Origin of the sequence: Rouxiella silvae, from assembly GCF_002093625.1 — a bacterium.
Taxonomy (GTDB): domain Bacteria; phylum Pseudomonadota; class Gammaproteobacteria; order Enterobacterales; family Enterobacteriaceae; genus Rouxiella; species Rouxiella silvae.
This window is the reverse complement of the sequence record NZ_MRWD01000016.1, coordinates 1-57,671: the sequence shown is the minus strand read 5'-3', so window position 1 is coordinate 57,671 and position 57,671 is coordinate 1. Positions and strand designations below refer to the sequence as shown.

The 57,671-nt window shown below is 51.8% G+C and carries 52 protein-coding genes and 1 pseudogene (1 of these 53 running past the window's edge); 27 read left to right on the top strand and 26 right to left on the bottom strand.

The annotated features are described in order from the left end of the window. The 5 genes from BS639_RS08615 to ansA all read right to left on the bottom strand — a co-directional run. Nucleotides 1–373, bottom strand: the 5' end (the start) of a protein-coding gene (locus BS639_RS08615; RefSeq protein ID WP_233427640.1) for an efflux RND transporter periplasmic adaptor subunit. 653 nt of this gene lie to the left of the window's left edge; 373 of the gene's 1,026 nt are visible here — the first part of the coding sequence; the start codon lies at nucleotides 371–373; its stop codon lies off the left edge, out of view. A 267-nt stretch (nucleotides 374–640) separates the two neighbouring features. Next, the gene (locus BS639_RS08610) at nucleotides 641–898 is read right to left on the bottom strand and encodes a hypothetical protein (protein WP_055771411.1); all 258 of its coding nucleotides are present in this window, start codon (nucleotides 896–898) and stop codon (nucleotides 641–643) included. A 320-nt stretch (nucleotides 899–1,218) separates the two neighbouring features. Next, a complete protein-coding gene (gene map / locus BS639_RS08605) occupies nucleotides 1,219–2,004 on the bottom strand; it encodes a type I methionyl aminopeptidase (protein WP_055771414.1) in 786 nt (261 codons plus the stop codon). A gap of 100 nt (nucleotides 2,005–2,104) precedes the next feature. Next, a complete protein-coding gene (gene pncA / locus BS639_RS08600) occupies nucleotides 2,105–2,752 on the bottom strand; it encodes a bifunctional nicotinamidase/pyrazinamidase (protein WP_084982851.1) in 648 nt (215 codons plus the stop codon). Between the two features lie 9 nt (nucleotides 2,753–2,761). Continuing rightward, nucleotides 2,762–3,772 carry an asparaginase gene (gene ansA / locus BS639_RS08595; RefSeq protein ID WP_055772479.1) on the bottom strand — a complete coding sequence of 337 codons (1,011 nt, stop codon included), beginning with the start codon at nucleotides 3,770–3,772 and terminating at the stop codon, nucleotides 2,762–2,764. Nucleotides 3,773–4,132: 360 nt separating this feature from the next. Between ansA and BS639_RS08590 the strand changes: the two genes are divergently transcribed. Beyond that, entirely contained in the window at nucleotides 4,133–5,635 is a 1,503-nt protein-coding gene (locus BS639_RS08590; protein WP_084982850.1) for a lytic polysaccharide monooxygenase, read from the top strand. 99 nt (nucleotides 5,636–5,734) lie between these two features. Here BS639_RS08590 and sppA read toward each other — a convergent pair whose 3' ends face one another. Continuing rightward, nucleotides 5,735–7,591, bottom strand: a complete 1,857-nt coding sequence (sppA, locus tag BS639_RS08585) for a signal peptide peptidase SppA (protein ID WP_055771423.1) — start codon at nucleotides 7,589–7,591, stop codon at nucleotides 5,735–5,737. A gap of 164 nt (nucleotides 7,592–7,755) precedes the next feature. Between sppA and BS639_RS08580 the strand changes: the two genes are divergently transcribed. Then, nucleotides 7,756–8,307: an NAD(P)H nitroreductase gene (locus BS639_RS08580; RefSeq protein WP_084982849.1), complete on the top strand. Its 552-nt coding sequence runs from the start codon at nucleotides 7,756–7,758 to the stop codon at nucleotides 8,305–8,307. Between the two features lie 350 nt (nucleotides 8,308–8,657). Further along, complete coding sequence (locus tag BS639_RS08575) at nucleotides 8,658–10,622, top strand: DNA topoisomerase III (RefSeq protein WP_084982848.1); 1,965 nt, start codon at nucleotides 8,658–8,660, stop codon at nucleotides 10,620–10,622. On the opposite strand, the gene BS639_RS08570 is transcribed toward BS639_RS08575, so the two are convergent. After that, the gene (locus tag BS639_RS08570) at nucleotides 10,597–11,007 is read right to left on the bottom strand and encodes a pyrimidine (deoxy)nucleoside triphosphate diphosphatase (protein ID WP_084982847.1); all 411 of its coding nucleotides are present in this window, start codon (nucleotides 11,005–11,007) and stop codon (nucleotides 10,597–10,599) included. The genes BS639_RS08575 and BS639_RS08570 overlap by 26 nt on opposite strands. A 5-nt stretch (nucleotides 11,008–11,012) precedes the next feature. Continuing rightward, nucleotides 11,013–11,822, bottom strand: a complete 810-nt coding sequence (xthA, locus tag BS639_RS08565) for an exodeoxyribonuclease III (protein WP_055771437.1) — start codon at nucleotides 11,820–11,822, stop codon at nucleotides 11,013–11,015. 250 nt (nucleotides 11,823–12,072) lie between these two features. Between xthA and tyrR the strand changes: the two genes are divergently transcribed. Next, a complete protein-coding gene (gene tyrR / locus BS639_RS08560; RefSeq protein WP_084982846.1) occupies nucleotides 12,073–13,644 on the top strand; it encodes a transcriptional regulator TyrR in 1,572 nt (523 codons plus the stop codon). A gap of 54 nt (nucleotides 13,645–13,698) precedes the next feature. Here tyrR and BS639_RS08555 read toward each other — a convergent pair whose 3' ends face one another. After that, the gene (locus BS639_RS08555) at nucleotides 13,699–14,658 is read right to left on the bottom strand and encodes a LysR family transcriptional regulator (RefSeq protein WP_055772482.1); all 960 of its coding nucleotides are present in this window, start codon (nucleotides 14,656–14,658) and stop codon (nucleotides 13,699–13,701) included. Nucleotides 14,659–14,835: 177 nt separating this feature from the next. On the opposite strand from BS639_RS08555, the gene BS639_RS08550 reads away from it, so the two are divergent. From BS639_RS08550 to BS639_RS08520, 7 genes are all read left to right on the top strand, one after another. Then, a complete protein-coding gene (locus tag BS639_RS08550; RefSeq protein ID WP_055771442.1) occupies nucleotides 14,836–16,299 on the top strand; it encodes an NAD(P)-binding domain-containing protein in 1,464 nt (487 codons plus the stop codon). After that, a complete protein-coding gene (locus BS639_RS08545; protein WP_055771447.1) occupies nucleotides 16,296–16,778 on the top strand; it encodes a CMD domain-containing protein in 483 nt (160 codons plus the stop codon). Before BS639_RS08550 ends, BS639_RS08545 begins: the two co-directional genes overlap by 4 nt. Continuing rightward, nucleotides 16,775–17,341, top strand: a complete 567-nt coding sequence (locus BS639_RS08540) for a peroxidase-related enzyme (RefSeq protein WP_055771450.1) — start codon at nucleotides 16,775–16,777, stop codon at nucleotides 17,339–17,341. Before BS639_RS08545 ends, BS639_RS08540 begins: the two co-directional genes overlap by 4 nt. A 42-nt stretch (nucleotides 17,342–17,383) precedes the next feature. Continuing rightward, nucleotides 17,384–18,127 carry an amino acid ABC transporter ATP-binding protein gene (locus BS639_RS08535; protein WP_055771452.1) on the top strand — a complete coding sequence of 248 codons (744 nt, stop codon included), beginning with the start codon at nucleotides 17,384–17,386 and terminating at the stop codon, nucleotides 18,125–18,127. Between the two features lie 14 nt (nucleotides 18,128–18,141). Beyond that, a complete protein-coding gene (locus BS639_RS08530) occupies nucleotides 18,142–18,966 on the top strand; it encodes a transporter substrate-binding domain-containing protein (RefSeq protein ID WP_055771455.1) in 825 nt (274 codons plus the stop codon). Nucleotides 18,967–19,051: 85 nt separating this feature from the next. Next, nucleotides 19,052–19,744, top strand: coding sequence for an amino acid ABC transporter permease (locus BS639_RS08525; RefSeq protein WP_206601154.1), 693 nt, complete (start codon nucleotides 19,052–19,054; stop codon nucleotides 19,742–19,744). 21 nt (nucleotides 19,745–19,765) lie between these two features. Then, the gene (locus BS639_RS08520) at nucleotides 19,766–20,458 is read left to right on the top strand and encodes an amino acid ABC transporter permease (RefSeq protein WP_084982845.1); all 693 of its coding nucleotides are present in this window, start codon (nucleotides 19,766–19,768) and stop codon (nucleotides 20,456–20,458) included. Between the two features lie 120 nt (nucleotides 20,459–20,578). On the opposite strand, the gene proP is transcribed toward BS639_RS08520, so the two are convergent. Then, a complete protein-coding gene (proP, locus tag BS639_RS08515) occupies nucleotides 20,579–22,081 on the bottom strand; it encodes a glycine betaine/L-proline transporter ProP (protein WP_055772485.1) in 1,503 nt (500 codons plus the stop codon). 234 nt (nucleotides 22,082–22,315) lie between these two features. Here proP and BS639_RS08510 point away from each other — a divergent pair, with 234 nt between their 5' ends. Further along, nucleotides 22,316–22,879: a peroxiredoxin gene (locus BS639_RS08510; protein ID WP_084982844.1), complete on the top strand. Its 564-nt coding sequence runs from the start codon at nucleotides 22,316–22,318 to the stop codon at nucleotides 22,877–22,879. Between the two features lie 24 nt (nucleotides 22,880–22,903). Continuing rightward, nucleotides 22,904–24,142 carry a protein-disulfide reductase DsbD family protein gene (locus BS639_RS08505; protein WP_084982843.1) on the top strand — a complete coding sequence of 413 codons (1,239 nt, stop codon included), beginning with the start codon at nucleotides 22,904–22,906 and terminating at the stop codon, nucleotides 24,140–24,142. Between the two features lie 122 nt (nucleotides 24,143–24,264). On the opposite strand, the gene tpx is transcribed toward BS639_RS08505, so the two are convergent. Then, the gene (gene tpx / locus BS639_RS08500) at nucleotides 24,265–24,768 is read right to left on the bottom strand and encodes a thiol peroxidase (RefSeq protein WP_084982842.1); all 504 of its coding nucleotides are present in this window, start codon (nucleotides 24,766–24,768) and stop codon (nucleotides 24,265–24,267) included. A 328-nt stretch (nucleotides 24,769–25,096) separates the two neighbouring features. On the opposite strand from tpx, the gene ycjG reads away from it, so the two are divergent. After that, nucleotides 25,097–26,077, top strand: a complete 981-nt coding sequence (ycjG, locus tag BS639_RS08495) for an L-Ala-D/L-Glu epimerase (RefSeq protein ID WP_084982841.1) — start codon at nucleotides 25,097–25,099, stop codon at nucleotides 26,075–26,077. 104 nt (nucleotides 26,078–26,181) lie between these two features. Here the strand turns inward: ycjG and BS639_RS08490 are convergent, their stop codons facing one another. Further along, nucleotides 26,182–26,607 (bottom strand): hypothetical protein, encoded by a 426-nt coding sequence (locus tag BS639_RS08490; RefSeq protein WP_084982840.1) that lies wholly within the window; start codon nucleotides 26,605–26,607, stop codon nucleotides 26,182–26,184. 385 nt (nucleotides 26,608–26,992) lie between these two features. Between BS639_RS08490 and zntB the strand changes: the two genes are divergently transcribed. Then, the gene (gene zntB / locus BS639_RS08485; RefSeq protein ID WP_084982839.1) at nucleotides 26,993–27,976 is read left to right on the top strand and encodes a zinc transporter ZntB; all 984 of its coding nucleotides are present in this window, start codon (nucleotides 26,993–26,995) and stop codon (nucleotides 27,974–27,976) included. Between the two features lie 226 nt (nucleotides 27,977–28,202). Here zntB and BS639_RS08480 read toward each other — a convergent pair whose 3' ends face one another. After that, complete coding sequence (locus BS639_RS08480; RefSeq protein WP_084982838.1) at nucleotides 28,203–28,421, bottom strand: hypothetical protein; 219 nt, start codon at nucleotides 28,419–28,421, stop codon at nucleotides 28,203–28,205. 206 nt (nucleotides 28,422–28,627) lie between these two features. Between BS639_RS08480 and BS639_RS08475 the strand changes: the two genes are divergently transcribed. The 5 genes from BS639_RS08475 to BS639_RS08455 all read left to right on the top strand — a co-directional run bounded on the left by BS639_RS08475 (nucleotide 28,628) and on the right by BS639_RS08455 (nucleotide 34,633). Next, nucleotides 28,628–29,533 (top strand): homocysteine S-methyltransferase family protein, encoded by a 906-nt coding sequence (locus BS639_RS08475; protein ID WP_084982837.1) that lies wholly within the window; start codon nucleotides 28,628–28,630, stop codon nucleotides 29,531–29,533. A gap of 104 nt (nucleotides 29,534–29,637) precedes the next feature. Further along, a complete protein-coding gene (locus tag BS639_RS08470; protein WP_173882077.1) occupies nucleotides 29,638–31,182 on the top strand; it encodes an ABC transporter substrate-binding protein in 1,545 nt (514 codons plus the stop codon). A 28-nt stretch (nucleotides 31,183–31,210) separates the two neighbouring features. Next, on the top strand, nucleotides 31,211–32,200 hold the full coding sequence (locus BS639_RS08465) for an ABC transporter permease (protein ID WP_084982835.1): 990 nt from the start codon (nucleotides 31,211–31,213) through the stop codon (nucleotides 32,198–32,200). Between the two features lie 23 nt (nucleotides 32,201–32,223). After that, nucleotides 32,224–33,042, top strand: a complete 819-nt coding sequence (locus BS639_RS08460; protein WP_084982834.1) for an ABC transporter permease — start codon at nucleotides 32,224–32,226, stop codon at nucleotides 33,040–33,042. After that, nucleotides 33,035–34,633, top strand: coding sequence for an ABC transporter ATP-binding protein (locus BS639_RS08455; RefSeq protein WP_084982833.1), 1,599 nt, complete (start codon nucleotides 33,035–33,037; stop codon nucleotides 34,631–34,633). Before BS639_RS08460 ends, BS639_RS08455 begins: the two co-directional genes overlap by 8 nt. 116 nt (nucleotides 34,634–34,749) lie before the next feature. Here the strand turns inward: BS639_RS08455 and ttcA are convergent, their stop codons facing one another. Next, nucleotides 34,750–35,676 (bottom strand): tRNA 2-thiocytidine(32) synthetase TtcA, encoded by a 927-nt coding sequence (ttcA, locus tag BS639_RS08450; RefSeq protein ID WP_084982832.1) that lies wholly within the window; start codon nucleotides 35,674–35,676, stop codon nucleotides 34,750–34,752. 296 nt (nucleotides 35,677–35,972) lie between these two features. Between ttcA and BS639_RS08445 the strand changes: the two genes are divergently transcribed. Next, nucleotides 35,973–37,298: an alginate lyase family protein gene (locus tag BS639_RS08445; protein ID WP_084982831.1), complete on the top strand. Its 1,326-nt coding sequence runs from the start codon at nucleotides 35,973–35,975 to the stop codon at nucleotides 37,296–37,298. Nucleotides 37,299–37,364: 66 nt separating this feature from the next. On the opposite strand, the gene BS639_RS08440 is transcribed toward BS639_RS08445, so the two are convergent. Both BS639_RS08440 and BS639_RS08435 read right to left on the bottom strand, forming a co-directional pair. After that, nucleotides 37,365–38,384, bottom strand: coding sequence for a hypothetical protein (locus BS639_RS08440; RefSeq protein ID WP_084982830.1), 1,020 nt, complete (start codon nucleotides 38,382–38,384; stop codon nucleotides 37,365–37,367). A 244-nt stretch (nucleotides 38,385–38,628) separates the two neighbouring features. Then, nucleotides 38,629–39,285: an MgtC/SapB family protein gene (locus BS639_RS08435; protein ID WP_084982829.1), complete on the bottom strand. Its 657-nt coding sequence runs from the start codon at nucleotides 39,283–39,285 to the stop codon at nucleotides 38,629–38,631. Between the two features lie 246 nt (nucleotides 39,286–39,531). Between BS639_RS08435 and BS639_RS08430 the strand changes: the two genes are divergently transcribed. Then, complete coding sequence (locus BS639_RS08430) at nucleotides 39,532–39,810, top strand: putative hemolysin (RefSeq protein ID WP_084982828.1); 279 nt, start codon at nucleotides 39,532–39,534, stop codon at nucleotides 39,808–39,810. Nucleotides 39,811–39,815: 5 nt separating this feature from the next. On the opposite strand, the gene hslJ is transcribed toward BS639_RS08430, so the two are convergent. Continuing rightward, entirely contained in the window at nucleotides 39,816–40,244 is a 429-nt protein-coding gene (gene hslJ / locus BS639_RS08425; protein WP_084982827.1) for a heat shock protein HslJ, read from the bottom strand. Nucleotides 40,245–40,284: 40 nt separating this feature from the next. Further along, on the bottom strand, nucleotides 40,285–41,277 hold the full coding sequence (locus BS639_RS08420; RefSeq protein ID WP_084982826.1) for a 2-hydroxyacid dehydrogenase: 993 nt from the start codon (nucleotides 41,275–41,277) through the stop codon (nucleotides 40,285–40,287). Between the two features lie 145 nt (nucleotides 41,278–41,422). On the opposite strand from BS639_RS08420, the gene BS639_RS08415 reads away from it, so the two are divergent. The 3 genes from BS639_RS08415 to BS639_RS08405 are packed head-to-tail and all read left to right on the top strand — an operon-like array spanning nucleotide 41,423 to nucleotide 44,650. Continuing rightward, the gene (locus BS639_RS08415; protein ID WP_084982825.1) at nucleotides 41,423–44,110 is read left to right on the top strand and encodes a YdbH family protein; all 2,688 of its coding nucleotides are present in this window, start codon (nucleotides 41,423–41,425) and stop codon (nucleotides 44,108–44,110) included. Then, nucleotides 44,107–44,301, top strand: coding sequence for a YnbE family lipoprotein (locus BS639_RS08410; RefSeq protein WP_055771522.1), 195 nt, complete (start codon nucleotides 44,107–44,109; stop codon nucleotides 44,299–44,301). Before BS639_RS08415 ends, BS639_RS08410 begins: the two co-directional genes overlap by 4 nt. A 49-nt stretch (nucleotides 44,302–44,350) precedes the next feature. Further along, nucleotides 44,351–44,650 (top strand): YdbL family protein, encoded by a 300-nt coding sequence (locus tag BS639_RS08405; protein ID WP_228779603.1) that lies wholly within the window; start codon nucleotides 44,351–44,353, stop codon nucleotides 44,648–44,650. Nucleotides 44,651–44,753: 103 nt separating this feature from the next. Here BS639_RS08405 and BS639_RS08400 read toward each other — a convergent pair whose 3' ends face one another. Further along, on the bottom strand, nucleotides 44,754–45,371 hold the full coding sequence (locus BS639_RS08400) for an FMN-dependent NADH-azoreductase (RefSeq protein WP_055771528.1): 618 nt from the start codon (nucleotides 45,369–45,371) through the stop codon (nucleotides 44,754–44,756). Between the two features lie 252 nt (nucleotides 45,372–45,623). Between BS639_RS08400 and hrpA the strand changes: the two genes are divergently transcribed. Further along, nucleotides 45,624–49,499 (top strand): ATP-dependent RNA helicase HrpA, encoded by a 3,876-nt coding sequence (gene hrpA, locus BS639_RS08395; RefSeq protein WP_084982824.1) that lies wholly within the window; start codon nucleotides 45,624–45,626, stop codon nucleotides 49,497–49,499. Here the strand turns inward: hrpA and BS639_RS08390 are convergent. The 6 genes and pseudogenes from BS639_RS08390 to folM all read right to left on the bottom strand — a co-directional run bounded on the left by BS639_RS08390 (nucleotide 49,496) and on the right by folM (nucleotide 55,807). Next, a complete protein-coding gene (locus tag BS639_RS08390) occupies nucleotides 49,496–50,341 on the bottom strand; it encodes a trypsin-like serine peptidase (RefSeq protein ID WP_055771532.1) in 846 nt (281 codons plus the stop codon). The two genes, hrpA and BS639_RS08390, sit on opposite strands and share 4 nt — an antisense overlap. 382 nt (nucleotides 50,342–50,723) lie before the next feature. Further along, a pseudogene (gene asr / locus BS639_RS08385) lies at nucleotides 50,724–51,032 on the bottom strand (acid resistance repetitive basic protein Asr); the annotation flags it as partial. A 384-nt stretch (nucleotides 51,033–51,416) separates the two neighbouring features. Further along, nucleotides 51,417–52,898 carry a carboxypeptidase M32 gene (locus tag BS639_RS08380; protein WP_084982822.1) on the bottom strand — a complete coding sequence of 494 codons (1,482 nt, stop codon included), beginning with the start codon at nucleotides 52,896–52,898 and terminating at the stop codon, nucleotides 51,417–51,419. 66 nt (nucleotides 52,899–52,964) lie between these two features. Further along, the gene (gene rstB, locus BS639_RS08375) at nucleotides 52,965–54,269 is read right to left on the bottom strand and encodes a two-component system sensor histidine kinase RstB (RefSeq protein WP_055771545.1); all 1,305 of its coding nucleotides are present in this window, start codon (nucleotides 54,267–54,269) and stop codon (nucleotides 52,965–52,967) included. Beyond that, complete coding sequence (gene rstA / locus BS639_RS08370) at nucleotides 54,266–54,997, bottom strand: two-component system response regulator RstA (RefSeq protein ID WP_084982867.1); 732 nt, start codon at nucleotides 54,995–54,997, stop codon at nucleotides 54,266–54,268. Before rstA ends, rstB begins: the two co-directional genes overlap by 4 nt. An 84-nt stretch (nucleotides 54,998–55,081) precedes the next feature. Further along, the gene (gene folM, locus BS639_RS08365) at nucleotides 55,082–55,807 is read right to left on the bottom strand and encodes a dihydromonapterin reductase (RefSeq protein ID WP_084982821.1); all 726 of its coding nucleotides are present in this window, start codon (nucleotides 55,805–55,807) and stop codon (nucleotides 55,082–55,084) included. Nucleotides 55,808–55,996: 189 nt separating this feature from the next. On the opposite strand from folM, the gene BS639_RS08360 reads away from it, so the two are divergent. After that, nucleotides 55,997–56,416: a hypothetical protein gene (locus tag BS639_RS08360; RefSeq protein ID WP_084982820.1), complete on the top strand. Its 420-nt coding sequence runs from the start codon at nucleotides 55,997–55,999 to the stop codon at nucleotides 56,414–56,416. A gap of 78 nt (nucleotides 56,417–56,494) precedes the next feature. On the opposite strand, the gene ydgH is transcribed toward BS639_RS08360, so the two are convergent. After that, on the bottom strand, nucleotides 56,495–57,469 hold the full coding sequence (gene ydgH / locus BS639_RS08355) for a DUF1471 family protein YdgH (RefSeq protein ID WP_055771561.1): 975 nt from the start codon (nucleotides 57,467–57,469) through the stop codon (nucleotides 56,495–56,497). Nucleotides 57,470–57,671 lie beyond the last annotated feature (202 nt).

Here is a 57,671-nt window from a genome sequence, read left to right as displayed (position 1 = left end):
CCTGCAAGTCGGCCTGAGCGGCTTCTAAATCCTGACGTGAAGCCGCATTTTGTGCCACCATTTCTCGCTGACGCAGCAGCATCAGACGTGCTCTTGTTACCAGTGCCTGATTTGCCTCTTTCTGTGCTAATAGGCTGTTAAGCATGACTTCGGCGTCCTGGAGTGCATTTTGAGAAAGCGCGGGATCGATTTCACCCAATAGTTGACCTTTTTCAACAAAGTCGCCCGGCGCAACGTTTAAACGGGTTAGCTGTCCTGAAGCTTGAGACCCGACGTCTACCTGTCTGACGGGTTGAAGAACGCCGCTGGCTAATACGATTTCTTCCAGCGTTTGCCGAGTTACTGGGGTAGTAGGTAGGGGGAGGCGTTTCACAGGTCTTAATAACGTGAACCCCAAACCCAGTAACGCCAGTAATATCAAAAGAAATGCCGAACCTGCCCTGCTGTTTATTGATTTTAGTTTGGATGGTATTTTAAAAGTACGCATTTTAAATGCTTGCTAAATAATAAGGGGGTATGAGGCTATAGCTGTTGTTTATTATTTTCATTCGGCTATTGGTCTCCTTTATACTTTAACCCTCCCACAGACAGGAGGGTTAAAGTAATTATTACTGCAGACGCTTCACCATTAATTCAACGATTAAGGCAGGCATTTAATCATCTGTTCAACGGTTGCGCCAGGCAGCATGCCTAAAACTTGCTGCTTTAATGCCTCAATTTGAACCGGTGTCAGCCCTTCCAGACCGGTGGCTGGCAGTATGGAGTTCACTACGATACATACGGCGGCGTCAGGCACGGGAATTGGCAAACCAGGCAGCAAGTCTGCGTGGGCAGTCGAACTCATACCAACGGCCCCAAGTAAAACAAATGCAGCTCCAAGCGATTTAAATTTGTTCATAATAATTTCCCTTATTCCTTAAGGTAAATAACATTGCGGAGATAACGATCGCAAATATTTGCGAAACGTTTCTTTGCGTCAAAGTAAATGGTAATTAACTTTGACGAAATGAAAGTTAGTTCAGGTGCGGAGTTTTGTATAGGCTTTTTTATTTATATTTGGAATATACGGTGATTTTAAGAAATAGTGCAGTGAGTTTGTGATTTATTAATTAGTGGCAAGAATGAATTTAATTTAATTATATTTAATAATTATTATTAAGGTCATATTTCCTTCCTTGCCCTTAAGGTCGGGGCTAAGGAAGGAAATAATCTTGTCGATTAAAGTGGGTCGTACTCGCCGGTGCCTTCTGGCCACGGGGTTAACAGATCATAACCGGTTTCAGTCACCGCAATAGTGTGTTCCCACTGGGCGGAGAGCGAGCGGTCTTTAGTCACAACAGTCCAGCCGTCAGACAGCACGCTGGTGGCCGCTTTACCGGCGTTGATCATCGGTTCGATGGTGAAAATCATCCCAGCTTCCAACACTAAACCTTCGCCCGGGCGGCCGTAATGCAACACCTGCGGATCGGTATGGTACTCCTCACCTACACCGTGACCGCAGTACTCCCTCACCACGGAGAAACCATTGCTTTCGGCGATGTGCTGGATAGCCGCGCCCACGTCGCCAAGTGTCGCACCCGGACGTACCGTTTTAATGCCAGCAACCATCGACTGATACGTGACCTCGACCAAGCGCTGACCGCGAATCGTCGGTTTGCCTACGTAATACATACGGCTGGTGTCACCGTACCAGCCGTCTTGAATAATGGCCACATCGATGTTGACGATGTCACCGTCTTTGAGTTTTTTATCCGCAGGAATGCCGTGGCAGACCACGTGGTTAACCGAGGTACATGAGGTTTTGGTGTAACCGTGATAACCGATATTGGCCGGGATCACTTTCAGTTCATTGACGATAAAATCGTGACACAGTTGGTCAATCTCGTCAGTAGTCACGCCGACTTTCACATAAGGCTTGATGAACTCGAGCACTTTTGCTGCGGTATTTCCCGCGGTGCGGGCCTTCTCGATTTCCTGCTGGGTATGGATCTTAACTGAGCTCATATTAATTCGACTTCTTTTAGTGAGGAAAAGGGCGCGGCTTACTCAAAGTGGCCCAATTCATTGAATTTTTGTCATTAATGGCTGCGTGGAGCCTTCATTTTCATATCGTGAAGTGCAGGGTGCCAACCAGCTCAGACAAATTCTGCACCTTGGCACCGGCCTGCTGCATCTCGTCAATTGCCCGCTTGCTGTCACCGGGTTCAAGGTTTACGCCTCGACAGCCGTCGCCAAGCAGTGTGACCTGATAACCCAGTTCTAACGCATCAAGCACGCTAAATTTGACGCAGTAGTCTGTGGCGAGTCCCATAACAATGACATGCTCAATCTGCGCCTGCTGTAGCCAGTCGTGGAGCAGGGTGGCCGCTCGCTTGCCATTGTCGTAAAAGGCACTGTAGCTGTCGATAGCGCTGTCTTGCCCTTTATAAACAATATAGTCGAGGGCCGCCGTGTTGAGGTCGGGATGAAAATCTGCGCCGTGCTGACCCTGCACACAGTGCACTGGCCACCAAACTTGGGGCAACCCGTCGAGCTCGCCCAACGTCCAGGCTTCGGCCTGGGAATTAACAGCGAAACTGCGATGATCGGCTGGATGCCAATCCTGTGAGGCGACCACGGTTATATTGGCATGGCGACAGGCTGCAATCGCCAGATTGGCAATGTTTATTGTCTCATCACCCTCTGCCACCGCCAGCGCGCCGCCGTGGCAAAAGTCATTTTGAAGGTCGATCAACAACAACGCAGATTTCATTGAGAGTCCTTAAACGGTTAATTCACCACGTAAGTCTTGCTGCATCAGCTCACGTGTCTCACCAGCCGAAAGCGACTGACTCAGCAGGTAGTGTAGCTTGGTTAGCGTGGCCTCAACGGTCATATCAAAACCACTAATAACGCCCGCATGTGCTAGAGCGTTGCCGGTGGCGTAACCGCCCATATTAACTTTACCGGAAATACATTGAGTCAGATTGACCACGACGATACCGCGCTCAGAGGCCTCTTTCAGCTCTTTGAGCAGGTCGCCTTTCTGTGGCGCATTACCCACGCCATAAGAGCGCAAAATGAGCGCTTTTACCGGCTGTTGCAGAAAGTTACGCACGACTTCGGCGGAAATTCCTGGATAAATGGTCACCACGCCAATGGGTTGAGGAGTGATGTTGTGCACGCGCAGTTGGCCAGTGGGCGCAGGAATTGACGGCGTAGACAGCCGACGAATATGAATGCCAGCTTCCAGCAATGGCGACATGTTCGGCGATGCAAAAGCGTCAAACCCGTCAGCATGCGCCTTGGTGCTGCGATTACCGCGATAAAGACGGTTGTTGAAGAATAAGGTCACTTCATTAACCGGATGATTGGCCGCGATATACAGTGAATTCAGCAGGTTAATCTGTCCGTCTGAGCGCAGAGCCTCTAAAGGTATTTGTGACCCTGTCACGATTACGGGCTTGCCCAGGTTTTCGAGCATGAACGACAGCGCAGAGGCAGTGAACGCCATGGTGTCGGTGCCGTGCAGAATAACAAAACCATCATACTGGTCGTAATGTGCCTGAATGTCGTCGGCGATATGCTGCCAATCTTCTGGGGTCATATCCGAAGAGTCCATCAGCGGAGAATACTCCTGAATGTGAAAATCAGGCATTTCGGGACGATGGAACTCGGGCATCAGGGCCAGCTGGCGCTGGAGATGGCCGGACACAGGAATATAGCCCTGTTCTGAACGCTGCATGCCGATGGTACCGCCGGTGTAGGCAACGTAAATCGATTTTTTAGTCATTAGCACAATTCTTTTTTTAATCAGCCAGACAGGCCAGGTGGGGGGATTATAAAGGCAGAGTGCTCGAATAAAAAGAATGTCCTTTTTTTCTTGCGCGTGTAAGCCGCACATCGTGCTCAATGGTTAATTTTTGCACTGTCATCATCGCAAGAATTTTCTTCTCACCCCAGATGATTGTCTGCAACTTTGAACGCCTCCTCTTATATGCCTATGTAACAAAATAATTCAAAATACAGGCAGATATATCAAAGCGGTTCGTGTCAAAGCTTCTCTCGCGGACGCTTAGCCCAGTGATGGGCGCAGGAATCTGAATTTCCAATTTGGAAAAATAAATCCAGACATGTAAAAGGACGTCAAGTAATGAAATTTTCAAAAAGTATTCTGTCTCTTGCGGTAGCAATGACGCTACCTGCAGCGCTATTAATGCCTACTACGGCACAGGCTCATGGCTATATTTCTACGCCAACGGCTCGCCATGTGTTGTGCAACAGAGAAGGCCAAGCGAGCACCAGTGAAGGTTGTAAAGCCGCGAGAGCTCATGGTAGCAATGGTTTCACCGAAGCCGGTGGGCATACCAACGTTGGCTCGACCAATTACATGAACCAAATCCAAGACGGCGCAGTGTGCTCATCAAACTATAGAGGCATCAACGTAGGTGTTCCTAAAGGCGACTGGCCTATCTCCCCCCTGAAAGTCAACGCTGACGGTAGCGTCGACCTTTCCTATAAATATACCGCTGTTCATGGTACCGACCATATCGCATTTTACATTACTAAATCTGAGTATAACCCGGCGAACCCGTTGAAATGGAGTGACCTCGAATTGTTGGGCCGCAGAGACGGTGATGCACGACCGGCCAATGCCCCCAATGCACCGGACAGTAATAATGAGACTCACTTTAACTTTAAATTACCTTCACAACAGGCGGGCCGACATGTCATTTTCGCCGCCTGGCCTGTCTCTAAAAATCACGGCACCGGTGAAGTATTTACCACCTGTGCTGACGTAGAAATTACCAATAATGGCGTATCAACGCCGGGTTGGGAGAGAGTGGGTGACGGGATTAAGGCCAATGAGAAAATTATAGCAGGCACCACCGTGCGCTTCCGCCTGTTCGATTCAATGAAAGCCGGCTCAGTCGCGTTTGACACCGCCTACACTGCATCGAATAATATGGATAAAAAAGACTGGCTCTATAAGTTGGCAAAACAAATTAATACAGAAACCAATTTAGCCAAAGTCGGCACCTTGAAAAACAACGAAGTTACCCTCGGCGCTGCTGCCACCTATTACGACGTTTATACCAAAAGTAGCCATAAATACAGCAGCGCGGTTTATCTTGAGGCGGCCGAAGATGACGATCAACCCGTCAAGCCACCGGTCAATCACGATCAGGCGTTTTTAAATGGTCTGAACTTCACTGTGACTCCAACGGTGAATCCTAATAAAGTTACGTTTAAAGGCATCGCGGTTTCCAATACTCAAGCCACGGGCAATGTATCTTACGTTTGGACGCTGCCTAACAATGCTCAAATAACGGGCGAGGGCAAAGGTAGCCAGAGCTTTGAAATAAAGAGAAATAAAAAAGAGCAAAATCTGCAGGTTAGCGTCAAGGTTAACGCCGGTAAGCTCTCTAAAACGCTAAAACAGTCGATTGTTGTTCCTGCAAAAGCGGACAATGATCAGGGTAATGAAACTCAATACCCGCAGTATGTTGCAGGCCAAAAGTATGCGCCTGGCGATAAAGTGTCTACCAACGGCAGCAACTATCAGTGCAAAGCCGTACCACACGGTTGGTGGTGTGCTCAGCCAGCATACAACCCGGCCGGAAGCTACGGCAGCGACGCATGGGATAAAATCTAACACTCAACATGTTGTCTGTATAAGAAAATAACCTGCAAAAAAATGGCCCCTTTCGGGGCCATTTTTCATGCTAAAGGCATGACAAGTAATGAAGGTTTTTTACTTCACTTCACCGCAGGTGAGACACATAGCATAGCGATTTTGCGGGTCGTTCAAGTTATCAAACAAATCAGCCTGTGCGCTCATTTTCAGCGCCACGTCGGCAACCGGCGCAGGCAGATAAGCCTGAGCCACGGCAGGCAACATCGCGTGCACCGAAGCGTTCATTTGCGAGAACAGCATGTCGCTGATGCTCGGTTGGTCAACGTACCAGTTCAACTGCCAGGTAGGCAGTTTCGCCAGTTCGGCGGCCTTTTTAACCGCATCATCAAAGTCGCCCAGCTGATCTACCAAACCGTTAGCCTTGGCATCCGTACCGATCCACACGTGGCCCTGAGCGATTTGGTCAATCTGCTCCGGGGTTTTATTACGCGCCTTGGCAACCAGTCCGAGGAAGGTTTTATAACCATTCTCGATGTTCATCTGCATCATCTGCGAGAACTCCGGTGGCAGAGCCTTGGTCACCGCAATATCGGCCAGCGGCGAGGTTGCCACGCCGTCGGTGTGCACGCCAAACTGGCCCAGCGTATCCTGATAGGTGTTGATTACCCCGAAAATACCAATTGAACCGGTAAGCGTGCTAGGGCTGGCGATGATGTAGTTGGCCGGCGTTGAAATCCAATAACCGCCCGACGCCGCCATGCCACCCATTGAAACGACCACCGGTTTGCCCGCCGCTCTGGCTGCGGCCAGTTCGGAGCGGATAACCTCGGAGGCGCTGACGCTGCCACCTGGGCTGTTCACACGAAAGACAATCGCCTTAACTTTAGGGTCGAGGCGTGCCTGGCGAATTTGTTCAGCGGTGGTGTCACCGCCCACGTCGCCCGGCTGGCCTTCACCGTCAATGATGGCACCGTTGGCAAAGATAACCGCGATTTGCGCCGCGTTGTCGTCCTGCTTAATTTTCGGCGAATAGTCTTCGAGGGTGGTGTAGTTGAAGTCTTTCTTCTGTTTGTTGAATCCGAACGCCTTGATCATCGCCTCGTCGGCGTCACCGCGTGAGGCAAGTTCGTCGACCAGTTTATTCTTCAGCGCATATTGGGCCGTGTCGCCGCCCACGTCTTGCAGACCACTCAGCATGCCCGCAGCACCGGGGAATAACTGCTCAGGCGTTAACTGACGGTTGGCAGAAACAGTATTGAGATAGTTGTTCCACAGGCCGGTTATCCAACGAGTATCGGCATCGCGTGCGGCCGGAGACATATCGTCGCGCATCATCGGTTCAACCGCTGATTTATAGGTGCCCACGCGGAAGATATTGGTGGTCACTTTCAGCTTGTCGAGCAACGTTTTGTAGTACAGCGTATTGGTCGCAAAGCCGTGCAGGTCAACGTTACCCATCGGAGAAAGATAGATTTTGTTGGCAAAGCTGGCCAGATAATACTGCGTCTGGTTATAGCTGTCGCCGACTGCATAGATGGGTTTGCCAGAGTCGCGGAACTCGCGGAGGGCCTTGCCAATGTACTGAAGCGAAGCCTGATCGGTGCCGGTAAAGTCGGTGAGAGACAGCACCAGGCCAGTGATATTACTGTCATCTTTGGCGGCGCGAATCGTATCGACCAGGTCAAACAGCGAGGTTTCCTGCAAACGGTTGCTGGAGGTGCCCAACAGTTCACGTCCCAGTTGGCGAACCTTGTTATTCACCGTGGGTTTATCGACCACACTTCCGCTCAAGTCAACCAGCAGTGCGCCTTTGCTTGGCGTTTCGACGGGTTTTGACTGCAACTGGAAATAAATTCCCACGCCCACCAAAATGATCAGCACCAGGAAAAGATTAAGAATAAATTCTCTTACAAAATTAAGCAGACGCCATGTCCACCTAAAAAAACCGGCGATGATTCGCCACAGTATGCGCATGTTCTCTCCATTAAGAGCGACTAGTGCTGCTATCCTAATGACCTGCCGGATAAAAGTCAGCTTTAAATCATTTCATAATTTGGCAGAGAGGTGGGGGCTGATAGCCAGGGTCAGGCGGGTTATGTTAACGTTAAGCGAATACAACTCATTATCAGGAGAGATTTATGGACGCTCTGGACCTGCTTTTAAACCGCCGTTCCGCCTCACGCCTTGCCGCTCCCGCGCCTTCTGGCGACGTTTTGCAAAACATCATCAACGCCGGTATGCGTGCGCCCGACCACGGTGCGCTTCAGCCTTGGCGCTTTGTGATTGTGGAGAACGACGGGCTAATCCGTTTCAGCAACCTGCTGAGAAGCGCGGCTGAAAAAGACGGCATGGACGAGAAGGCGATTGAGAAAGCCACTCAGGCACCGATGCGCGCCCCGCAAATCATCACGATTATCGCTGACGTAAAAGAGAGCGCCAAAGTGCCAGAATGGGAACAGGTTGTTTCCGCAGGCTGCGCCGTTCAGGCGATGCAGATGGCCGCCTTGGCTCAGGGTTTTAACGGCATTTGGCGCACCGGTGGCTGGACTGAGCACGCCGCCGTACGTCATGCATTTGGCTGCGAAGAGAAAGACCACATCGTTGGCTTCCTCTACCTCGGCACTCCGCAGTTGAAATCCAGCACCCAGGTGATCCCGGCCGACAGCGCCGCTTTTGTCAGTTATTTCTAAAATCCACCATTAAAAAAGCCCCCATCCTAACCTTCCCCCGCTGAAAAGAGCGGGGGAAGGGACCAAGTCTGATCCCCTCCCCATCGGGAGCGGTCAGAGCGGAGGAAGGGGCTATGTCTGATCCCCTCCCCATCGGGGGAGGGTTAGGGTGGGGGGAACCAACGCACGATCCATCCGTTTAAGGATTAAGCAATTATTTCCTGATTTATCCGATAATTCCTTTTTTAGCCGTTTTTGTGAGCGAACGTCCCGCCCAAGTGATAATCCTGACTTATCAATTGTTGGCGCAGCGGCTAACATAGGGAGAACTAAAGGACGAGTTGTCACCCTCTGCCAGTGAGCCATGCCTGATGCGACTGTTTATTGCCGAAAAACCCAGCCTTGCCAGAGCAATCGCTGACGTATTGCCCAAACCCCATCGACGGGGGGACGGATATATTGCCTGCGGCAGTCAGGACGTGGTCACCTGGTGCGTCGGACACTTGCTGGAGCAGGCGCAGCCGGATGCCTATAACAGCCGCTTTGCGCGTTGGGCGCTCGAAGACTTGCCGATTATTCCTGAAAAATGGCAGCTCCAGCCGCGTGCTTCCGTTGCCAAACAGTTGAATGTTATAAAGAAGCTGTTGCTTGAGGCCAGTGAAGTGGTTCACGCCGGTGACCCGGACCGCGAGGGGCAGCTGTTGGTGGATGAAGTTCTCGATTACCTCGAGCTGGTACCGGAAAAGCGTCAGCAGGTGCAGCGCTGTCTGGTCAACGATCTTAATCCACAGGCGGTGGAGCGCGCGGTTTCGAGAATGCGCGACAACAAAGAATTTATTCCACTGTGCGTCTCCGCGCTGGCCCGTTCGCGCGCCGACTGGCTGTATGGCATCAATATGACCCGCGCTTATACTATTCTTGGGCGCAATGCCGGTTATAACGGCGTGTTGTCGGTTGGTCGAGTGCAAACGCCGGTGCTTGGACTGGTCGTCCGCCGCGACGAAGAGATTGAAAATTTTGTGCCCAGAGACTTTTTTGAAGTCAAGGCACACATCGTTACTCCCGCCGACGAGCGTTTTGTGGCTATCTGGCAGCCTAGCGAATCCTGTGAACCTTATCAGGACGAAGAAGGGCGACTCCTTCACCGTCCGCTTGCCGACCACGTTGTTGCGCGTATTGGCGGCCAGCCTGCTATCGTTAGCGGCTATAACGACAAGCGCGAATCTGAAGTCGCCCCGCTGCCGTTTTCACTGTCCACGCTGCAAATCGAAGGGGCTAAAGCCTTTAACCTGAGTGCGCAGAAGATCCTCGATATCTGCCAGCGTCTGTATGAAACGCATAAACTGATTACGTACCCGCGCTCCGACAGTCGCTATTTGCCGGAGGAGCACTTTGCCGGGCGTCATTCGGTGTTAAATGCCATTAGCGTTCATCAACCCGACCTGATGCCGCAGCCTGCGCTAGATACTGATAAACGTAACCGCTGCTGGGACGATAAAAAGGTGGATGCTCACCACGCGATTATTCCCACCGCGCGCAGCAGTCGGGTTAACCTGACTGAAGATGAAAGCAAGATTTATGGCATGATTGCCCGCCAGTATCTGATGCAGTTTTGCGCCGATGCCGTGTTCCGCAAGTGCGTGATTGACCTGGATATCGCCGGTGGCAAGTTCGTTGCCAAGGCGCGTTTTCTGGCTGAGGCCGGTTGGCGTACGCTGCTGGGTAGCAAAGAGCGCGATGAAGAGAACGAAGGTACGCCGCTGCCGGTGGTTGCCAAGGGCGATGAGCTGTTGTGCGAACGGGGTGAAGTGGTGGAGCGGCAAACTCAGCCGCCGAGACCGTTTACTGACGCCACGCTGCTGTCGGCGATGACCGGGATTGCGCGTTTTGTACAAGACAAGGCGCTCAAAAAGATCCTGCGTGCTACGGATGGACTCGGTACCGAAGCCACCCGTGCGGGCATTATCGAACTGCTGTTCCGCCGTGAGTTCTTGTACAAGAAAGGGCGCTATATTCACGCCAGCGATACCGGCAGGGCGCTCATTCACTCCTTGCCGGACATTGCCGCCAGACCGGATATGACCGCCGATTGGGAATCAACCTTGACGCGCATCAGCGAGAAGAACTGCCGCTATCAGGATTTTATGCAGCCACTGGTCAGCACGTTGCAAGACTTGATTGTTCAGGCTAAGCAGAATCGCGTATCACCGGCGTTTCGCACTATTCCTTCCAAGCCGAATTCATTCAAAGCGAAGGCTAGCTCATCTAAATCAAAAACAGGTGACGCACCGAAGCGCAAACGTGCTGCCCCTAAATCAGACCAGGCCGCTGAGTAATCTGCGCAATATATGCCTCGAGCAGGGGAATATCCGCCGGAGCCAGCGGAAAGGAAAACGCTTCGTGAGGCGTAACCCAGCGCACTTCGCTGTGACAACGTAACGCAATATTGCCGTTGAAACCGCTGACTCGCCATGCGTGCAGCTCAATCAGGCGTTCGCCCTGCTGCCAGGTATTGCTGGCAACCCATTTTTCCACTTGAGCATGAATGTTAAGTTCTTCACTCAGCTCTCTGAACAATGCTTCCCGCTGTGTTTCATCGACTTCAACTTTTCCACCGGGAAACTCCCACATGCCGGCTAAATCGCTTTGGCCGTCGCGGCGGGCCAGAAGAATGTGGCCGTCGCGCTCTATAATGGCGGCGACCACCTCAACCGATTTCAAGGGGGTCACTTCAGGTCAAACTCGGCCCACACGGGTGCGTGGTCAGAAGGTTTTTCCATTGCGCGCGTCTCGTAGTCAATGCCGGTCGCAATGCAGCGTGCCGCCAGCGGTTGGCTAGCCAGCACCAGGTCGATACGCAGGCCGCGGTTGTCGTCAAAGCCTTTCGAACGATAATCAAACCATGAAAAGCGGTCGTTAACCTCAGGATTCGCAGAGCGGAAGGTGTCAACCAAACCCCAACCCTTGAGTCTCTCCATCCACTCGCGCTCTTCCGGCAGGAACGAGCATTTTCCGGTGCGCAGCCAGCGTTTGCGACTGTCTTCGCCGATGCCGATATCCAAGTCAGTCGGGCTGATATTGACGTCACCCATCACCACCACCGGATTTTCAACCGCCATTTGCTGCTGTAGATAGTCCTGCAAATCCTGATAAAAGCGCTGCTTGGCCGGGAATTTAGTCGGGTGGTCGCGGCTTTCTCCCTGCGGGAAGTAGCCGTTAATCACTGTCAGCAGACCCTGCGGGGTTTGAATATCGGCCATGATGATGCGGCGTTGTGCATCTTCTTCATCGGTTGGAAAACCACGACGCACCGCCACAGGGGCTTCTTTCGTCAACAGTGCCACGCCGTAGTGGCCTTTCTGGCCGTGATAGAAGACGTGATAGCCATGCTGGCTGACCTCTTCAAGCGGGAACATGTCGTCATGGACTTTTGTTTCCTGCAGGCCGATGACGTCTGGCTGATGTTGTTCGATAATCGCCGCAAGCTGGTGAGGGCGAGCGCGTAATCCGTTGATATTAAAAGAGACGAACTTCATAGTCGGGAACCATTTGGCATTGAAATCAGGCGATGATGTTAGCAGAGTTTTTTCTCAAATGTAACGCGCCTTGCTGGCGTGCGTTAGCGCTTTTAGAGGCGGGCGGCGCAAGAAATGCGCACCGTGGGTGATGATTTAGACAGGGCGCTAATTTTCTGTCAACATTTTGTGACAGTCTCTTTTTACAGTGCCCACGACAGGGTATTATAAGCCTATGAATTTTTGCGTTTCCTGAAAAAGGTCTACACTGATGCGCCTTGAAGTATTTTGCGAAGACCGTCTGGGTCTTGCCAGAGAGTTGCTCGATTTATTAGTGCTGCGCAGTATTGATCTGCATGGGATAGAAATCGCCTCAATTGGGCGTATTTATCTCAACTTCTCGCAGCTTGACTTTGATACCTTCCGCGCGCTAATGGCAGAAATTCGCCGCATTGAAGGCGTGACCGACGTCAGAACTGTGCCTTTTATGCCTTCCGAACGTGAACACCGCGCTTTGCGTGCGTTGCTGGTCTCGATGCCTGAACCCGTATTTTCCATCGACATGAAAGGCAAGATTGAGCAGGCTAACCCAGCAGCTCAGGCCCTTTTTGAGCTTGACGATGTCAGGATCCGCAATCACACCGCCGCCAGTTTAATCAACGGCTATAACTTCACCCGTTGGCTTGAACTCGACAGCACCCGTCCGCACACCGAGCGTGTGGTGATCCACGGGCAAGATTTTCTGATGGACCTCACGCCGATTCAGCTTGACGATGAAAACATCTCTAATGAGGTGGTGGGGGCCGTGGTGATGCTTAAATCTGCTGCGCGTATGGGCCGTCAACTGCAGGATTTAACCATCAACGACGAGCGCGAATTTGACCATATTGTGGCCGTCAGTCCAAAAATGCGTCAAGTGCTTGATCAGGCTAAAAAGTTGGCGATGCTTGATGCCCCGCTGCTGATCGTCGGTGACACGGGCACGGGTAAAGATTTATTGGCACGGGCCTGCCACCTGCGCAGTGCACGTGGCAAAAATGCCTTCCTCGGCCTTAACTGTGCCTCGCTGCCCGATGACGTGGTCGAAAGTGAGCTGTTCGGCTATGCGCCGGGGGCGTATCCTAATGCGGTTGAGGGTAAAAAAGGTTTCTTTGAGCAGGCTAACGGCGGCTCGGTGCTGCTGGACGAAATTGGTGAGATGTCACCAAGGATGCAGATAAAACTGCTGCGCTTTCTCAACGACGGCACCTTTCGGCGCGTGGGAGAGGAGCATGAGGTGCGCGTTGACGTGCGGGTTATCTGTGCGACGCAGAAAAACCTGGTTGAGTTGGTGCAGCGTGGCGATTTCCGCGAAGACCTTTATTATCGCCTCAACGTGCTGACCGTCACGCTGCCTCCACTGCGCGATCGTCCTACTGACATCATGCCGCTGACCGAACTGTTTGTGGCGCGCTTTGCCGACGAGCAGGGCATGGCACGACCCAAACTGAATCCCCAACTGAGCAGTTATTTAACCCATTATGGTTGGCCAGGTAACGTGCGTCAGTTGAAAAATGCCATTTATCGCGCCCTGACTCAGCTTGAAGGCAACGAGCTTCGCCCGCAGGACGTCGCGCTGCCTGATTTCGACGTTGAGGTCACACTGGGTGAAGAGGCGTTAAACGGTTCGCTTGACGATATTAGCAAGCGCTTTGAGCGTTCAGTGCTAACGCGCCTGTACCGTACTTACCCGAGTACGCGCAAACTGGCTAAGCGTTTAGGCGTTTCGCACACGGCAATTGCCAACAAGCTGCGAGAATATGGGTTAAGCAGCCGCAGGCCGGAAGGCGACGCAGAAGAGTAAAGCGCTGTCGTTGGCAAAAAAATGAATCCCGCTATCTGGCGGGATTTTTTATGTCTATTCCTGATGCAGAGACTGCATGACCCGCGCATGCTCATTGGCCTCGAGACAGACAAACTCTGGCAGGATACTGGCAGCAGCCTGCTTCAGGGCTTCAATTAACGCCAGCACGATGGGTCGCGGTGGTTTTGACAGCGGCGTGGTGACGCCAAAATAATACGGAATGTCAACATCAAGCTCCCGCAATACCACCCCAGACAATGGCAAGCCGTAGGCGGTGACCGGTTCAAGGATCGCAACGCCCAGTCCTGCGCGAATACAGGCGAGAATGTTCACCGATGAGTTGGTTTCAATGATTCCTGCTGGTTTAACCTTGGCTTTGCGCAACACCTGCTCATAGCGCCTACGCAGGCGATACGGATTGTAGGGCGTAATCAATTTGCGATCGGCCAAATCGCCAAGCGAAATCTGACTTTTTTGCGCCAGCGGATCGCTTTCTTTCAGTGCTAATACGCAGCGTGACTGACCAATCCAATGCACCAAAACTCCCTGATGCTCAAGGGGCAGGCTGCTAACGCCTAATTCGGCCTGTGCGGTAATAATGGCGTGCGCTGTTTGCTCGGCCGAGTCGCTCAGAATTTGTACCGCATCGTCGAGGTTTATTTTTGCCAGCGCCATGGGCAGTAAACCTGAAGCCATAGACGGGGTTGCTGCAACCAGCAGCGGCGTTTTTTCTTCTTTCCAGATTTCATTGGCTCGCAGTCTTATCTGCTGCAGTGAAATCAGCGCCGTCTCTACGTATTCATGCAGGCGCAGGGCCTGCTCGGTCGGGTGAATGCGCGGCCCGTTGCGTAAAAAAAGTGGGTAACCCATCGCGTTTTCCAAATCTTGAATCAACCGGCTGACGGCAGGCTGTGAGCGCTGCAGAACTTTAGCCGCTGCTGTCACGCTGCCCGACGAGATAACCGCAGAGAAAGCCTCTAACTGTCGAAGATCTAAATCGTTGAGGGAGGTCATTTTCGCCATCGGTAAGTCCTTAATTTTTCATCAGCGACAATTTTAATTGCATTTTTAGAATAAGCTAATTATTAATTAGTATTAAGAATTCGCATACACAATGAATCATAATGCGTTTTTCATATAATTGAATATAAGTATTTTATATACGCTAGACGATAATCAGAGGTTTTAATTATGTCCGCACAGGTTGCTAACGGAACCGGATTAGATGCGCTCGAAAAGCGACTGGCCGAAGACCTCTCATTGCTGGAACTGCCGGCCAAACCGTGGGTTCCTGAACGCATGCACGACGGTTCAACGGTGCGTGACGTGATTATCATTGGTGCCGGTATGTGTGGACTGGCGGCCACCGCCAAGCTGGTGCTCTCTGGCATAAATAATGTGGTTGCCTACGATGCTGCTCCGGCAGGGCTTGAAGGACCGTGGGCTACCTTTGCCCGCATGGAAACGCTGCGTTCGCCAAAAAGCCTGCACGGTCCGGCACTCGGCCTGCCGCAGCTCACCTTCCGTGCCTGGTTCACCGCGCAGTGGGGCGCGGATGCTTGGGCGTCGTTGGACAAAATCCCCAAGCATCAGTGGATGGATTATCTGATTTGGTACCGCCGGGTTCTGGCGCTTCCGGTACAAAACGGCGTACGTATGACCGCAATCGTACCAGCTGGTGATCTGATTGCGCTGGACCTTGAAGGTGCGCAGACAGGGCGGGTTTATACGCGCCACCTGGTGCTGGCCACCGGTCGTTCTGGACTCGGCGGTTTTGCGGTTCCCGACTTTCTCAAGGACGTAGACCGCCGCTACTGGGCACATTCGGCGGATGATATTGATTTTACCGCCCTTAAAGGCAAACGTTTGGCCGTTATCGGGGCAGGCGCCTCGTCAATGGACAATGCCGCCACCGCGCTTGAGTCCGGCGCAGAGTCCCTAGATTTGCTTATCCGCCGTAAAGAGATGCCGCGCATCAACAAAATGACCGGCATCGGCAGTCAGGGCGTGGTGCACGGTATGCATCAGTTGCCCGACGCGTGGAAGTGGAAGTTTGTTGACTACACCGCGACGACCCAAACGCCACCGCCGCGGGGTTCGACTCTGCGCGTGTCTCGCCATGCCAATGCCCGATTCCTGCTCGACTGCGGCATAAACTCGGTACAGGAAGACGCCGGAGAACTGCTTATTGACACCACGCAGGGACTGTTGCGCTACGACTTCCTGATTGCCGCCACCGGTTTTTCAAACGACTTCAGTGGCCGTCCTGAGTTTACCTCGTTGGCTCCCCACATTCGCCGCTGGGCTGATGGACGCTATACCCAGAATATGGGCACGCCGCGCGCGAATCTGTTGGAGTCACCTGACCTTGGACCGGCCTTTGAGTTTCGCGAGCGGGTTCCCGGCACCTGCCCGATGCTTGCGCAGATCCACTGCTTTAACGATGCAGCAATGCTCACCCACGGCAAGGTTTCTGGTGATATTCCGGCAGTCAGCGCCGGAGCAGAGCGTCTGGTACGCGGTATAACCGCTGCGCTGTTTGCCAGCGATGTTGACACCCATTTTGCCAATTTGGTCGCTTATGACATTCCCGAACTTCAGGGCGACGAATGGACTGACTCTACCCCCTTACTCAAGAAGGATACTGCATTGTGATCGATGCAATAGACAAGGCCGCCGGCCTTTCTCCCGATGATGCGCTGTTCGAAACGCGGCGTTTTCGCCCTGAATTTGTTCAGGGTGCCGAGCTTTGTCGCCTCTCGGTGCTGCAACCGGCAAACAGTCAAGCTTTAGGGCATGATTTTCGCCTCGCCGTGGCTTTGCGTATTGCCAGATTAAACGCCGATTGGCCGCTGATTGATGATTATTCAACACAGCTGGCCGCACTGGACGTCGATGCCGCGACGGCGGCCTTTGCCAAGGGGGAGGTAAATCTTGAGCAGCCGCTGGCCACCATCGCCCGTCACGTTGATTTAGTCACGCTGACGCCGAGTGAGGCACAGGCAGGCGATATCAGGCTGCTTGAATTGGCTGGACTTGATAGCGGGAAAATTGTCGCGCTTTCCGAGCTTATTGCCTTTGTTAATTTTCAAGCCAAGGTCGCCAGCGGATTGCGCCTGATGAGGTTGCTATGATCCCGTCCGTGACCCTGAAACCGCTGACCTGGCATCCTTATCTCGCACCGGTTGAGGTTGCCGATGCCACGCCTGAACAGCTTGAAGCGATGAAGGTGACACCGTCTAACAAAAAGATATCGGAATATGTGCGCACGCTGGCGCATGACCCCGAGAGCTACGTTGCCCGCACGGTGCTCTTCAACGCCATCATGTACGTCGAAGGTGGCCTGGCCCACGCCGACCGCGAGCTGGGCGCACTGGGTGCTTCAATCGTCAATGGCTGCAAGTTTTGTGCCGTGGTTCACGCCCGACGCCATGCCAATCTGACCAAAAGTAACGACGTAGTCAGTGCGCTGTATTTTGAGCAACCCGAACTGCTTGGCCCACGTAATGCGGCGGTGTATCGCTTTGCGCGCCGACTTTCGGCGGTGCCGTCGCAGGCAACGGTTGAAGACACCGCGGCTTTAAGAGCCGTGGGATTGAACGATGCTGAAATTATTGACCTGATCCATGCCGTGTCGATTTTTGGCTGGGCCAATCGCCTGATGCACGTTCTCGGCCACGCCGACAGCGGGAAATAATCTTGATTAACGTCAACGCACCCGGAAGGAAACTCACCAGACATGCTTGAACTGCAAAATATAAAGCTCTCCTATGGAAGCTCACAGATCCTTAACGGCGTTAATCTCTCGGTAAAACGCGGTGACGTAGTGTCCATTATCGGTCCCAGCGGCACCGGTAAAACTACGCTACTGAGATGCATTAACTATTTGGCCAAGCCATCTTCTGGCAGCATCGCCTTTGACCAGATTCGCATGGACTACTCGTCGGTCGACAAACAGGCCGTTCAGGCTATTCGCCTGCGCACTGCCATGGTTTTTCAGCAGTTTAACGTCTTCAAAAATATGACAGTGCTGCAAAACGTGATGGATCCTTTGGTGGTGGTGCAGCGTAAATCGGCTGATGAGGCGAGAAAAATTGCCCTGGAAGAACTTGAGCGCGTCGGTCTTTCAGGAAAAGTTGACCACTATCCGTCACAACTTTCCGGTGGCCAACTGCAACGCACGGGTATTGCACGCGCGCTGGCGGTGCGACCGGATGTGATCCTCTTCGACGAACCGACCTCCTCACTGGACCCCGAGCTGGTGGGTGAAGTGTTGAAAGTGATTAAAGACGTTACCTCGTCCGGTATTACTTCACTGCTGGTGACCCATGAAATGCAGTTTGCCAAAAGCGTTTCAAACCGCATCGTATTTATGGACCAAGGGCTGGTGGCTGCCGAAGGGAGTCCGAGCGACATTTTTGAGCGTCCGACCAATCCACGTCTTGCCCAGTTCCTCCGTTCTGAACATTCTTATAACTCATAAAAAGGATAACAATAATGCCTGCAAACAAATCGACTTTACGCCGCCGTTTCAGCCTTGCTCTGCTGGGGGGTGTGGCTATCGCGGCCTCCTCAATCGGCTATGCCCATGCCGACGTGCGGGTGATTAAAATTGCGACGGCTGCGGAATCAAAACCACTTTCGTGGGGCGCTATCGGCGTTGAACCTCAGGGCTATGAGCCGGACCTGTTGAGAGCCATCAACGCCAAGCTGCCTCAATACAAGTTTGAAATGGAAGGCGCAGGAGAAATCGCTCAAGAAACGGGCCTCGCTACCGGTAAATACGACATGGCAACCGCCGGTTTTTATATTGCCCCTGAGCGCAGCAAACAGTTCCTGATCCCATCCAATCCGGAAGGGGCCAGCCTGATGAAAATCTACAGCCGCAAAGACAGTAACATCAGCGAAATGAAAGACCTGGTGGGCAAAAACATCGTTCCAGTGACCGCCGGCGGTGGTGTTTATAAATTTGTTAACCAATGGCAGCAGGAAAACAGCGGATACAAACTCAATATCAGCGCCTCCAGCGCCGGTGTGCCTTATCCGGACCGCCTGAAAGAAGTTCAGGGCGGCAAATACGACGCGCTAATTCTGCCATCGAACCTCGGAGAACAGACCGTGATCGATAATCTGAAGCTAAATATTAAAGCCAGCGAGCCGGTGGCCATCAAAAACACCTACGTGCTTATCCATCGTTCAGATGAAAACAAAGTGCTGGCTGACGACGTGAACAAGGCGCTTAAAGAGCTGAAAGATGACGGCACTATGGCCAAGCTGTCACAGAAGTGGTTTGGCGAAGACGTGGTTAAATACATCAAGTAGGGCGCTTATCCTTACTCCGCCTTCTTTGGTCAACGGTCAAAGCTGAAATTACATTTAGGAGTGTTTCAACGTGGATCTTACCACCATGATTCCCGAGCTACTCTCGGCTTTGCCGTTGACGCTAGCGATTATGTTTGTGGCACTCATCGCCGGCTTCCTGCTGGCGTTGATTGCGACAACCTTCCGAGTGCGCAGAATACCGGTGGTCAGCCAATTGGCCGACCTCTACGTGTCCTATGCCCGCAGCGTGCCGGTTGTGCTGCAACTGTTTGTGGCTTTTTACGGCCTGCCCATTTTTGTTGGCCTGTTTGGCATGAAAGACTTCATTACACCGACGCTGGCTTCAATGGTGGGGTTGAGTCTGTATCACGGCGGCTATTTATCCGAGGTGATGCGGCCTGCGTATTTGGCCGTTGAGCGGGGACAGCACGACGCCGCTGACAGTCTGGGATACAGTTTTTACCAAAAAGTGACCCGCATTGCCGGCCCGCAGGCGCTACATATTGGCCTTCCGGGTTATGGAAACGCCATTATTTACCTGATCCACAACGTGGCGCTGGTGATGTACATCGGGGCCGCCGACGTCATGGCAACGGCGCATCTGATTATGGAACGCTCTTATAACCAGTATCAGTTTGGAACCTATCTGGTACTTGGCGTTATCTATTCGGTACTGTGCCTGATTGCCTGGCTTATCGTGCGCTTCTTCGAGCTTCGTTTGTCGAAATACACCTCGAAGAATGCGCCCACCAAGATAAAGCTCACGGCGAGCATCTGACAGAGAGAAGGTCACTAACCTATGTTTGATATCGATGTACTGATCCCGGATTTTTGGAGCATTTTAGACGCGGTGCCCAATACGCTACTGATGGCGTTGACGATATTCATATTTTCGACCTTAATCGGCGGCCTGTTTGCGTTTATCGAGCACAAAAAGATACCGGTGCTGCGCCAACTGGTGGTGGCGTACAAAGTCACCTTTAAAGGCATTCCGATGGTGGTGATGATTTTCCTCGCCTACTACGGTCTACCGACGGCGGTGCACTTCACTGCTTCACTGTTCGGGATTGACTATAACGGCCACTCATTGCCGAACTGGGTGATTATTATCGTCGCCTTAAGCGCGTGCGTGGCGGCGTTTCAGGCTGAGGTTATCAAAGGGGCGTTAAACTCGTTTGACAGCGGTCAGGCTGATGCGGCCCATTCGCTGGGTTATACCGGCAGTCAGCTGTTTCGAAGAGTGTTGTTCCCGCAGATGATTATTGCGGCCATTCCTGACTTGGCCAACTCGTTCATGGTGATTATGAAGGCACTTTCACTGGCCTTTGCGATTGAAGTGGTCGATATATTTGCTCAGGCGCAGTTAGCGGCAGCACTCAATTATTACTATCTCGAAGCCTTTTTGGTGGCAGTGGTGTTTTACATGGTTATCGCCTACGTGGTGACCAAAATTGCCGACAAGCTTGAGGCGGCGCTTAGAGTTCGCACCTAATCTTTGAAGAAGTGGATTAAAAAAGCCGGTCAGCGCTGCTGACCGGCTTTAAACGTGCCTAAGACGTTATTCTTTTAAATTAGCAACTGACCAAATTGCGTCGTCTGCCAACATCAGCAATCAGTTAATTTCAGGATGCTGATCGATAAGATTCTTTCTTTTACCCTGTAGTTCCGCAATTTGTGCATCGATATCTTCGATTTTCTGTTCGATATTATCATGATGCTCCTGCAAAATTTCCACTGCTTCCGCTCTGTCAGACGCCGCAGGCGTTGCCCCTTTCAACGGCTTGTTGGCGGTTTCCTTCATGTAAACACCGGTAACAAGTCCAATAACGGCAACCACCATCAGGTAGTACGCAGGCATAAACAGGTTGTTGGTCGCTTCAACCAGCCAGGCGGCAATCGTTGGCGTGAGGCCAGCAACCAGCACCGAAATGTTGAAGGCAATAGCCAGCGCGCTGTAGCGAATGTTGGTTGGGAACATCGCGGGCAGCGTGGAGGCCATAACGCCGATAAAGCAGTTGAGCAACACGGCAAGGATAAGCAGACCGAGGAATATCAGACCAATCACGTTGCTTTGAATCAAAATGAAGCACGGAATTGCCAGAATAAACAGACCGATACTGCCGATAATCACAAACGGCTTACGACCAAAGCGGTCGCTCAGCAGCCCCATAAACGGTTGTACGAACAGCATACCGACCATGATGGCAATAATGATAAGCAAGCCATGGTCTTCCGAGTAGTGAAGGCTGTGTGACAGGTAGCTTGGCATGTAAGTCAGCAGCATGTAATAGGTGACATTGGTCGCGATCACCATACCTACGCTGATAATCAATGCTTTCCACTGTTTGGTGAAAATTTCGCGGAACGACACTCTCGGCGGTTCTGCAATCTCTTTACGCGAGTTGCTGTCGATTTTATCAACGTGCTGCTGGAAGGTCGGAGTCTCTTCCAGTGCGTGGCGCAGATAAATTCCAATCAGACCCAACGGTGCAGCAATAAAGAACGGCAGACGCCAACCCCAATCGAGGAAGTTTTGGTCCCCAACGATGCTAGTGATCAGAATAACTACCCCTGCGCCAAGAATAAAACCAGCGATGGAGCCGAAGTCAAGCCAGCTGCCGAGGAAGCCGCGTTTTCTGTCCGGAGAGTACTCCGCCACAAAAATGGCCGCACCGGTATATTCGCCACCCACGGAGAAACCCTGCGCCAATTTGGCTAACAGAAGCAAAATGGGCGCCCAGATACCGATGCTGGCATAGGAAGGTATCAGGCCGATACAGAAGGTACTGACCGACATAATAATGATGGTAATTGAAAGCACTTTTTGGCGACCGAACTTGTCACCGAGCCTTCCAAAGAATAGACCGCCGAGAGGGCGGACGAGGAAGGGAACAGAGAAGGTTGCCAGCGCGGCAATCATCTGTAGACCCGGATCTGCACCGGGGAAAAATACCTGACCGAGTGCGACGGCAACAAAGCCATAGACACCAAAGTCGAACCACTCCATGGCATTACCCAGAGCCGCTGCGGTGATAGCTTTTTTAAGCTTGCTATCGTCAATGATCGTAATGTCATTGATATGCATCGGTTTAACGCGTTTCTTTCTTAATTTAATCATATACTTCCCTTGTCTAAACTCACTCCACAATTTTAAGCGGGAGAAACTTTACTCTGAATACACGGCCTTAAGCATAAGTATTATAGGAGGTTTAACGAAGGAGGCAAAAAAGTTAACTTCCTGTCCCAAATATAAATATTTATTCACCAATGCCCACTTTACTTTGCAACAACTGAATCTATGGTTAAGGTCATCAGGCGATATCGCCTGCCTCACAATGGAGAAATCAACATGCGTATGAAAAGCACACTGGGCACGCTGGCAGTGGCGGCTGTACTTGGACTTGCTCTGCCCGTCACTTCCGCATTCGCCGCATTGCAGGTGGGTGAAAAAGCGCCTGATTTTGAACTTAAAGCTGCACTGGCCGGTAAGCCAACCACCTTCTCACTGAAGCAGGCGCTGCAAAAAGGGCCGGTCGTGCTCTACTTCTTCCCAGCCGCGTTCAGCGCAGGCTGTACGCTCGAAGCGCACGACTTCGCTGAAGCCACCGACGAATTTAAAAAGCAGGGTGCCACAGTTATTGGCGTGACCGCCGGTAACGTTGAACAGATTGATAAATTCTCACAGCTTGAGTGTCGCGATAAATTCACCGTGGCGGCAGATCCTGGCGCGAAAGTGGCGGCCGAATATAAAAACACGATGCAGGCCAAGGGCAACACTCTTTCCGACCGAACCTCTTACGTGATTGCGCCGGACGGCAAAATTCTGCTCAGCTATACCGATAAAAATCCGGACGCACATATTCAGAAAGCAATGGACGCGGTCAAAAAGTATCGTCAGGCCAATCCGGCTTAACCCCAAGATTTAAGTAGGTTTATTATGCTGACTGCCATTGCCGCCGCCTTCCTGGGCGGGATTATCCTCAATCTGATGCCGTGCGTGTTTCCAGTGATTTCACTCAAGGCGCTGAGCCTGATTCGCCACCACGACACACCGGCTCAGGCCCGAGCGGAAGGCCTGGCTTTTTTGTTTGGCGTAGTGGTGACCATGCTGCTGCTGGCGGGCGTGCTGCTGCTGGCTCGCTCCGGTGGCGCGGCAGTCGGCTGGGGTTTTCAACTGCAATCACCTCTGGTGATTGCGCTGCTGGCGTTAGTGATGCTGGCATCGGCGCTCAACCTTTTTGGACTGTTTGAAGTGGGGCTTTCGGTGCAAAAGGTAGGGGAAGTGGGCGGCGCGCGAGGCGGTTTGACAGGCTCGGCGCTGACTGGGGCGCTGGCGATTATCGTTGCTACTCCCTGCAGCGCACCGTTTATGGCCAGCGCCGTGGGATATGCGTTAACTCAGCCACCGGCAGTCAGTCTGATCATCTTTATTGCGTTGGCGCTGGGCTTTGCTGCCCCTTTTACGCTGATTTCATTTTTTCCGCTGCTGGCGCGAATTTTGCCCGCACCCGGTGCCTGGATGGTGACCCTCAAGCATGGTCTGGCGTTTCCGATGTTGGGAGCCGTGGCTTGGCTTATTTGGGTATTGGAACAGCAGGGCGGACAGCTCGCGCTGGCGGCCATTTTGGCCTGTTGTTTGTTGTTAAGTTTTGCCGCCTGGCTTTACGGAATGGCGCAAAAACGCCGTATGCGGGGTCGACGCCACTGGGCACTGCATATGACGACTGCCGTATTCGTTTTACTGATCGTGCCACCGCTGGCTAATCTTAAAACGGCCACCGGTTCACCTGACGTGGCAGAGGCGTCTGTCGCCCCCGCCGCCGTGGCATGGTCACCGCAAAACGTAGACGCTATAAAGGGGCAGGGTAAGCCAATCTTGGTGAACTTCACTGCTTCCTGGTGTATTACCTGTCAGGTAAACGAACAAACTTCGCTGTCAACTCAGGCCGTTAAAGCGGCTATGGCGCGCACGGATACCATTTATATGGTCGCGGATTCGACCAAGTATAATCCGGATGTTGAGCAGGCGCTGAGTGACTTTGGCCGCGGTGGATTGCCTCTTTATGTGGTCTACCCCGCAGACGGTGGCAAGCCGGTCGTGCTACCCCAAGTGCTGACGCCGAGCATCGTTATTTCCGCACTCGATCACGCGACGCAAAACGGGACTAAATCGTGAAGGGCAGGAATATGAAAACCTGCGGTCATACGCCTTGTTGACACTGTGCTCGTCAAACTTAGCGGAAATAATCTATAAAAAAACCCCACCGAATGGCGGGGCCTGATAGTCGGTAAAATTAATTATTTCAGAACGGCAATGGCAGCGTCATAGTTTGGTTCGTCGGTGATTTCACCCACCAGTTCGCTGTGCAGCACGTTATCTTGCTCATCGAGCACGATAACTGCACGCGATGTCAGGCCAGCCAGAGGGCCGTCGGTGATAGCAACGCCGTAGGTTGATTTGAAATCTTCGCCGCGCAGGGTGGAGAGGGTCACCACGTTAGCCAGGCCTTCTGCGCCACAGAAACGAGACTGTGCGAAAGGCAGGTCGCCAGAAATACACAGCACCACAGTGTTATCGAGTTCGCCAACTACCTGGTTGAATTTACGCACGGACGCCGCGCAAACGCCGGTATCAACGCTTGGGAAAATATTCAGGACTTTACGTTTACCGGCGAAGCTGCTCAACGCAACGTCTGACAAGTCTTTAGCGACCAGCGTAAACGGCTTAGCGACGTCGCCTTTTTGCGGCAACTGACCGGCAACGCTAACAGGATTGCCTTGAAGATGTACGGTCTGAGTCATGATTTATCCTTAATGCGATGTTGCAAGAGTGCTCAAGTTTACAGGCACTTTGTTGCAAAAGTATGGGTTTTTCAATCAGTTCAAGTTTAAGTTAACAATCGGGTCTTTAAAAGGCCAATTTACAGCTTGGAAACTTTCCGTTTTCGCGGGTTCGTTCGCCAGCCACCACCCCAGTGTCTGCATGAACCTGCTCGTGGGGTTCAGTTCAAACGGGTGAGGCGATAAAAATAAACGTAACAAGGGGTTCGAGCGGAATATCAAAACCCCTCGACTATAATGATCAAAGCCTCGCTGCATCTTGCCCGACGGCGTTTTGATGGAGTAGTGAATGAGAAGCGTACGCTTTTATCCTGAAGCCTGGCCGCTGCATACGGCGTTTGTTATCGCACGCGGCAGTCGTAGTGAAGCGCGTGTTATTGTGGTCGAAATTGAACAGGACGGGGTAGTGGGTATCGGTGAATGCACGCCGTATCCGCATTTTGGTGAAAGTGAAATTTCGGTAATGGCCCAGTTGGACTCAGTGAGTCAGAGCATTGAAAACGGCGCTGAACGTGATGCGCTAGAAAAACTTTTGCCCGCAGGCGCGGCGCGAAATGCCCTGGACTCGGCACTGTGGAATTTACAGCAGCAGCAGAGCGGTGAAACCTTGTGGCAGCTTACTGACACGCATCCCGCGGCCTCAATCAGTATGGCGCAAACGCTGAGCGTGGACACGCCCGAGGCAATGGCGGAGGCCGCCATTGCTCATCAGCAAAACGGCGCAACGCTGCTCAAAATTAAACTCGATAATCATTTTATTACCGAACGCATGGTCGCAATCCGCACAGCGGTACCCAATGTCTCGCTGATTGTTGACGCCAACGAGTCATGGCAAAGCGAAGGACTGGCGTCGCGTTGCCAGCTGTTAGCCGACCTCGGCGTACTAATGCTGGAACAGCCGCTCCCCGCCGGTCAGGATGAAGGTTTGGAAAATTTTATTCATCCGCTGCCTATTTGCGCCGATGAAAGCTGTCATACCGCTGAGGACGTACTGCTGCTGGCCGGTCGCTATGAGATGGTTAATATTAAATTGGATAAAACAGGCGGGCTGACCGCCGCGTTAAAGCTGGCAGCCGCTGCCCGTGAAAGTGGGCTGGAGATTATGCTCGGTTGCATGCTGTGCACTTCACGCGCGGTGCGCGCAGCACTGCCGTTAACGGAAGGGGCAAAGTTTATCGACCTTGATGGGCCTACCTGGCTTGAAAAAGACGTGGTGCCCGGCTTGGCGTTTCACGGCGGGGTGATCGATTTACAAGCCACCGGCGATTAAACGATCGGCGCTGAAGCGTATAAAACATCAAGCCCCGGCGCTTGTAGCAACGGGGCGTGAGGGGTTGTCTATTGATCTGGGTGCAATGGCTTAAATGTGGAAAATTACTTCTTGGCCAACGGATCAAATACGGTGTAAGGCGAACAGGTATAAACCTGGCCCGCCATGGTGAGCTGATAAAGCTCAGCACCTTTGGTGCCCGCGGAGTTTTCATTAATGCCGAATTTGATCACCGTGTTGGAGGGATCGGGTGTGAAGGTTTTAGTGTCTGCGTTATACGAAGAAAGTGTGTACTTCACCTTGTCACTCTCATCAGCAGTGCGGTTGCCGAAATAAATCTGCGAAGCATTGGTTTTTGGGTCGGTAATCTGCATAACCATAGTGTCATCGCTGGCGATCGCGCTGGTCAGCACCTTCATTCCACCGCAGTGGGTATAACCCGCCGCCGTGTAATCACCAATCATATCAGCGGCATGTACCACATTGGTCATAGACCCAATAACCAACAGTGACAGAAGCATTTTTTTCATTTTGTTATTTAACCTGATGTAAAAGGGGGCGTTATGTTTGCAAAAGCGTGAAGCCTCGTTAGCGTAGTGTATGAATTCATGTCTCAGCGTCTATTTCTTCAATGCAAGAAAGTATGTCAGCCTATGCCCGGCGCGGTTTTAAACATTAATTTTGTTCAAAACTGACCCGCCGTTATCTTAAAAATGGCTGCCCGCAAAAATTTATCGACAGTGACCACATCTTGAAACACTCTTACGCCGTGCACACACATCTTCATCGGGCCTGCGTGTCATTATTAGTCCGTTAATCGGTTACTGCAATGGTACGCTTTTAAAACCGATGTGTTGGAGCTTCAAAGAGTTAACGCTAGACTTATATTATTGAGAAGAGAAAGTGAGGAATAACGTGGACGTGATTAAGGGTGAAGAACTACAGGTCTCTGACGCAGTTTATGCGTATCAGCTCGACGGCAAAGGTGGCGTGAGCGAGATTGACACGAATTGCGAAGCCAGTATTGCTAAACCCTGCTGGCTGCACCTCGACTATTCCATGCCCAACAGCGAAAAATGGATTAACAGTACGCCGGTTTTACCCGACAGTGTGCGTGAGGCCTTGGCCGGTGAGAGTATTCGGCCTAAAGTTCTGCGCATGGGCGACGGCACGTTGATTACGCTGCGCAGCATCAATCTTAACGCCAATGCGCGCCCTGATCAGTTGGTAACCATTCGTGTGTATCTCACCGATAAAATGATTGTTTCTACGCGTCATCGCAAAGTGTTTTCGATGAATGAAATTATCAATGATATGCAGCAGGGAACCGGTCCAACGGATACGGGCAGCTGGCTGGTGGAGATGTGTGATGCGCTGACCGATCACACCAGCGATTTTATTGAAGATTTGCACGATAAAATCATCGATTTTGAAGACGCCCTGTTGGAGCAGCAGGTGCCTGAGCGTGGACAAATGGCGTTACTGCGTAAGCAACTGATCGTGCTACGTCGCTACATGTCCCCACAGCGTGACGTGTTTGCCCGATTGGCGAGTGAGCGTTTTCCCTGGATGACTGACGACGAGCGCCGCCGTATGCAGGAAATCTCTGACCGTCTGGGACGCGGGCTTGATGATTTAGATTCAAGCATTGCGCGCACGGCGGTGCTGTCTGACGAAATCAGTTCACTGATGGCCGACGCGCTGAATCGCCGCACCTATACTATGTCGCTGCTGGCGATGGTCTTCTTGCCCACCACCTTCCTGACCGGGCTATTTGGCGTCAATTTGGGCGGCATACCAGGAGCCAGCAATCACTTGAGCTTTGCGGTGTTCTGCGCTTTGCTGGTAATTCTGGTTGGCGGTGTTGCGTGGTGGATGAAGCGCAGCAAGTGGTTGTAATCATTGCGTAGTGTATGAGAATTGCATAAAAAAAAGCCGGTCAAAGACCGGCATTATTCGAATCAATTACGCTATGCAATAATTCTAAAATAAGACAATATGGAGCACAACGCCCATCGCTTGACGTTGCATTCACCTGCGATATGAATACTGCGCCAAACAGGGTCAGTCGACATTGATTTAGCGCAACTTTTTACGAGCAAAATATCAATCTCCTACACTCCTGTTAATCAACGCTGAGCATCCGATTGAACAGCATGCCGATCAGCGTCTCTGGGTCATGCTTGATCAAACGGATCACCCAAAAAGAGGCAACTTCAGCGCGTTGATTGGCATTGTGGTCGACGTTTTCAACGAAAGACGTTGACGAAATACAGAGGCAGCACTGAGAGGGGTGACTAGCAGCGACATTTCCAACCACGCCCCCATTGTGTTCTATTATCATTTATTGACTTATAACCCTCAGATTTAGCCAAGAATTTTCTCTCGCAAACCCAGTGTTAGCGCAGTTGCAGAGACTGCGTATCTCCCTTCAGGCTTTACTCCTTTTATCCATAAAGATATCTAGACATCCATACGTTCGTTTTGTAGAGTGTCCAATATTAAACGAATCCTAACGGCTTAGGCTAAACGCGGATAATGCAACAAAAGATGAATAATAACATTGTGATACTTGATGGCGGTATGGGCCGTGAACTTGCTCGAATGGGCGCACCGTTTCGTCAGCCAGAGTGGTCCGCGCTGGCATTAATGGAGGCACCGCACTTCGTTCGACAGGCGCACGATGCCTTTATTGCTGCCGGTTCTCAGGTTATTAGCACCAACAGCTATGCCGTAGTGCCGTTCCACGTCAGCGACGAGGTTTTTGCACGGCGCGGTGCAGAATTAATTGCCCTGTCAGGAAAACTGGCGCGAGAAGCCGCAGAGGCCTCGCCATCACCGGTTAAAGTAGCCGGTTCGCTGCCGCCGGTGCTCGGCTCCTATCGTCCAGACCTGTTTGAACCCATAAAGGCACGTGCGCTGCTCGACGTGCTGGTGGCTCAGCTCAGTCCATACGTAGATTATTGGCTGGCCGAGACGCAAAGTTCAGTGGCCGAAGTTGAGTTGATACGAGAAGCGTTGGGCAACGACAACCGGCCACTGTGGCTGTCGTTTACATTAGAAGACAGTCTAGACGAGCAGGGTGCGGCACGATTGCGCTCGGGTGAATCGATTACTGATGCGGTGAACGCGGTATTGCGATTAAAGGCGCACGCGGTGTTGTTCAACTGTAGTCGCCCAGAAGTGATGGCCAGCGCGGTAAAAGAGGCGAGCCGCGTGACGAAACAGCACAGTACACAGCTCGAAATTGGCGTCTATGCCAACGCCTTTGAGCCTTCTGACAACAAACGCGGCGCTAACGAAGGCCTGAGTGAAATGCGTAAAGATACCGATCCACAGGGCTATTTGAGCTTTGCTGAAGAATGGGTAACGGCGGGAGCCACCATGATTGGCGGCTGCTGCGGTATCGGGCCGGAGCACATTGCTGCGCTGAGTCAGGCGCTTAGCGCAAAATAATAATATCCAGAAAGTGTTTTATGTCTTTATACAGACAATATTAAGGCATTTTTTGAAATAGCTGAGATAGAGAGGGGCATCCCTCGCTAAGGGAAACATTCATGATAGATCGTCGTTCTTTTATCAAAAGTGCAGGGGCAATTTCCATTGCTGCGGCAACCGGCTCACTGTGGCCGTTTTCAAACGCCTTTGCAGATGAAGCGGCTGTGCCTAAAAAGGGCGGTCATCTGGTTGTCGGCGTTGATAACGCCTCCAGCACTGACCGGCTTGACCCGGCATTCTGGTTTGAAACCTACATGTATTTCGTCGGTTCGCAAATTTTTAACAGCCTGGTCGAAATTGATGAGAAGGCCGAGCTGGCACCTTCGTTGGCCGAGTCCTGGTCATCCTCCGATAACAGTAAAACTTGGGTGCTGAAAATCCGCCAAGGCGTACAGTTCCATGACGGACGCACACTGGGCGCTAAAGACGTGGTTTATTCGCTCAACCACCACCGCGGTGAGAAGTCGACCTCGCCCGTTAAAGGCTATCTCGAGCCGGTTGAGTCAATTACGGCTAGCGGAGACCATGAAGTCACCCTTAAGCTGAACTCGCCGGACGTTGAGTTCGTCTGGCTACTGAGTGCGGTGCACTTTGTTATCACCGCCGAAAACGAAAGCTTTGATAAAGGCATCGGCACCGGCGCATTTATTCTTGAGAAGTTCCAGCCGGGCGTCTCGACGCTAACCAAACGCAATCCTAACCACTGGAACAGTGCGCGCGGACACGTTGATTCTGTAGAAACGCTGGCCATGAATGATTCAACTGCACGCGTCGCGGCCTTGGTCAGCGGTTCGGCGCAGCTGATTAACCGCGTTAATCCTCGTATCGTGGGTCGCATTCAGCACATGCCAAACATTCAACTGGTGCGTGCGAAAGACAGTGCGATTTACACCTTCCCTGGTCTGTCTAATCTTGCACCTTTCAACAACGTGGACGGCCGTCTGGCACTTAAATACGCCATTGACCGCAAGCAGATTATTGATACCGTGCTCGGCGGCTTTGCCAGCGTGGCCAATGATAATCCCTTCTTCCCGTCGAATCGTTATTTCGCCGCAGACATTCCACAGCGCCCCTATGACCCAGACCAGGCGCGTTTCCACTGGAAAAAGTCAGGATTTAGCGGTCCATTAACGCTTTCGGTCGCTGATGCTGGCTTCCCGGGATCGGTCGATGCGGCGCAGCTTTATCAACAGTCGGCGGCGAAGGCCGGCATCGATATCAAGGTGGATCACGTGCCGGACGATGCCTTCTGGAACGATACCTGGCAGAAGAAAGTGTTTGTTTCTTCCAACTGGGCCAGCCGTCCAACCGCCGATGCCATGCTGTCGCTGGTGTTCACCAGCCAGTCCTCGTGGAACGAGTCCGCCTGGCACGTGCCGGCCTTCGACGCGATGGTGAAAGCCGCGCGCGGAGAAGCCAACGAAGCGAAGCGCAAGCAGATTTATCATGATATTCAGGTGATGCTGGTGGACCAGGGCAGTGAAGTTATCCCGCTTTACGCCGACGCGCTAGACGGCTGCTCGAGCAAGATTAAAGGCTTTACGTCTATTCCCGGCATGCCATTAAGCGGCAACCGTGCGGCAGAGAAAGTCTGGATTGAAAGCTAATACGCGGGATAGAGATCAGGTAAACGTCATGTCGGAACTTACTACGCAACGGCCTTTGGGCCGTTCCTCTTTGCTACGCCTTGTTGCGCTGCGTCTGTGCTACGGCCTGTTGATGGTATTGGCCGTGTCGGTGCTGATATTTATTGGCGTACAGCTGTTGCCGGGCAATGCTGCCACCGCCATTCTCGGACAAACCGCAACGCCGGATGCCATTCGAGAACTCAACCTTCAGTTGGGGCTCGACAAGCCTGCCGTGGGTCGCTACCTAAGCTGGTTGGCGGGAATTGTGCACGGTGATTTTGGCATTAGCTACACCAGCCGTCAGGCCATTGCTGGCCCGCTGTTTACCCGCCTCGGGAATACGCTATTTTTAGCCGGATGTACCGCAGTGATTGCCGTGCCATTGGCGCTGGCGATAGGATTTTTGTCAGTGCGCTATCAAGGGGGGATCATCGATACCCTGCTCAATGGTGTAGCACGCGCAGCCGTGGCGCTGCCGGAGTTTTTCTCCGGTTATCTGTTGATTCTGATATTTGCCATTACGCTGGCATGGGCACCGAGCAACAGTACGCTGTCAGACTCGATGTCGTTCTCGGCCAGACTTTCAGCGATTGCCCTGCCGTGCGCCACGCTGGTGCTGGCGATTGTCGGGCACATGAGCAACATGACCCGCGCGGCGCTTATTGCCGCACAAAGTGCTGCCTACGTTGACACTGCGCTACTCAAGGGATTAACGCCTGCGCGTATTCTCTGGCGTCACGTGTTACCCAACGCGCTGGGGCCTATCATCAACGTGGTCGCTATCAACTTGGCCTATTTAATGGTTGGGGTGGTTATTGTTGAAAACGTATTTGTTTATCCTGGCTTGGGGCAGTACATGGTCGACAGCATCAGCAAGCGCGATATTCCTGTGATGCAGGACTGTGCGCTGCTGCTGGCGGGAATTTATATTTTATTGAATCTTTTGGCCGACGTACTGGCGCTGGTCGCTAACCCGCGATTACGCCACAGCCGTTAAGCGCTACCCAAGGAATTGTTTAGATGCCCGCATTAAAACCCACGGCAATTTTAGGACTGATAGGGCTGACCCTGTTTGTGCTGGTTGCTATTTTTGCCCCTTGGCTGGCTCCGTATGCGCCAGATAAAGTCATCGGCATGGCCTGGCAGGCACCAGACGCGACGCTGCGTCTCGGCACCGACAATTTGGGACGCGACCTGCTGTCGCGCATGATTTGGGGCACCCGCGTGTCGCTTGGCGTGACCACGTTAGCGGCACTGTTGGCCTTTGCCGTTGGCTGCACGCTCGGCTTTATTGCCGGCGTCAGCGGGGGCTGGCTTGATCAGACCATTTCACGCCTCAACGATATTGTGATGGCTATCCCGACGCTGATTTTTGCACTGATCGTGTTGGCGGTATTGCCGAAAACCATTCTGACGCTGACGCTGGTGTTGGGTTTGCTGGAGTCAACGCGCGTGCTGCGGGTGGCGCGTGCGTTGGCGGTGGACATTGGCATTATGGAGTTTGTGGATGTCGCCAGACTGCGCGGTGAAAGCCTTGTTTGGATCCTCTGGCGGGTGATTTTGCCTAACGCCCTGCAAACGCTTATTGCCGAATTTGGCCTGCGCTTTATCTTTATTTTGCTGTTTCTTTCGGCGCTCTCATTCCTTGGGCTGGGTATTCAGCCACCGACGGCGGACTGGGGCGGATTGGCGCGTGATAACAAAGACGGTATTCTGTTTGGCGTCTGGGCCGCGCTGGTTCCTGGTGGTGCAATTGCAGTCCTGGCGTTGGCGATTAACGCAGTCGCCGACTGGCTAATGAGCGGTACATCACGCTCCTGGGGAGGCCATCATGGCTGATGCTAAACAGGCTCCGCTGCTGTGCGTTGAACAGTTGGTGGTAGTTTCAGCCGATAAGGCGAAGCGTAGATTGGTCGACAATGTCTCCTTCGACCTGCGGGCGGGAGAAGTGTTGGGCCTGATTGGTGAGTCCGGTGCCGGTAAATCGACCATTGGTTTAGCGATACTTGGCCACTGTCGCGACGGTATGCGCATTGAGTCTGGCAAAATTCAGTTTAAAGATACCTGTCTGAATCGCCAGTCGCCGCGGCAGCTGAGGACGATTCGTGGCAAAAAAATAGCCTACGTTGCCCAGTCTGCGGGGGCGTCGTTTAACCCAGCAATTACCCTCGGTGAGCAGGTTATTGAGGCAACGCTGAAACACCGCATTTTGCCGCGCCAGCAGGCTCAGGCTAAAGCGATTGCGCTTTTCAGTCAGTTGGGGCTGCCGGACCCGGCACAGTTTTATCAGCGTTATCCGCATCAGGTTTCCGGCGGCCAGCTACAGCGGGCGATGATTGCCATGGCACTGTGCGCAGGCCCTGAACTGCTTATTTTTGACGAGCCGACCACCGCGTTAGATGTCACCACCCAGCTCGGCGTGCTCAAGGCGATTGCCGACGTTATCCGTATTTCCGGCGTGGCGGCAATTTATATCTCTCACGACTTGGCGGTGGTGGCGCAAATCAGTGACCGAATTATGGTGCTGCAACATGGCAAAACTGTTGAGCATGCACCGACCCAGCAACTGTTAAACTCACCGGCTGAGGACTATACACGACGCCTGCTCAATGCGCAGGGTGAACATCGCGAGCCGATGCCGATGAATCAGCCTGAACTGCTGCGTATCGACAATATCAGTGCGCGCTATCATCATCAGCCCGTGCTGAAAAATGTCACACTGTCACTTTCTCGTGGCAGAACGCTAGCGGTAATTGGTGAATCAGGATCGGGAAAATCCACGTTGGGCAAGGTCATTTGTGGCCTGCATGTACCGGAAAGCGGCAGCGTAAGCCTCGCCAATCAGCCGTTGGCCGCCGGTCTAAAATCCCGCACTCGACAACAGCTGCGAGATATTCAGCTTATTCATCAAATTCCTGATACCGCGCTGAATCCCAAAGAGATGATCGGCAGGCAAGTCTCCCGCGTGCTCGAATGTTTTACCTCACTCAATCGTAAACAGCGTGAGGCGCGCGTAGCAGAGCTACTGGCACAGGTAGGGCTTAACAGTGAACTTGCAGCGCGTTATCCGGCTGCGCTATCCGGCGGGCAAAAACAGCGTGTTTGCATTGCAAGGGCGTTGGCCGCTGAGCCAAAACTGATTATTTGTGATGAACCGACTTCGGCGCTTGATCCACTGGTGGCCCGCGATGTGTTGGCGCTGCTGCGACAGATTCAGGAGCAAACAGGGATATCATACCTGTTTATTACTCACGATTTGCAGGTGGTGCGTGAGGTGGCCGACGATGTTGCCGTGCTGTTTAAAGGGGAAATCGTTCGCAACGGTTCAGTGTTTAACACACTGGCAGAACCACTGGACAGTTACACCCGTGAACTGCTGCGTTCGGTGCCAGAAATGCGCGTCGGTTGGCTACAGGAGCAGCATGCTTAAGGAAGCGTGCTGGTCATAAAAAACGCGCCAAACGTTGAGTTTTCGGCGCGTTTTTTTGAATTTTCAGGCCGTCTAAACGTTGTAAATCATTCGTTTATCAGCGCTGTATTTCAGTGTTATTTAATGTGTACGACATCCAGACGTTCAACAACTGCATCATCTTCAGCCTGCCAACCTACCGGCTGTAACGGGATATCTTCGCGATCAAAAGCCAAGTCTCCGCCGTCAATCACTTCACCGCCGTGGTGAATCGCCTTGAAGTCGAACAAGTTGGTATCATTCAAATGCGAAGGCACCACGTTTTGCATCGCGCTGAACATGGTTTCGATACGGCCAGGGTAGCGTTTATCCCAGTCCTTGAGCATGTCGCCAATCACCTGACGCTGTAGGTTGGGCTGTGAGCCGCACAGGTTGCAAGGAATAATCGGGTATTCACGGGCAATCGCAAAACGCTCGATGTCTTTTTCACGACAGTAGGCCAGTGGACGAATAACGATATGTTTACCGTCGTCGCTCATTAGCTTAGGAGGCATTCCTTTCAGCTTGCCGCCGTAGAACATGTTCAGGAACAGCGTTTGCAGAATGTCATCGCGGTGGTGGCCCAGCGCAATTTTAGTACAACCCAGCTCGGTAGCCGTACGGTATAGAATGCCGCGACGTAGGCGAGAGCAGAGTGAGCAGGTCGTTTTGCCTTCGGGGATCTTGTCTTTAACGATGGCGTAGGTGTTCTCTTCTACAATCTTGTACTCAACGCCCTGCTGCTCAAGATATTCCGGCAGAATATGCGCCGGGAAACCAGGCTGTTTTTGATCAAGATTCACGGCAATCAGCGAGAAATTGACCGGCGCGCTCTGCTGCAAATTGCGTAAAATTTCCAGCATGGTGTAGCTGTCTTTGCCACCTGACAGGCAGACCATAATGCGGTCGCCTTCTTCAATCATGCCAAAGTCTGCAATTGCCTTGCCGACGTCACGACGCAGACGCTTTTGTAGTTTGTTCAGGTTGACCTGATCTTTTTTGGTAATTTCTTGTTTTTCAAACATTAATTCGACACTCAAAATCTAAAAAGGGGCACCGGTGCGGCAAGGGAGGAGTGACGCCCGCCCACAAAGTCCAGCATGCAGTTAATTGGCGTGTATGTTACGGATTACGCGGGTGAAAGCCAACACGTTTTACAGGGTGAGTCCGTGGCGCATTTAACGTTTCGTTACCCTTAATATCCTTGCTCTAAGATTGCCCCCGTTCCCTTGAGGCTAGCGGAAAGGTTAAAAATGCTGCATCGTCATGATTGATGAATGGTTATCGTGGGTAAAAAGGCTAATCGGTAAAAGGGCGGACAATGAATCATTATCATAAAGTTAAAATCGTAGTGACATGTTTAGCGTTGTTAAGCACAGACTCAGCCTTGGCGAGCGAGGCTGGCCCAAATGCGCTGGCGTTTATGCAGGCCAATCAGTTGCAGCAGGTGAAGCAGTTGCTTGAACAGGGCAAAGCAACCGTGCCCACGCAGGCAGCTTATAAAAGGCTGATTGCCTCGGCCGACTCTGCGCTTAAACAGCCGAGCCTCAGCGTGATGGATAAAGGCATGACGCCGCCGAGCGGCAGCAAACATGACTACCTTAGCCTCAGTGCTTACTGGTGGGCTGACCCCAGTAAGGCCGATGGGTTGCCGTGGGTCAGACGTGATGGCCACGTCAATCCGGCGAGCAAAAATAATCAAAGTGATGGCGTGCGGCTGGCCACCTTCACTGCACGGGTGCAGGACCTCACGCTGGCCTGGTACTTTTCAGGACAGCAGCGTTATGCCGATAAAGCCGCCAACCTGCTGCGCGCCTGGTTTATTGTCCCCAGTACGCGCATGAACCCCAATCTCAACTATGCGCAGGGCGTGCCGGGTATTACCTCAGGGAGACACGACGGGGTGCTCGACGGGCGCTATTTTTCCACCCGCATCGTCGATTCACTGCTGATGCTGCGCGGTAATGCCGCATGGTCGGCTCATGATGATGACGCCATGCACCGGTGGATGCAGCAGTATCTTCAGTGGCTGCAAACCAGCCCGCTGGCGATTAAAGAGAGTAAGGCCCAGAATAACCACGGCAACTGGTATGCAACGCAGGTTGCAGGCATCGCCTGGTATCTCGACGAGCCAGACCTTATCAAAAAAATGGTGGCGCTGACGGAGAACAAGCTCGAAACTCAGCTTAAACCTGACGGAACTCAGCCGCTTGAGCTGGCGCGAACCCGCTCTTTCCACTACAGCTATTTCAATCTACAGGCCATCAGTCTGCTGGCGACAGTGGCAAAAGAAAACGGGCAGGACCTGTGGAATTATCACACGGCCAACGGCGGCGGGGTGCTTAAGTCATTAGATTTTATGGCGCAGTACGTCAACGGCAGCAAGCCTTGGCCTTATAAGAGCCTTGACCAGATTGGTGTGCGTGTGGTGCCGCTGCTTTCATGGGCGGATAACGGCACAGGACAGAATCGATATCAGCAGCAGATCCGCTCTGCTAACTATCTATTCACTGACAGACTGGCTAACGACGGCAAGGCCGGGAATAAAGAGACGCAGCCCAAGGCTCATAAAGACGCGACGCGTGGAGCAACAATTGAGGCGCAGAGAGAAACTTGGTTAACCTCGCTGCCCTTGTGGGCTGAATAATCGGTGACTAAGGGCAGTGGATAGGCTGCCCAATATATGTTCATTTCATCGCTGAAGTCGATGCGGCTACAGCCCCCGCGTGTCGGACCAGTCCGGTGGCATGGAAACAGAAAGCACAGTCGGTTTTTCGTTTTCCATACTGCCAATCGCGGCTTCGAGCTGGTTATGATGCTTTTTCCGGTCATCTAGAAAGACGATGAGGATATCTTTAATCGGTGTGGCGTTTTTATTACTGTAACTTTCTGCAATCTCCTTGATGACAAGTCCCTTGTTAGCACTGCCAACGATATAAATCCCTCTATCGGTCAATATTTCATTGTATTCAAATATATCTCTATCTAATGCTATTTTTTGGTATTTAGAATGACTTCCCTCAAGCTCAGTAACAGATGTGTCATCTGAAAACAGTAATGACTCTTTAGGGAAAATGTCACTAACTTTCATTTCATCTAAAAATTCCTGGATCTTCGTGAGATCACTACTGGACTCGCGGGCGGTAATAATACAGTTATAGCTGCTGTCCTTCACGGTGTCTTTAAGTATTTCCGCAGTTGCCACAGAAATTTCATCCCATTTACGTTTCCAAGTCGCGGTAACGGTGGCAATTTTAGACTCAATCTCGCTCGCAATTGCAGTCTTAGGTAAATTCGCAACGGCAGTATTAATCGCAGCGGTTAAGTTCGCATTGGCATTTTCATCTTTCACACCGGTAAATAAAAGTTTAACTACACTGGTATAATTATATTCAGGGGCAAAATCTCTGGTAACCAACGTGTCGTCATAATCAAAGCAGTAAATGACGTCAGTTTTTGTATTGTTAAGGCGTCGGGATTCTACAAACTGGCTGACTTCTTTTTTAACTTCGCGAAGCGTTGTCATTAGGGACGAGTGGTCTGGCATGACCATTATATTGTAATCAGACTTTATTCTACAGGGTTGTACCACCGCTTCTGAGGCCTGAAAGGACGCCGCAAGCTGTGATGAGTTTGTGACCTGTATATTCGCTGGCATTGATGTTTGCAGAGCCACGGTGCTAGGTATCAATATTGGCGTGTTTATTTTTCGAGAGACTGAGTCAATTTCCATTATTCAAAATCCTTTGTTGTTTCATTCCCGAAAAGTCATTATTTTCCGTGAGGTGTGATGTCTTTGAAGGGTTGACTTTGATTGTGTATTAATATGCGGAAAGTTATCAAGAGATAACTGAGTTTATTGATGTGTTTAAGCGGAATTGACAACTTTATTTATATTAATTTAAATGTGTGATGTTTTAGTGAGCCAAGGTAAGCCAGTCGATAAGCTTACCTTTCTCGTTGGGGTGAGTTATAGATTAATTCACGTCGACGCGCTTAATACCGTCGACCGACATAATTGCTTCATATAACGTTTCTATTTTTTGGCGCGGAGACAGCACCACGTCCATGACCAGGTCGCATTTGGTATCGTCATCGTCTTTTTGACTGACTTTTATATGGCCTGGTCGTATACGCATTTTTTGCAGCGCAATTAACACCAGTGGCACGCTTTGTGGTTTCAGTCGAATTTCAATCAAATGATGGTGGCCGATAAGACGATTGCTGATTTGGCGAAACACCTCAAGGACAATGAGTGTTAAAAATGCACCGTAAACGCCAATCTCATACAGACCGCTACCAATGACTAAGCCGATAGCCGCGGTCACCCATAGTCCAGCGGCGGTTGTTAGGCCTTTGACCACTTGCTTCTGGATGATAATAGTCCCGGCGCCGAGAAACCCCATGCCGCTAACCACCTGAGCCGCCACGCGGCTGGGGTCAAAACTGACGTGAGTCTGGCTCAGAATGTCGTCAAAACCGTATTTTGAGACAATCATAAACATCGCGCTGCCGATGCCCACCAATATGTGAGTGCGTAGCCCGGCCTCTTTAGCGCGCAGTTGGCGCTCAATGCCGATTAACCCACCCAGCACGCCTGCCAGCGCAATACGCAGTAAAAAATCTGTAAGCATAGTTTTTCCTCCCTTTTTATTATTCCATCACCAATCCACGTTTTCTGTGACTTAATAAGAATTTCGGGTTAATGGCAGGGTATTTTATGAGCAGAATGAATAACAAAGAGAAATAATCTGTTTCTGGATATAAATTTTTAAGAAAAGTGGCTATTTACTTCTTTTCAGTACTCGACGTCAGCAGAAAAGCTCGGCTATGATGACATTCGTTCGAATTATCAAAATAATCATCCGGGAGCAGGGTTGATGAGAGCTGCGTTACGATTTTTACTGGCTGGCGCCACATTGATTTTAGCTGCATGCAGCAGCAATAAAGAAACAGCAGAAGTTCCCCAGCAGGGTAACAGCTTCAATATAGCCCACCGTAACCTGAACGCGGGCGGTCCTGCTGCCGCAGCCTGTTCTCTGGCCGGCGGCAGCCTTCAGCTTGCCCGTCAACTCGACGGCAGTTCGGTGGGCATGTGCCAAATGACTAACGGACGCCGATGCGCAGAGTCCGCCGTGATGAGTGGCACCTGTAGCTAAAGCGTTTAGTTCACCCACTCTTTGGCGCGATACACCAGCACGTGTGGGCCTTCGGTTAACGTCAGTTGATTTGACTGCAGACTGACTTTAACCCCTTTCTGTAGCATCTCGCCTATCAGCTGATCGCCTTTATTAAGCAGGGGGTCGGAGCACATCATTTGCGTTGACGCCAACTGCTTGACGGTCAATAGGTTATTTTCGAGTTGCCCCTGACCCATAAAGCGATTGCACATCGCGCCGGATACATGCATTTTCTCGCCAAACTCGATAGACGGTTTCCCGCCGTGCTGCGCGATAACCGGCGTACCGTCGAGTGTTAGCAGCTCGAAGCGATGGTGTTGCAGATCCTTTGCCGTCAGTTCGGCCGACTGAACGCTACAACCACTGATGGCAACGGCGGCCAATAGGGTGCCTAGCATAGTTAGTTTTTTCATCTTCTCTCCTGAAGAACATTCCATTGATTTGCCTCTCATCTTACGCCTTGACGATGTTTGGGCAAGCTTTGCCTTTGGAAAGCTCGTCAAGATTCGCAAGCGTGGTCTGAGAAATACTGGTTAACGCCTCACTGGTTAGGAAAGCCTGATGACCGGTAAAAAGCACGTTGTGGCAGGAAGATAAGCGGCGGAAGACGTCGTCGAGCACCACCTCGTTAGACTTATCTTCAAAGAACAGGTCGCGTTCGTTTTCGTAGACGTCCATGCCTAGTGCACCAATTTTCTGCTGCTTAAGGGCCTCAATAGCGGCACTGGCGTCGAGCAAGGCACCGCGACTGGTGTTAATAATCATCACCCCGTCTTTCATTTTGCTAAAGGATTTCTGGTTAAGCAGGTGATGATTCTCGGCGGTCAGCGGACAGTGCAGTGAAATAATGTCCGACTGCGCATACAGGGTGTCCAAGTCGACGTACTCGGCGCCTAACTCAAGAGCCAGCGGGCTGGGATAAGGGTCGAAAGCTATAATACGCATACCAAAGCCTTTGAGGATACGCATGGCGGCGACGCCGATTTTGCCGGTGCCAATGATCCCAACAGTGCGCTGGTGCATATTAAAACCGGTTAACCCCTCAAGTGAAAAGTTCGCCTCGCGGGTGCGCTGGTACGCGCGGTGAATATGGCGATTCAGGCACAGCATCAGGCCCACGGCATGTTCAGCTACGGCTTCCGGCGAATAGGCCGGCACGCGAACCACGTTAATCCCCAACTCTTTAGCGGCGGCGAGATCGACGTTGTTAAACCCAGCGCAGCGCAGCGCCAGCGTTTTTATCCCCAGCGCGGCAAGCTCGGTAAGCACTTCACGGCTGGCGTCGTCGTTAACAAAAATACACACCGCGTCGCAACTGGCGGCCGTTTTTGCCGTCGCCTGACCCAACATGAAATCAAAAAATACCAATTCAAATCCATACTGCTGATTGACCAGCTCAAAGTATTTGCGGTCATAATTCTTGGTACTGTATACGGCCAGTTTCATGCTCTGTACTCCGACAAGTGAGTTGTCCATTAACGGGAAGCGCCTCGTAAAAATACCACTGGGCACCCTCGCAAACAAACGGTAGCCAATTGTAACGTTATTTTTATGCTATCTTGCTGATGTTATAAAAATATCAGGATATTTCATGAGGAAAGGACGTAAACATCTTCTGCTGACGCTGTTAATGGTGGCGATGGTGCTCGTGTTGCTGTTGATTACACTGTGGAAAACGCTGCCACAGTGGCTTCCTGTCGTCGCTAAACACTGGCTACCGCCGGAGACTCAGCTCAGTATTTCTTCCTCGCCAAGCTGGTCTGATGGCGAACTTATTCTGCCTGGCGTACGCTATTTAGCGCAGGACTGCCTGCTTGCCGATGTGCAAAATGTTCGCCTGAATAAGCCGATGACCGGCTGGAATTTGCAGCTCGACGCCTTAAATATCGATACTGCCTGCCTGAGTAAACTCCCCGCCAGTGAAGGCGGTGGGGCACTTTCTCTGCCTGACATTCAAAAACAGTTGCCGTTCGGCCAGGTGCATATCGCCCATCTGAACGTCACGCCATGGCAGCAGTACGCCGGTGACCTGCAGGTGATCAACGACGGTAAAACGCAGACGTTACACTATACAGGTGCAGCGTTGAGTTTTGATGCTGCGCTGGATAATCAGCAACAGCTGGTCATCAATACTCTGAGCCTGATGCCGCCCGGCGGTGACGAACCCCTGAGGCTGGCGGGTAAATTAACGCTGCCTGTCGCGCTCGATACGCTTCCCGCCGAGGGCGAGTTGCACGGTGAAGTGCACACCTCACTGGTGCCGCTTCCGGTGGCGGTCAGCTTGAACTGGCAGGAAAAGAGCGGGCTGCTGAGCCTGACAGAGCAGGGGCAATCCCAGCCGCTGGTTAACCTGCCGTGGCAGCTTGGCGATAAACAAATTCAAATTCTACAGGGGCAGTGGCGTTGGCCGTATGCGGCGCAGCCGCTTTCCGGTGCCCTGAATCTGACGCTGAACAACTGGAGCGATAAGCTTGACCAAACGACGCTGAGCGGACGCCTCAACGTACTGACTCAGGGGCATAATGGTAAGGGTAACGCCGTTCTGACCCTCGGTCCCGGCAGGGTCGGACTGCTCGACAGCGATATCTCCTTTCAACTGACTGGACAGGCCAATCTGCCGCAAATTTCACTGAGTGCGTCCTTCCCAGGTACGCTCAACGGATCGGTGCTTAATCCGCTGATTGCTCTGCACAGCGGCGCACTGTTGCGAGCGTGGGGAAAACCGACGCCGACGCTGAGCCTGCACGATGCGCGCTGGCCACTGGCGGGCGTTAAGCTCAGTGCAAAGGGGGTAAGTGGGCCGTTGCAGGCAATTGTGCGAGCCAGTGATGCTTACTGGGGGCCGTTCCAGCTGCACCTCAACGGTAAGGCTCAGGACTTTTGGCCCGATAAAGGCGCGTGGGATTTTAACTACTGGGGCAATGGGCAGTTACCGCCGCTCAAAGGGCGTTGGGACTTGGCGGGCAAGGGCAGTTGGCATGATACGCTGATAACATTGACTCAGCTGTCTGCTGGCTTCAATCGCCTGAGTTACGGCCTGGTTAACGTCGATGCACCACGGTTAACGTTGACTCAGCCGCTCACTTGGCAGCGCCCCGTTCCTGCACGCTATGAACATTCTCAACCAGACCCGGTGCCTGATTTCAACGGTGCGCTAAAGCTGGTGGCGCAAAAAGTTTCGCTTGAAAATGGCGGCTATCTCCCCCCAGCCGAGCTAAGTCTGGCGTTTAAAGGCGACAGCCCAATGAACATTGCGCTCAACGGCCAGCTTGAGGCGCTGCCGATTGGTCCTATCAAACTAAACGGTCGTTGGGACGGTGAGCGACTGCGTGGACAGGGCTGGTGGCCGAAACAGGATTTAACCGCCTTTCAAAGCCTGCTGTCGCCAGACCTGAATATCAAACTGCGCGGTGGCAGTTTCTATGCACAGTCGGCGTTTTCCGCCGCGCGTGGTCAGGGATTTGTCGCTGGGGGACACTGGGTGGTGAAGAACGGCAGCATGTGGTTAAAGGACGGCGATTTGAGCGGCCTGGATTTCTCGCTGTCCTACCGACTGAAAAATCAAAAGTGGCAGTTTGGCATCAAGTCGCCGGTCAGCCTGCGTATTGGTGAGTTGAACAACCTGTTCCAGATGCAAAATATCACTGCCGAGTTGCAGGGCAGTTATCCGTGGTCCGAGGCTTCGCCCTTGCGTTTAACCCACGTGGGTGTGGATGCGCTGCTTGGTCACATCAGCCTGTCGGCGCTGCGCCTGCCGCAGCACGACCCTGCCGTGTTAAAGCTGCAAAAAATTGACCTCAGCGCGCTCTTTACCGCCTTGAAACCCAAGCAGATGGCGATGTCTGGCCGCGTCAACGGCGAGCTTCCGCTGTACGTAGACAACCCGAAATGGCTGATTCACGATGGCTGGATTGCCAACGACGGTGGTTTGACGCTGCGACTGGATCCGCAGTTTGCCGCGGCGATGGCCGGTGATAACGTGGCGAACCGGTTGGTTATCCAACTGCTGCAGTACCTCGAAATTCACCGCTCGTATGCCAAAGTCAGCCTGGATAATCTGGGGGAGTTAACGATGGCGGCACAAATTTTTGGGGTTAACAACACTGAGGGCAAGCAGCGCGAAATTCATCTCAACTATACCCATCAGGAAAATATCTATCAGTTGTGGCGCAGCCTGCGCTTTGGCGACAATTTACAGGAATGGCTGCAGCAGCAGCTTTCTGCTTCACCCGCGTCGGCTTCTGCTAACAAGGATAATGAATTGAGGAAGGAACAATGAATCCTATACCGGCCTGTATTACGGCATTGAGCCTGTCGCTGATGCTCAGCGGCTGCGTGCCGCGTATCGAAATAGCGACGCCTACGGCGCCGATTACGATCAATATGAATGTCAAAATTGAGCATGAAATTCATATCAAAGTGGATAAAGATGTCGAAGATTTGTTGAAAAACAAAGGCGATCTCTTTTAAGGATGCGGCGATGAAATTGTTAAAAGGTAAAGCTCTGGCATTAGCCATAATGCTGTGCGGCGGGTTGTTTTGCACTTCCGCATTGGCGCTAACCCTCGAGCAAGCCAAGCAGCAGGGGCGCGTGGGCGAAACGCTGAACGGGTATTTGGCCCCGGTCAAACAGGATGCCGAAACGCTGGCATTAATTAAACGTATCAACCAGGCGCGCGAACAGCAGTACCAGGATGTGGCGAAAAATAATCAGGTCAGCACCGCCGATGTGGCCAAGCTTGCCGGGCAAAAATTAGTGTCGCGTGCCGCGCAGGGCGAGTATGTTCGCGGTATTAACGGACAGTGGCTGCAAAAGTAGCCCCAAAAAAAGCGCGCTCTATTGAGCGCGCAACATTTACTACAACACTACCGGCACACATGACGATTCTAAAGTTAATTACCCGATAGTGAAGCGACTGAAACTACGCGGCAGCAACCTGTTTGATTGCAGCGTCGATTGCGGCTTTCGCATCAGCCTGTGCTTTGGTCGCAACTTCTGGACCGTAAGCGATGCCTTCAGCGAACACGAACTCGACGTCGGTCATGCCGAGGAAGCCCAGGAACAGGCTCAGGTATGGAGCAACCAGGTCGCTTGGGGTATCTTTGTGAATGCCGCCGCGGCTGGTCAGAACGATGACGCGTTTGCCTTTGATCAGGCCTTCTGGACCTTTCTCAGTGTATTTGAACGTCACACCGGCGCGCGCTACCAAGTCAAAGTAGTTCTTCAACTGAGTAGGGATGTTGAAGTTGTACATCGGTGCAGAGATAACGATAACGTCGTTAGCCTGGAGTTCTTCGATAAGCGTGTTAGACAGCGCCAGCGCTTCTTCCTGACGTGCAGTCAGTGCTGCATCAGAAGGACGCAGTGCGCCAACCAGCTCACCGTCTAGCACAGGGATGGGATCCGCAGCCAAATCACGTACAGTAACCTGTGAAGCGCTGTTGGCGGCTTGGAATTGAGCAACGAAGTAGTCTGCCAGTTGGTTGGTCTGGGAGAAGTTAGCCAGAATACTTGATTTCAGAACCAGTACTTTACTCATTTAACATTCCTTCACTGAGTGGGGTCATACAGGGACGAGGCGTCCCGAGAATGTTTTCTACTTTATTCATAAAACTTGCTGAGTGATAGTGCAATATTTCGAGGTCTAACATCGAATTTTTTGAATGACTTGATCGCAAGATAGGCGACAGCCACTAAACATTAGCCATCTTTTAGAAACCGCAATCGCTTGTGATAACATAGTGTTATTCAGGCAAGGCCCGCGCCTGCCGACCATCAAGGAATCTCGCACGTGAAATCAACGCTCGCGGCACTATCAGCACAACTTGACGGGCTGATGCTACGTGACCGACAACGCCTGCAACGCCGTTTGCAGGGCGCAAAAAAAATCAATGACCCACAGGCTTTGCAAGGACTGACGCAGGAGCTGGAAAGCGCGTTTCAACAAGGGCTGCAAAAAGTCAGCAGCCGTGAAGCATCACGCCCCAAGATTACCTACCCTGATAATTTGCCGGTCAGTCAGAAGAAGCAGAACATTTTTGAAGCCATCCGCGATCATCAGGTGGTGATCGTCGCCGGTGAAACAGGATCGGGGAAAACCACACAGATCCCGAAAATTTGCATGGAGTTGGGCCGCGGTATCAAAGGCCTGATTGGCCACACCCAGCCTCGTCGGCTGGCGGCGCGCACCGTGGCTAATCGTATTGCCGACGAACTTGAAACCAGCCTCGGCAATACTGTGGGCTATAAGGTCCGTTTTAACGATCAGGTGAGTGAAAATACCCTGGTCAAGCTGATGACTGACGGTATTCTGCTGGCCGAAATCCAGCAGGACAGAATGCTGATGCAATACGACACCCTGATCATCGATGAGGCGCACGAGCGCAGCCTTAATATCGATTTTATCCTCGGGTATTTGCGTCAACTACTGCCGAAACGTCCTGATTTAAAAGTCATTATCACTTCTGCGACCATTGACCCGCAGCGTTTCTCAAAGCACTTCAATAATGCGCCCATTATTGAGGTTTCTGGCCGCACTTATCCGGTTGATGTACGTTATCGTCCGGTTGTTGACGATGCAGACGACGGCGATCGCGACCAGCTACAGGCCATTTTTGACGCGGTTGACGAGCTGGGTCGTGAAAGCCGGGGCGATATTCTGATCTTTATGAGCGGCGAGCGCGAAATACGCGATACCGCCGATGCGCTAAATCGCCTTGATTTGCCAAACACTGAAGTTCTGCCGCTTTACGCGCGTTTGTCCAACAGCGAACAGAACCGTGTGTTTCAGTCGCACTCGGGTCGCCGCATCGTGCTGGCGACCAACGTCGCCGAAACGTCACTCACCGTGCCGGGCATTAAATACGTTATCGATCCGGGCACGGCGCGCATTAGCCGCTACAGTTTCCGCACCAAGGTGCAACGGCTGCCGATTGAAGCCGTTTCACAGGCTTCGGCCAACCAGCGTAAAGGCCGCTGCGGACGCGTTTCTGACGGTATTTGTATTCGTCTTTATTCGGAGCAGGACTTTCTCTCGCGGCCCGAGTTTACCGATCCCGAAATTCTGCGTACCAATCTGGCCTCCGTTATCCTACAGATGACCTCGCTGGGGCTGGGCGATATTTCGGCGTTCCCGTTTGTGGAAGCCCCCGACAAGCGCAATATTCAGGACGGTGTGAGGCTGCTAGAAGAGCTGGGCGCGATTAATACCCCAGAAAACGGTCGCTACACGCTCACTGAGCAAGGACGCAGTCTCGCCCAATTGCCGGTGGACCCGCGATTGGCACGCATGGTGCTGGAGGCGCAGAAAAACAGCTGCCTGCGCGAGGTGATGATTATCACTGCCGCGTTGTCGATTCAGGACCCGCGCGAAAGACCCATGGACAAACAGCAGGCCTCTGATGAAAAGCATCGTCGATTTGCTGATAAAGACTCGGATTTCTTGGCCTTTGTGAACCTGTGGGACTATTTGCAGGAGCAACAAAAGGCGCTGTCGTCTGCACAGTTCCGCAAGCTGTGTCGTAGCGATTTCCTTAACTATTTGCGCGTTCGTGAATGGCAGGACATCTATACCCAACTGCGTCAGGTCGTAAAAGAGCTGGGTCTGCGCATTAATAGCACCGCCGCGGACTACCGCAGCGTGCACTGCGCGCTGCTGACCGGTCTGCTTTCACATATCGGCCAGAAAGACGTTGAAAAGCAAGAGTTTACCGGCGCTCGCAACGCGCGATTTTCCATATTCCCTGGCTCGGGACTTTTTAAGAAGCCGCCTAAATGGGCAATCGTCGCCGAACTGGTGGAAACAAGCCGGCTTTGGGGGCGCATCGCGGCTAAAATTGAACCTGAATGGATTGAGCCACTGGCACAACATTTAGTGAAATACAGCTACAGCGAACCGCACTGGGAGAAATCTCAGGGCGCAGTGATGGCTGATGAAAAAGTGACTCTGTTTGGCTTGCCGATCGTCATGGCACGTCGCGTAAACTATGGCAGCATAGACGCCGTGGTTTCCCGCGAGCTGTTTATTCGCCATGCGCTGGTCGAGGGTGACTGGCAAACGCGTCACGCCTTCTTCCGCGACAATCAGCGCCTGCGTAATGAGGTCGAAGAGTTGGAGCACAAGTCCCGCCGTCGCGATATTTTGGTCGATGACGAGACGCTATTCCTGTTTTATGAGCAGCGAGTGGGCCGAGAGGTGGTTTCCGGCAAACATTTCGATACCTGGTGGAAAACGCAGCCCACCGACAGCCTGAACTTTGAAAAAAGCATGCTTATCAAAGAGGGGGCGGGCAAAATTAGCGCCCTCGATTATCCTAATTTCTGGCATCAGGGAAATATTAAGCTGCGGGTTACCTACCAGTTTGAACCTGGCACAGAGGCTGACGGCGTTACCGTACACATTCCGCTGCCGTTGCTTAATCAAATTGAGGAACAGGGCTTTGACTGGCAGATCCCGGGCATTCGCCGCGAACTGGTCATGGCGTTGATCAAATCGCTGCCTAAACCGACCCGCCGCAATTTCGTACCCGCACCTAACTATGCCGACGCCTTTTTGGGCCGAGCTACGCCGTTTGAACTGCCGCTGCTCGAGTCAATGGAGCGTGAACTGCGCAGAATGACGGGCGTTACGGTGTCACGCGATGATTGGCAGCTTGAACAGGTGCCCGATCATCTTAAAATGACGTTTCGCATTGTGGACGACAAAAACAAGCCGCTGCGCGAGGGTAAAAGCCTGACGGCATTAAAATCAACGCTGAAAGAGCAGGTGCAGCAAACGCTTTCTGCGGTGGCGGACGACGGCATTGAGCAAAACAATCTCCACGTCTGGAGCTTTGGTGCTTTGCCTGACTGCTATGAGCAAAAGCGCGGCGGTTATGAAGTGAAAGCTTATCCTGCGCTGGTGGATGAAAAAGACAGCATTGCTATCAAACTGTTCGACAGCGAGCTTGAGCAGTCGCAGGCAATGTGGCGCGGCACACGACGTTTATTGCTGCTGAACATTCCATCACCTATCAAGTATCTGCATGAAAAATTGCCTAATAAGGCCAAGTTGGGGCTCTATTTTAACCCTTATGGCAAAGTGCTTGACCTGATAGATGACTGTATTTCCTGTGGCATTGACAAACTGATCGCCGAGTCAGGCGGGCCGGTGTGGAGTGAAGAGAAGTTTGCTGTCCTGCATGAGCACGTGCGCGCGCATCTTAATGAAACGGTGGTGGGCATTGCGACGCAGGTCGAGCAAATTCTGACTACCGTGTTCAACATTAATAAACGACTCAAAGGGCGCATTGATATGACGATGGCACTGGCGCTGTCGGATATTAAAGCGCAGATGTCGGGGCTTATCTATCGCGGTTTTGTGACGCAAAATGGCTGGAAGCGCATTCCAGATACGCTGAGGTATCTGCAGGCGATTGAAAAACGCATGGATAAGCTGGCAATGGATCCGCACCGTGACCGCGCACAAATGCTAAAAGTAGAAAACGTGCAGCAGAAGTGGCAACAGTGGCTGAACAAACTCCCGCCGGTGCGTCAGGTCAGTGAGGAAGTGCAAGAAGTGAGGTGGATGCTCGAAGAGCTGCGCGTCAGTTACTTCGCGCAGCAGCTCGGAACGCCTTATCCTATCTCGGATAAACGTATTTTGCAGACCATGGAACAGCTGGCTTAATTAGCCAGCTGGTGGCCACTTAATTCAACCAACGCTGCCCTGATTGCCGGAACGGCCAGGGCACGATTATCCGCTAAATAACGGTCCTGCGCGGCGGGTGCCGAACTTTGGATCCCAATCAACGTCCATTTACCGTTTTGTTTCAGCAACAGCGGTGAACCGCTGTCGCCCGGCAGGGTATCGCAACGATGCGACATGACGCCCGGCTGAGCCCATCCCGTAATTAAACAGTCCTGATGACTATACAAATCGTCGAGATGATCTTCAGGATAGCCCGCCTGTGTAACCTTGCGATCGTTGGCTTTTAAGGCGGCGGTGAGTTCGTCACGCGTGCCTTCCCACAGGGGAAGTGGCTTAATAGGCAGTTTTTGTTTTTCATCGGTAATGCGCACTAGGGCAAAATCATAAGACGCGGCCTGTGGTGGCACAATCCAACCCTCGCCGTCGGCTTTCAGTTTCTTTCCCAACGCCGGGTCAACCAGCGTTTGTAGCTTAGTTATCTGGTAGCGCCATTTTTGATGTTGCGAGATAAAGCGTAGGGCAATCACTTTGTCGATTTTACCCGGCGGCGCCAGCACGCAGTGTCCTGCGGTTAGAACCAAATGTTCCGAGATGAGCGTGGCGGTGCAAAGGTTACCGCTGGCAGTTTCAATTTGACCTATCGCTTGCCACGGCCAGCTTTTAACTTCACTAACGTGCGTACGATGATCCTGGCCAAAAAAAAGGGCAGTTTTTTCTTTAAGGCTTATTGTGTCTGAATCGCTATCCGAGTCGGTAGAGTCGGCATGAGCAGGAAGGGCGAAGCAGAAAAAGCACAAGACAAGCGGTAAAGCTATGCGCATATCGTTTTGACCTTAAGTGCGGGGATTGACCGGGAGCCAATTATTAAGATGTTGATTATAGCTGGTAATAGCTTTCAGATAATAGGAGGTTTAGATAAATCAAATGTACGAGGTTGGCTGATTATGCGTTCTGATATATTACGTTGCAGTCTAGAAATAGAAGAATAACGTAATCAGGCCCAGCAGAATCAGAGAACTCAGGGTGATTTCGAACAGGTAGCGTCGCAGCATCGTCCATCAATACCTCAAGATTGCCTGGTTGATAATACCCGTCTATTTGGAACGTAGGGTACGTAGGCCGGAGAAAAAAACACCCGGCGAACCGGGTGTCAAATAATCAGTCTTGATAATGGTGAGACGAGTTGCTCACAAAGACTTATTACTTAGCTGCTGGAGCAGCTTTTTTAGCGTGTTTTTTCACGTGTTTTTTAGCAGCCTGCGCTTTCTGAGCAACTGGCTTCTTAGCAGCGTGTTTTTTCACGTGTTTTTTAGCAGCCTGCGCTTTCTGTGCAACTTTCTTCTTGGTAGCGTGTTTCTTAACATGTTTTTTAGCAGCCTGAGCTTTTGCAGCAGGGGCAGCAGTAGTTGTGGTGGTTGCAGCAGCAGCTGGAGCAGCAGTAGTTTCAGCGGCGAATGCTGCAGAAGACAGGCCCATTGCAGCGGCAATTACCAGAGCTAATACTTTTTTCATCGTTAATTCCTCAGAATTTAATTTATGTATCCACCCCACTGCGGGGCCGGTAGGAGAATACTAGGCTTGTTAGTGTTCGCTGTCCGTGAGTGATTGGTTTCGGCGTGTAACGGTATGTACAAATCAATTATTTATTATTATTCATTGTGTTAGGTTGTTTTGAGTCAGGGTGTTACATTGAATGTACAAGCTTTAGTTACAACATACTGATTAATTCAGTGACTCAGGGTCTCTGAAAGCCTCTAAATGTCTGTAATTGAGCGGGATCTGTGACGGGGAATTAAGAATATTCTGCAGAAAAGGGCGGGCAATCCCTCAGGCCCTAGATGAAAAGACCTGAGGAATGCGTTTTAATTAATAATAATGTTTCACTTTGAGCGGAAATTACAGATAACGAGTTTCAAGATGCTTACGGAAATAGTCGGTATTCAGTGTTTCGCCGGTGGCATTGGTCATCAACTGATCGGTTGAAAAACGGCTGCCGTGCTGCCAGATGTTTTGATTTAACCATTGGAACAGGGCCGTCAAATCACCGCGAGAAATATCTTCTTGCAGCGTTGGAATTGCTTTATTGGCCGTTTGGAACAGTTGCGCCGCATACATCGCACCCAGAGTGTAGGTTGGGAAATAACCAAAGCCACCGTCGGTCCAGTGAATATCCTGCATACAGCCGTTGGTATAATTGCCCACGGTGTTTAAACCAAGATACTGCTGCATCTTGCTGTTCCACAGCGCCGGGATATCTTCAACTTCAATTTCTCCCTCAATCAATGCCTGCTCAATTTCGTAACGCAAAATAATATGCGCTGGATAGCTGACTTCGTCGGCATCCACGCGAATAAGCCCTGGCTCTACGCGTTGGTTGAGGTTAATGAAACCTTGTTCACTCAGACCTTCGCGTTGTCCAAACTGTTCCACCACCAGGGGATAAACCGACTTTAGGAAGACTTCACTACAGCCCAATTGCATTTCAAACAGCAGGCTTTGAGATTCGTGAACGCCCATTGAACGTGCATTGGAAACCGGCTGACCCAGCCACTCTTTAGGCAAATTTTGCTCGTAGCGCGCATGGCCAGTTTCATGGATAACGCCCATCATGGCAGTAATGAATTCGTCCTGACTGTAACGGGTGGTGATGCGTACATCCTGCGGTACGCCGCCACAGAAAGGGTGCGCGCTGATGTCGAGACGCCCTGCATCAAAGTTAAAGCCTAGGCGTTTCATTACGCTCAGCCCCAGCTCTTTCTGCTTGCTGATATCAAAGGGGCCCTGCGGCTGTACAAACTGAATAGACTTTTGCTTTTCAACGACCTTCTGCAGCAGCTGCGGCAGCCAGGTTTTTAAATCACCAAAAATAACGTCAAGCTTGCCGGCCGTCATGCCCGGTTCGTACAGGTCCAGCAGCGAATCGTAACGACTAATGCCGGCAGCCTCTGAACGTAACGTGGCTTCCTGACGGCTTAGTTTGACGACTTCGCGCAGGTTATCGACAAACCCTTCCCAGTCGTTCGCCGGACGTTGGCGACGCCACGCGTGCTCACAGCGTGCCCCGGCCAATGATTTTGCTTCGACCAAGCTTTCTGGCAGCAGGGCTGAATGTTGATACTGGCGCGCCATTTCACGCAGATTGGACTGCTCAACGTCATTAAGATCTTCCTGCTTGGCCTGCTCCAGCCACTCGCCGACTTTAGCCGCCGTCAGAATTTGGTGCTGGAGTACACTCAGTTCAGCCAAGGCTTCAGAACGTGCTTTGCTGCCTTCCGGTGGCATCATAGTCTGCATGTCCCATCCAGCGATGGACGAAAGATGGCTGAAACGCGACAAACGGGTAAACGTTGCGCGTAACTGTGAATAAGCTGTCGTCATGGTGAACTCCGTACTTTAAAAATAATATGAATAGCGGGGCGAAAGAAAGGCCCCGCGCAGGCACGATTATTGTGGTTCTATTGCAAGATTGAAGGCCGGTTTAATCGGCCAGCTAAAGCGAATGCTGGCGCCGCCAAGTGGGCTGCTATCGACCATAACGCGTCCCTGGTAAGCCACCGCAATTGAGTGAACGATGGCCAGTCCGAGCCCACAGCCGCCGGTTGCGCGGTCACGGCTTGGATCAAGGCGTACAAAGGGTTCGAATATTCGCAACCGTTCTTCCGGCGGAATGCCCGGCCCGTCGTCCTCAACCTGTAGGCTGGCTTCTTCTCCCTCCTGCCACAGGCTGATGCGCAGTTTTGCGTTGGCGTAACGCTGGGCGTTGTTGACCAGATTGTCGAGTACCCGCTCCATTAAGCGTAGGTCTACGCCGCCAAAGTCTGCCGCTTTGGTGACGTTGAGTTCAATTTCATGTTCGGTATTTACCAGCCGGAAATCGTCCGCTTTGTCTTCAATCCATTCTGGCAGATTGATTTTAGTTAAATGCAGTGCCACCTGTGGGCGATCCAGACGGGCGTAGGTCAGCAGTTCATCAATAAGCGACTCTAGCTGACCAATGTCGCGATTAATGGCCTGCTGTTCGGCCTCGGGAATATTTTCACTGATTGCCAACCGATAGCGCAGGCGCACCAACGGCGTCCGCAGTTCGTGGGCGATACCGTCGATTAGCTGTTTCTTGCTGGCAATCAAGGTATTAATATTGTCGGCCATTTGGTTAAAGGCGATACCCAGCCGGTTAAGGCTTGAGGTCGAATCAAAGTTGGTTCGCTCGTCCAAATACCCGTTGCCGAGCCGCTGGGCAGAGTTCTCAAGCTTAAGCAGGTCCTGCCAGTGGGGGCGCATCCATAAAAATACCGGCAGAGCCAATGACAGGCCAATAAAAATAAGCAGTCCCAAATCGAGCAGCCGCATTTCGTGCATATAAAACAGATAAGGGATGGGGCCGACCACCAACACATAATTACTGCGCGGAACGCGCTGTATAAAAGTGTATTCACTGTCGAGAGCAACAATTTCGCCGTCGCGCAGTTGATCATTCAGCGCCGGGCTCAGTTTACGCTTGCCTAATGGCTCAATGTGCAACTTGAATGAGAGATTCAACTCAAGCGTGCTGATGGTTTTGTTCCAGTCCTTGATCGGAATTTCACGCAGCTCACTGCGCATTAAATAGAGTGAGCTTTTCATCAGGTCGTTCATCGACTGGCGACCGGTGCGTTCCGCGGTCACTTTGTAGACCAGTCCAACCAGCATCGCCATAACCAAAAAACACACCAGCAGTAGCAGGAAGAACTGAACAAAAAGTTTTCTCATTCCCGCACAGACTCCCAGGCATTAGGGGCAAACAAATAGCCTTTGTTGCGCACGGTCTTGATACGAAAAGGCTCGAGGGCGTTGTCATAAAGTTTGCGGCGCAGGCGTGAAATAGCGACGTCGATACTGCGATCCAGCCCGTCGTAGCTCACTCCGCGTAGGTTAAGCAGCAGCGCCTCACGGTCCATAATTCGCCCCGCGTGAGTTGCCAATTCCCACAGCAAGTCGAAGTCGGAGGTTGAGAGGGTAATGGTTTCATCACCCAGCGTCACTTCGCGGTTGACGGGGTCAATACACAGCTGACCGAAGTGCAGGGCGTTGCCTTTTTGAATCGGCTTACCGGTCTTTTCTGGCTCAACCTGACTGGTTGGACGCTGACGAAGGTGCAGGCGCAGGCGCGCCAGCAGCACGGCGGGTGGCGTCGTTTTAAGAATATAGTCATTGGCGCCCATTTCGAGCGACAGAATATGATTCATATCGCTGTCCAGGGAGGTCAGCAATACGATAGGGCCGTCGTAGGCCGGACGCAGGTCACGACAAAGCGTCATGCCGTCTTTACCGGGTAACATGATGTCAAGTAACACCAAATCAGGCACTTCAAGCTCGATTCTTGCCTGAGCGGTGTCGCCACGAGGTTCAACCAGAACCTCAATGTCATGCTTACCCAAATAGGCGGCGATAAGCTTACCAACCTCGGCGTCATCTTCTACAAAAACGATTTTATTCATGGGTTTGCTGTTAACGTGAAAATCGGATCTCAGCATAGCGCGAGCGGGGCATCAGCGCTATGTTCCCTTGGGGAAAAGTCTACATTAACGCAGTCTTCTGCCACCGTCGACACAGTGTGTTCTGCCGGTCACATAGTTACTGCGCAGGATATAATCAACCAGGGCCACAATTTCGCCTTCACCCGGTTCTATTTTCATCAATGACTTATTTAAGGCGTGTTCACGATACTCGGCGTCATCGTCGGGATTAAACAATATGAGCGCCGGAGCAATCGAATTAACTTTGACCTCAGGGGCCAGCTTTCGTGCGAAAGACAGGGTCATGTTATCGAGCGCAGCCTTACTCGCCGAGTAAGCAATATGTTTTTTACTGCCTTTTTCGACAACAAAATCAGTAATATGAATGATATCTGCCCCCGCCGTACCCTGACCGCGAAGACACTCCTCAAGCTCGATGTTGAGCAAATAAGGCGCATAGACGTGTATTTGCAGCATCATTGCCATCGTATCCTGCGGGGGCGTTTCTGGGGATTCGGCTACCCATGCACTTGCATTATGAATAATGCCGCGCAGCTTGCTGGTTTTGGCTCTCACTTTTTCAGCGAATGCCAAAATGCCGGCGTTGTCAGAGAAGTCGGCCTGAATACAGCAGGCACCTTTCTCCCTCAGGCTATCGAGCGCAGGGTAAGGATGGCGATAGCTAACAATCACCGGAATATTTTGCTGTAGCAATGACTCGGCCAGCGCCAGTCCAATTCTCTTTGCTCCACCGGTGATAAGCACCGGCGCAGCAGGGGTTAATTCGGTCAAGTAAAGCTCCTGAACTCTCTGGCAAAGTATCAATAAACTATGTCATTATATAGGGCAAACTATGTAATTATATAAAGCTATGCCATTATATAGATGATTGTGTTTCTCGTTTCAAAACATTATCTTCAAAAAGTAAGGTCTTTTCTAACGTGGTTAGAAGGGTTAGCACTGGCCCAAAGAGGAATGGAGATGGCTGATAGTCGCCTGGCACCCGATGTGCGCAGTGAAAAAGCGTCGTTCGATTATATGGAATACCTGTCTGCATCGTGCAAGAAACAATGGAGTTTTCTCGATGCTATCTACGGCGTATTGCCCTTTTTTGGCATGGTGTTGAGGTCACGCACCACCCAAGAAAAGTCCAATCAGGACAAACTTAACGCACTGGCGTTACAGGTCGTTTCTACCCAAGTGAGTGACGAAATCAACATCGTACGCCTAATTGAACTGGCCCAGCAGCAGAGCATGTACAGTATAGATATCCATTTGCCTTACTCCCTGACTGAAGAACAGCTTACCGCCATTGAAAAAGAATGCAGACATCCGCTGAAATTGACGCAAAATGATGAGCATCTGGCGGTAGAAATTCTTGAGCAATCCTCAAAGCATTAATCTTGCGATAAAAAATTCTAATTAAAAGGGGCTGATTATTATCAGCCCCTTTTAGATCGTTAATGCGTCTATTCGGTCTTATTTGAATAGATCAGCGGTCACAGTCAGGTTACCGCCACTTTTGTTCTGCCACTGACGAGTCACGTGGTAGAACTTCGCACCCTTATCAGCGGCGCGCTTAGCCACTTCTTCAGAAACGTCGGTCATGCTGTTGAAGTGACCGGTGAAGGTAACGGAGTCAAACGGCGTCATCTGTGCCGCTGTCACGTTATTCACTTCTTCCACTTTTCTGCCGTCTGGCAGGGTCACGGAGTAGCGTTTGCCGGTAGACGATTGCGTTTCAAAGAACAAGCCTACACTGCGGCTTGGGCTTGAGGACGAAGCGACGCCAGGAATTTCAACTTTCTTGGCTTCGGCACCCCCCGCGGCCAGCGCTGCACGGCCTGCGTCTGAATCGTAAGGGATCGCATCAGGGCTTTGCGTAACACGTTTCGGTGCATCTTTTTTATAGATAAACGCTGTAACGTACTGATTGCCACCGTTGTTGGCATCAATTTGACGCACGATAAAGAACGAGTAAGCGCCTTTGGCTTTCGCCGCTTTGGCAATGGATTCAATCACGTCAGGCTGGCTGCGGAAGAAGCCGCTTACGGTAACGGTATCGAAAGGCTCAAGCTGGAAGGCCACTTCTTTTGGCAGCTGTTTAACGCCACTTACGCCATTCACGCTGTTAAGCACCGGTTCCGGGGCGGCTTTTGGCGCATCCTTATGGAACAGATCAACTACCACGCGCCAGTTGCCACTGTCGTTGGCGCTGTTGGTGTCTTGAATATAGTAGTAGTCAGCGCCCAGTTTATCGGCGCGTTTTGATGCTTCGTCTGACGCATCACCCAGGTTGTTAAATTGACCAGTAAATGCAATGCGATCAAAGGGCTTAAGGGCAGCTGCTTTCCCGGGACTGATTTCTTCCGCTGCCTGAGCTGCAGACAAAACAGAGAATTGCGAGATTAATAAAACAACGGCCGATGCGATGATCGTTTTCGTCTGCTTCATAAAAAATCCTTTCACCTTGCGCAGTAATGTTGAAACATGCTGAATTATTGATGTGTAACAGATTAGCTGCCGATTATTGCATGTAATAATCAAGAGCGCTTGAGTAATTTTTTAAGCGCTCAAACGTGTTAATCGCTACCTGGGTCACTTTATTTTCCACCAATAACTTATATAAGTTTAATGACCGAGTAAATAAGTGAAA

Bases quoted from the DNA above. Each gene is read 5' to 3' on its own strand.
- BS639_RS08610 (WP_055771411.1), bottom strand. From the start codon at position 898: ATGAACAAATTTAAATCGCTTGGAGCTGCATTTGTTTTACTTGGGGCC.
- map (WP_055771414.1), bottom strand. From the start codon at position 2,004: ATGAGCTCAGTTAAGATCCATACCCAGCAGGAAATCGAGAAGGCCCGC.
- pncA (WP_084982851.1), bottom strand. From the start codon at position 2,752: ATGAAATCTGCGTTGTTGTTGATCGACCTTCAAAATGACTTTTGCCAC.
- ansA (WP_055772479.1), bottom strand. From the start codon at position 3,772: ATGACTAAAAAATCGATTTACGTTGCCTACACCGGCGGTACCATCGGC.
- BS639_RS08590 (WP_084982850.1), top strand. From the start codon at position 4,133: ATGAAATTTTCAAAAAGTATTCTGTCTCTTGCGGTAGCAATGACGCTA.
- sppA (WP_055771423.1), bottom strand. From the start codon at position 7,591: ATGCGCATACTGTGGCGAATCATCGCCGGTTTTTTTAGGTGGACATGG.
- BS639_RS08580 (WP_084982849.1), top strand. From the start codon at position 7,756: ATGGACGCTCTGGACCTGCTTTTAAACCGCCGTTCCGCCTCACGCCTT.
- BS639_RS08575 (WP_084982848.1), top strand. From the start codon at position 8,658: ATGCGACTGTTTATTGCCGAAAAACCCAGCCTTGCCAGAGCAATCGCT.
- xthA (WP_055771437.1), bottom strand. From the start codon at position 11,822: ATGAAGTTCGTCTCTTTTAATATCAACGGATTACGCGCTCGCCCTCAC.
- tyrR (WP_084982846.1), top strand. From the start codon at position 12,073: ATGCGCCTTGAAGTATTTTGCGAAGACCGTCTGGGTCTTGCCAGAGAG.
- BS639_RS08555 (WP_055772482.1), bottom strand. From the start codon at position 14,658: ATGACCTCCCTCAACGATTTAGATCTTCGACAGTTAGAGGCTTTCTCT.
- BS639_RS08550 (WP_055771442.1), top strand. From the start codon at position 14,836: ATGTCCGCACAGGTTGCTAACGGAACCGGATTAGATGCGCTCGAAAAG.
- BS639_RS08540 (WP_055771450.1), top strand. From the start codon at position 16,775: ATGATCCCGTCCGTGACCCTGAAACCGCTGACCTGGCATCCTTATCTC.
- BS639_RS08535 (WP_055771452.1), top strand. From the start codon at position 17,384: ATGCTTGAACTGCAAAATATAAAGCTCTCCTATGGAAGCTCACAGATC.
- BS639_RS08530 (WP_055771455.1), top strand. From the start codon at position 18,142: ATGCCTGCAAACAAATCGACTTTACGCCGCCGTTTCAGCCTTGCTCTG.
- BS639_RS08525 (WP_206601154.1), top strand. From the start codon at position 19,052: ATGATTCCCGAGCTACTCTCGGCTTTGCCGTTGACGCTAGCGATTATG.
- BS639_RS08520 (WP_084982845.1), top strand. From the start codon at position 19,766: ATGTTTGATATCGATGTACTGATCCCGGATTTTTGGAGCATTTTAGAC.
- BS639_RS08510 (WP_084982844.1), top strand. From the start codon at position 22,316: ATGCGTATGAAAAGCACACTGGGCACGCTGGCAGTGGCGGCTGTACTT.
- BS639_RS08505 (WP_084982843.1), top strand. From the start codon at position 22,904: ATGCTGACTGCCATTGCCGCCGCCTTCCTGGGCGGGATTATCCTCAAT.
- tpx (WP_084982842.1), bottom strand. From the start codon at position 24,768: ATGACTCAGACCGTACATCTTCAAGGCAATCCTGTTAGCGTTGCCGGT.
- ycjG (WP_084982841.1), top strand. From the start codon at position 25,097: ATGAGAAGCGTACGCTTTTATCCTGAAGCCTGGCCGCTGCATACGGCG.
- BS639_RS08490 (WP_084982840.1), bottom strand. From the start codon at position 26,607: ATGAAAAAAATGCTTCTGTCACTGTTGGTTATTGGGTCTATGACCAAT.
- BS639_RS08480 (WP_084982838.1), bottom strand. From the start codon at position 28,421: ATGATAATAGAACACAATGGGGGCGTGGTTGGAAATGTCGCTGCTAGT.
- BS639_RS08475 (WP_084982837.1), top strand. From the start codon at position 28,628: ATGAATAATAACATTGTGATACTTGATGGCGGTATGGGCCGTGAACTT.
- BS639_RS08465 (WP_084982835.1), top strand. From the start codon at position 31,211: ATGTCGGAACTTACTACGCAACGGCCTTTGGGCCGTTCCTCTTTGCTA.
- BS639_RS08460 (WP_084982834.1), top strand. From the start codon at position 32,224: ATGCCCGCATTAAAACCCACGGCAATTTTAGGACTGATAGGGCTGACC.
- BS639_RS08455 (WP_084982833.1), top strand. From the start codon at position 33,035: ATGGCTGATGCTAAACAGGCTCCGCTGCTGTGCGTTGAACAGTTGGTG.
- ttcA (WP_084982832.1), bottom strand. From the start codon at position 35,676: ATGTTTGAAAAACAAGAAATTACCAAAAAAGATCAGGTCAACCTGAAC.
- BS639_RS08445 (WP_084982831.1), top strand. From the start codon at position 35,973: ATGAATCATTATCATAAAGTTAAAATCGTAGTGACATGTTTAGCGTTG.
- BS639_RS08440 (WP_084982830.1), bottom strand. From the start codon at position 38,384: ATGGAAATTGACTCAGTCTCTCGAAAAATAAACACGCCAATATTGATA.
- BS639_RS08435 (WP_084982829.1), bottom strand. From the start codon at position 39,285: ATGCTTACAGATTTTTTACTGCGTATTGCGCTGGCAGGCGTGCTGGGT.
- BS639_RS08430 (WP_084982828.1), top strand. From the start codon at position 39,532: ATGAGAGCTGCGTTACGATTTTTACTGGCTGGCGCCACATTGATTTTA.
- hslJ (WP_084982827.1), bottom strand. From the start codon at position 40,244: ATGAAAAAACTAACTATGCTAGGCACCCTATTGGCCGCCGTTGCCATC.
- BS639_RS08420 (WP_084982826.1), bottom strand. From the start codon at position 41,277: ATGAAACTGGCCGTATACAGTACCAAGAATTATGACCGCAAATACTTT.
- BS639_RS08415 (WP_084982825.1), top strand. From the start codon at position 41,423: ATGAGGAAAGGACGTAAACATCTTCTGCTGACGCTGTTAATGGTGGCG.
- BS639_RS08410 (WP_055771522.1), top strand. From the start codon at position 44,107: ATGAATCCTATACCGGCCTGTATTACGGCATTGAGCCTGTCGCTGATG.
- BS639_RS08405 (WP_228779603.1), top strand. From the start codon at position 44,351: ATGCTGTGCGGCGGGTTGTTTTGCACTTCCGCATTGGCGCTAACCCTC.
- BS639_RS08400 (WP_055771528.1), bottom strand. From the start codon at position 45,371: ATGAGTAAAGTACTGGTTCTGAAATCAAGTATTCTGGCTAACTTCTCC.
- BS639_RS08390 (WP_055771532.1), bottom strand. From the start codon at position 50,341: ATGCGCATAGCTTTACCGCTTGTCTTGTGCTTTTTCTGCTTCGCCCTT.
- BS639_RS08380 (WP_084982822.1), bottom strand. From the start codon at position 52,898: ATGACGACAGCTTATTCACAGTTACGCGCAACGTTTACCCGTTTGTCG.
- rstB (WP_055771545.1), bottom strand. From the start codon at position 54,269: ATGAGAAAACTTTTTGTTCAGTTCTTCCTGCTACTGCTGGTGTGTTTT.
- rstA (WP_084982867.1), bottom strand. From the start codon at position 54,997: ATGAATAAAATCGTTTTTGTAGAAGATGACGCCGAGGTTGGTAAGCTT.
- BS639_RS08360 (WP_084982820.1), top strand. From the start codon at position 55,997: ATGGCTGATAGTCGCCTGGCACCCGATGTGCGCAGTGAAAAAGCGTCG.
- ydgH (WP_055771561.1), bottom strand. From the start codon at position 57,469: ATGAAGCAGACGAAAACGATCATCGCATCGGCCGTTGTTTTATTAATC.